This window comes from Pseudarthrobacter sp. Hb11 (genome assembly GCF_059383655.1).
In genome coordinates, this window is the sequence record NZ_JBWZCM010000002.1 from 512,880 (window position 1) to 568,430 (window position 55,551).

The window sequence follows — 55,551 nt, forward strand, 5'->3', positions numbered from 1 at the left end:
CGTCATCGTTCCGGGACAGACGCTGCTGCTGACCGGTCCAGCCGTAGCCGGAGCCGAGGCTGCACCTATCCCCGGGAGCGCTCCGGCGCCGGCACCGGCGGCACCGGCGCCCGCTCCTGCCCCTGCTCCCGCTCCTGCTCCCGCCGCGGTTCCGGCCGCTCCCGCAATCCGAACCATTTACGTAGCCGGTGCCGGCGGGCAGTCCATGGTGGACGCCTGCATCGGACCCATCCAGTACACTCCCAACGACGGCTACTCGCTTTTCATTACCGAACACGACTTCTGCGGTGGCTGGGCACGCTTCTCCGGAATCGGTGTGGGTGAGACAGTCAGCATCCCGGGTTATGGAACCTACACGGCAACGGCCAGGGGCCAGGTACCCAACCCGGGAACCACCAACGACGTCATCGCAGCCTTCGGCGGTTTCCCGCGGGCAATCCTGCAGACCTGCATCCCCGGCACCAGCCAGATGCTCCTGATCGCGCTGAACTGAGGATGCTGAACCGGGCCGGGTTGGACCGGGCCAGTTGGACCGGCTGGCTGGCTGCAGCTGGTTCCCAAGCTTGTCCGCGGCTCCTAACCTTCAAGGCGGGGAGCCGCGGACAAGGCCATGAAGGCACATAAAGTAACGCCACGGAGCGGACTCCGTGGCGTTGGTTTGCGGGGAATCCGCTAAAAAAGCCCTGCCTAGGCGTTCATCCGTTTGCGTTCCGAGATGTGCTCCACGAGCTCACCTACACGTTGTTCGGAGTAGTTGCGGGCGATGTCTCCCTGGCTGATGATGCCTACCAGCTTGTGGTCGGCGATGACGGGAAGCCGCCGGACCTGGTGGCTCTCCATCATCTCGATGGCGGCGTCCACGTTCGCATCGGCGTCAATCCAGAATGGCTTGCCCGAGGCGAGGTCACGGGCCATCATTTCGCGCGGATCACGTCCGGCGGCTACGCACTTGAGCACGATGTCGCGGTCCGTGATCATGCCCCTCAACTTGCCGTCGTCACCACAGATCGGCAACGATCCGCAGTCCAGATCCAGCATCATCCGGGCGGCATCGGCGAGGGACTGGTTTTCCTTAATACACTGTGCGTCCGTAGTCATGAATTCACGTACGGCACTCATTGGTCCTCCTTTATCGATTCTTTGATCGACGCAGGGCATCGGGGCACGTGCGCCGATGGGGCCAGCCTACGCCCGGCCGGGGCCGTTGTCGACGACAGTTTCCGGCCCTTCGGCGCGTTTCAACGGGGCCTGGAAACACGAAAAAGCCTCCGGAACCATGGGTTCCGGAGGCTTTCACTTGGGTGGCAGATGAGGGATTCGAACCCCCGTAGGCGTTGCCAGCTGATTTACAGTCAGCCCCCTTTGGCCGCTCGGGTAATCTGCCGAACTTCAAAAGAAGATCACCCCCGGCTGCAGTCCGTGGAACGTCCGTTTCCGGGCCGTTCCGCTTCCAGTAACCGCGGGCAAGACAACTTTACAGAACTTCCGCCGAAGAATCGAATCGGCGCATTCAGGCCCGGAACGGCGCGGATTTCAGGCTTACGCACCTTCACTACGAAGCGCTGCCCGGACGGGTCAGGCTTCGCCCAGGATCCGCCCGGCCAGCCGGGCTTCGAACTTCAAAGCCTGCTCCTCGGTGATCTGGTTCAGCTGGACGGCGCGGAGCAGGTCCTCGCTGACGCCCTCCATCCGGGAGGCGGCATGCGCCACAGGGCTGAAAATGATGGAGGCTGCCACCGCCGCTGCCGCCACTGATGTTGCTGCTGTTGCCACTGCACCGGCTGCTGCCGAGGTGGTTTGCGTGACATATCGGACGGCCTTGCGGTGCATGGTGTTCCTTTCGTGCAGCTTCCAACTCCTTCAACTCTGCCCGGACCTCCTTCGTTCCCCCGGAGCGTCCGCTGAGAGGGAACTGTGAATACCGCTCCCCCTCACCAGGAGCATCCGTATTAGGCTTGAATCCAGCCACCCAAGCCCGGTCCGAGGACAGGGCTCCCACCAGCACAAGGAGAGTCATGGCAGGCGAGTCAACGTTCGACGTCGTAAGCAAAGTGGACAAGCAGGAAGTGGCAAACGCCCTCAACCAGGCACAGAAGGAACTGGCCCAGCGCTACGACTTCAAGGGTGTCGGCGCAGAGGTGGATTTCAGCGGCGAGAAAATCCTGATGAAGGCCAACTCCGAGGAGCGCGTCCTGGCGGTACTGGACGTGCTGCAGTCAAAACTGATCCGCCGCGGCATCTCGTTGAAGTCGCTGGACACCGGTGAGCCCTACGCCTCCGGCAAGGAGTTCCGCCTCGAGGCCTCCATCAAGGAAGGCATCGCCCAGGACCTGGCCAAGAAGATCAATAAGCTGATCCGCGAAGAAGCGCCCAAGTCCGTGAAGTCCCAAATCCAGGGCGATGAACTGCGAGTGACCTCCAAATCCCGCGACGACCTGCAGGCCACCATGGCGCTGCTGAAGGACTTTGACGAGGCCGACCTGCAGTTCGTGAACTTCCGCAGCTAGCTGCCCTGCCGTCGTTTCCGGCGCGCAAAAGTTCTGCCGCTACGCACGGAGGCCGGCGCACCCCGAATATGGGCTGCGCCGGCCTCTTTGCATATCGCGGGGCATCTCCTAGCTCACGCCGGAAACCTGGGAACCGCCTTCTAGGGAGCAGGGTTCCGTGCGTCGTACTGGCGGAAACCGGGCTGCAATGTGGCCGCCGCCCATGCCCCGGCAATGCACAGCACCCCGCCAAGGATCAGGACCGAGCCCTCGGTCAGGATCCTGGTGCCGGCACCGGCCAGCAGGTCGCCGACCCTGGGACCGCCGGCGACCACCACGATGAAGACGCCCTGGAGCCGGCCGCGAAGGTGGTCAGGCGTGGCTGCCTGCAGGATGGTGTTCCGGAAAACGCTGCTGATTGAATCGGCGATGCCGGCGAGCGCGCAGCAGAGGGCGGCGGGCAGCAGCCAGAGCGTGACCGCCGCATCAGGTGATCGCCCGGCCAGCAGCACCACCAGCCCGAAACCGGCGATGGATGCTCCCCATCCCATGACCGAAAAAACCACCGCACTCCCTTGCCAGCGGACACCGCCGAGGGGACCGGAGAACAGGCCGGCCAGGAACGCTCCGACTGCGGTGGCCGCCAGCAGGACACCAACTGTGGCTTCGCCACCGCCGATCATGACAGCACCGATGGCCGGCATCAGCGCCCGCGGCTGGGCCATGATCATGGCAATCAGGTCGATCACAAAGGTCATCCGCAGGTTCGGCCGGGTGCCCAGGAACCGGAAGCCCTCGATGACCGAACGGATGCCTGCCCTGCTCCGTTTTCCCGACGGCGGCAAGGGCGGCAGCCGGTAGACGGCCCACAGCACGACCGCGAAGCTGGCGAAGTCGAGGGTGTAGGTCCAGCCGAAACCCACCCAAGCCACCAGCACGCCGGCAAGCAAGGGTCCGGCCGTCATGGCAAGGCCGAAGGACATCATGCTGAGCGCGTTGGCAGCGGGCAGGAGTTCCTTGCGGATCAGCATGGGCAGGATGGCACTGCGGGCGGGCTGGTTTATGGCCTGCGCTCCGCTCTGCAGCGCCACCAGGAAGTACAGGACCCAGATGTTGCCCCATTGCATCCAGGACTGCAGGGCGATCAGGCCGGTGGCCAGCCACAGCACCGCCGAGGCAAGCAGCGCTACGCGCCGCCGGTCGTGGGCGTCGGCGATGGAGCCGCCCAGCAGCCCGCCAATCACCAGCGGCACCAGCGCGAAGACAGCCAGCAGGCCAACATAGAAGCTGTCGTGGGTCAGCCCGTAGATTTCCAGGCTTACTGCAACAAGGGTGAGTTGGCTTCCGACGGCGGATAGGGCTGAGCCCAGCCACAGCCGGCGGAAGTCGGGGCTCTCCTTGAGCGGCGTTATGTCAGCGAGCAGTTTCCCCACCCTGCAACCCTAGTGGGGCGGATGTGATTGCTGGTTCCGGAGAGGTTAGCCGGACCTTATTGTGAGATATTCATAATAGATGTTTCAATGGTGTCATGACAGAGCACTTTGACGGCCACGAGGCATGGGCTGCCGCCCTGCGCGCCCATGGCCGCAGGGTGACAAAGCAGCGGCTGGCGGTTTTGGCCGCCGTCGAACGCCACCCCCATTCCCCTGCCGAACGCATCCTTTCTGCAGCCCGAGCCGAGCTTCCTGAACTGACTGCACAATCCGTTTACGTGGTACTGGGGGACCTGACGGACCTGCACATGCTTCGCAGGTTTGAACCCCCGCACTCCCCGGCGCTTTACGAAACCCGTGTAGGCGACAACCACCACCACGCCATCTGCATCAGCTGTGGCCGGGTGGAAGACGTTGATTGCGCAGTGGGCCACGCCCCCTGCCTCACGCCGCACTGGGACGAGAACGCAAAGCCGATGACCATCCAGATCGCCGACGTTATGTACCAGGGCATCTGCCAGGACTGCCAGCAGTCCCAACAACTTCCTTCCAATCCTTCGTCACAAGAAATAGAGAAATAGGAGAACAATGACTGCCATTTCAACAACCCAGTCAGGTGCCCCCGTAACGTCCGACGCGCACTCGAAGTCCACCGGTGCCGACGGCGCGATCATCCTGACTGACCACTACCTGGTGGAAAAGCTCGCCCAGTTCAACCGCGAGCGGGTGCCGGAGCGCGTAGTGCACGCCAAGGGCGGCGGTGCATTCGGTACGTTCAAGACCACCGAGGACGTGTCCAAGTACACGAAGGCAGCCTTCCTCCAGCCCGGCGTCGAAACCGAAATGCTGATCCGCTTCTCCTCCGTGGCCGGCGAGAACGGCTCCCCGGACACCTGGCGCGATCCCCGCGGGTTCGCCGTCAAGTTCTACACCTCCGAGGGCAACTACGACCTCGTGGGCAACAACACCCCGGTGTTCTTCATCCGCGACGGCATCAAGTTCCCGGACTTCATCCACTCGCAGAAGCGCCTGCCGGGCACCCACCTGCGCGACGCCGACATGCAGTGGGACTTCTGGACCCTGTCCCCCGAGTCCGCACACCAGGTCACCTGGCTCATGGGCGACCGCGGCCTGCCCTCCTCCTGGCGTGAGATGCAGGGCTACGGCTCACACACCTACCAGTGGATCAACGCCGAGGGCGAGCGTTTCTGGGTCAAGTACCACTTCAAGTCCAACCAGGGCGTGAACTCCATGAGCAGCGAGCAGGCCGAGCAGCTGGCCGGCTCGGATGCTGACTTCTACATCCGAGACCTGTCCGAGAACATCGAAGCCGGGAACTTCCCGTCCTGGGACCTGCACGTGCAGGTCATGCCGTACGAGGACGCCAAGACCTACCGCTTCAACCCGTTCGACCTGACCAAGGTGTGGCCGCACGGCGACTACCCGCTGATCAAGGTGGGCACCATGGAGCTGAACCGGAACCCGGAGAACTACTTCGCACAGATCGAGCAGGCCACCTTCGCGCCGTCGAACTTCGTGCCGGGCATCGCCGCTTCCCCGGACAAGATGCTGCAGGCCCGCATCTTCTCCTACGCTGACGCGCACCGTTACCGCGTGGGCACCAACCACGCCCAGATCCCGGTGAACCAGCCGAAGAACCAGGTCAACAACTACAGCCAGGACGGCGCCGGGCGTTACCACTTCAACGCCCCCTCCGTCCCGGTCTACGCCCCCAACTCCGTTGGCGGCCCGGCTGCAGTTGAGCCGCAGAACCCGGCCGGCGGCTGGGAGAACGACGGCGAGCTGACCCTCGCCGCACACTCCCTCCACACCGAGGACAGCGACTTCATCCAGGCCGGCACCCTGTACCGCGAGGTTTACGACGACGGCGCCAAGGCCCGCCTGCTCGAGACCATCACCGGCGCAGTGGGCGGCGTCAAGAGCCCCGGCATCAAGGAACGTGCCATCCAGTACTGGACCAACGTTGACGCCGAACTTGGCGCCAAGCTGCGCGCCAACCTTGGCGCGGTCGCTGTTGGCGCCGCAGGCTTTGGCTCGGCTCCGTCCTCGGATGCAGAGGCGGCCAACAAGATCGGCTGATCCAGCTGCTTCTTGAGCTGTTGAAGACCGCCCCGTCACGGTTTCCGTGGCGGGGTGGTTTTTGCTTTTCCACATAGGCGGCACTTTCCACATAGGCGACTGGCCCATGGCCGCCGCCGGCAGCCGTCCCTAGGATCGACGCATGACAACTTTCCACGGTATACCCGCGGGCGCCTTTGAGTTCTACAAAGAGCTGCAGGACAACAACAACCGTGACTGGTGGCTGGAGCATAAGGACAGGTACCAGGAGCTGGTCCGGGAACCCATCACTCTCTTGCTTGCGGAACTGGAGCCACGGTTTGGCCCGGGCCGCATTTTCCGGCCCAACAGGGACATCCGGTTCGCCCATGACAAATCGCCTTACAAGACGGCCCAGGGTGCTTTTGTATCCATCCAGGAAGGGATGGGCTATTACCTGCAGGTCAGCGCGGACGGGCTGCTGGTGGGCGGCGGCTACCACTCCTACACGCCTGCCCAGCTGGTGAGGTACCGCAACTCCGTTGATGCGTCCGGGACAGGAGAGTCACTCCGGCACATCATCGACGCCGTCAGTGCTGCCGGTTTTGTGGTGGAAGGGGAACAGCTCAAAACTGTCCCGCGCGGGTACCCTCGGGACCATCCCCGGGGCGAGCTGCTGAAGCACAAGTCCCTCGCGGCCAGCACCGACCTTGGACAACCCGCCTGGCTGGACCATCCCGCAGCAGTGCAGGAAATCGGAGCGTTGTGGGATGAGCTGCGGCCGTTGGTGGATTGGGTGGGCCGGCACGCCGCGCCTTGATCCTCAGCTGGTCGGTGCCAGCTCCATGTTGTAGGAGCGGATACGGACCACCCGCCCGTCCTCGAAGTCGTAGATGTCGCAGGACGCCACCCGGCTGATGCTGCCATCGGCCGAGAAATAGCTGGCAACACTGTCCACCACAACGCTTGCCGAAGCGACAATAACCCTCAACCGGTCAAAGGTGGTCTGCACGTCCTTGAGATCCCGCGCCAGCGACGTGCAGACATCCACCACCGCCAGCTTGCCGGCAAGGGCTTCGCCGCCCACCAGCTCCCAGACAATGTCGTCGTCCAGCCGCGGTACTGCATCCTCAAACCGGTGGCTCGAGAAAGCCCTGGCCACCGCCTCCATCGTCGTCTCCGTCATGTCCGCTCCTTCCACGCGCTTTCGGCCCCGCCCGCCTTCGGTCCACTCATTGAACTCCAAAGCCCGGCGGCCCGCACGTGTAATTCAGGCCACCTTGGGGCGGGGCAAAGCAAAACCGCCCGCTGATCAGGGATCAGCGGACGGTTTGTGTTGCCGGTGTTGCAGTTCGGGCGGTGTCAGGCGCGGGTCAGTTCGTCCTCGTCGTCCTTGCCGGCTACAAGGGAGGCGCCATTGACGGCGGTGTTGGCCTCACTGAACCGCTCGTTCAGCCGAGAATGGCGCTGGCCGTAAGCGAAGTAGATGGCAAGGCCAATCGCCAGCCAGATGGCAAAGAAGATCCAGGTTTCAACGGCCAGGTTGGTCATCAGGTAGAGGCACAGCACGGCGGAAACAATCGGCAGGACCTTGCCGAACGGGACGCGGAAGGCAGGCTTCAGGTCCGGACGCTTCTTGCGCAGCACGAGGATGCCAAGGCTCACCACCACAAACGCGGACAGCGTGCCGATGTTGATCATTTCCTCAAGAAGGTCCACGTTGGTCAGGCCGGCTACCAGCGCAACAGCGGCACCGCAGATGATCTGGAGCCGCACCGGGGTGGACCGCTTCTCGCTGGTTTTGGACAGTGCACGCGGCAGGAGGCCATCGCGGCTCATGGCAAGGACCACACGGGACAGGCCCATGAGGAGGACCATGATTACGGTGGTCAGGCCCACCAGGGAACCGAAGGCAATGACCTTGGCTGCGGACGTGTCACCCACTGCTTCGAAGGCGGTGGTAAGCGTGGGGCTTTCCGCCTCGGCCAGCTGGGTGTAGGACACCATTCCGGTCAGGGCCAGGGAAACCAGGATGTACAGCAGCGTCACCAGTGCAAGACCACCGAAGATACCGCGCGGCAGGGTCTTCTGCGGGTTCTTGACTTCCTCCGCAGAGGTGGCCACCACGTCGAAGCCGATGAAGGCGAAGAACACGAGTGCGGCGCCGGCAAAGATGCCGAGGGTGCCGTACTGGGCCGGGGCCGCTCCGGTGAGGAAGCCGAAGAACGACTGCTTCAGGACATCGGCTGTGCCGGTGCCGCCGGTGGGCTCAGCTGCCGGGATGAACGGGCTGTAGTTCTCGAACTTCACGTAGGTGAAGCCCACGACGATCACAAAGAGGACCACGCCGATCTTGATCAGGGTGAAGATGTTGCCCACGCGGGCGGACAGCTTGGTGCCCAGCACCAGCAGCACCGTAAACACGGCAACGATCAGGAACGCGCCCCAGTAGAGGTCCACGCCACCGACGGAGAGGGCAGCGGGGATGTCCGCGCCCATCAGGGCGAAGACTTTGCTGAGGTAGATGCCCCAGTACTTGGCGATGACCGCCGCGGCAGTGAAGAGCTCGAGGATCAGGTTCCAGCCGATGATCCAGGCAAGGAGTTCGCCCATCGTGGCGTAGGTGAAGACGTAGGCGGAGCCTGCCACGGGGATGGCGGTGGCAAACTCGGCGTAGCACATGATGGCAAGGGCGCAGGTGATGGCGGCGATCGCGAAGGACAGCGTGACTGCAGGGCCGGAAAAGTTGGCTGCTGCCTTGGCGCCCACCGAGAAGATGCCGGCGCCCACTGCCACGGCGACGCCCATGATCATGAGGTCCCAGGTGCTGAGGGAGCGCTTGAGCTTGCGTCCGGGTTCATCGGCGTCAGCCATGGACTGCTCGATAGATTTGGTCCGGAGAAGGTTCATAGGGGGATCACAATCCTGATTTCTGATGGAAACAGACCTATCAACGATAGGTCCATCCACTGGACGGTCCCAATTGTTCCGAATGGTGAGACGGCCTTCTCGCCGAATCTTGTTCTGCAGAAGCGCTTGAGGCCCCCCGTCTGGAGGGCCTCAAGCGCTTACAGTTCGAATAGTCAGGCAGGCCAGTCCATCAGGGTGGACCGGATCAGGAACCTTTTGCCTTCGGGCGCTTCCACCGAGAAGCCGCTGCCCCGGCCAGGCACCACGTCAACGGTCAGGTGCGTGTGGCTCCAGTAGTTGAACTGCTCCCGGGACATCCAGAACTCCAGCGGCCGGGGTTCCAGGCCATCAGAGACATCGAACAGGCCCAGCAGGACGTCGGCGTCACCGGTGAGGAACTCGCCCTTCGGGTAACACATGGGCGAGGACCCGTCGCAGCACCCGCCGGACTGGTGGAACATCAGCGGCCCGTGCTGAAGCCAGAGCTTCCGCAGCAGTTCCGCGGCCGCCGGCGTGAGCGCCACCCGGGAGAAGTCCTCCCCGGGCAGCGTCACCGCGGCGTCGATTACGCTTCCGGGAACCATGGCCTAGAAGAAGCCCAGCTTGTTTTCGTTGTAGCTGACCAGCAGGTTCTTGGTCTGCTGGTAGTGGTCCAGCATCATCGCGTGGTTCTCACGTCCGATGCCTGAGGACTTGTACCCGCCGAACGCGGCCCCGGCCGGGTAGGCGTGGTAGTTGTTGACCCATACGCGCCCGGCCTGGATCTCGCGGCCGGCGCGGTAGGCAACGTTGCCGTTGCGGGACCAGACACCCGCACCCAGCCCGTAAAGGGTGTCGTTAGCCAGGCCCATGGCGTCGCTGTAATCGCTGAATTTCGTCACCGCGACCACCGGGCCGAAAATCTCCTCCTGGAAGATCCGCATCTTGTTGTGGCCTTCGAAGACCGTCGGCTGGACGTAGTAGCCGCCGGCCAAGTCGCCCGGGAGCTCGGCGCGGCCGCCTCCGGTGAGGACCTTGGCGCCCTCCTGCTTGCCGATATCGATGTAGGAGAGGATCTTTTCCAGCTGGTCATTCGAGGCCTGGGCACCCACCTGCGTTTCGGTGTCCAGCGGGTTGCCCTGGACCATCTTTTCCACCCGGGCGATGGCGTCGGCCATAAACGAGTCGTAGATGTCCTCCTGCACCAGCGCACGCGAGGGGCAGGTGCACACTTCGCCCTGGTTGAAGGCGAACAGTGCGAAGCCCTCCTGCGCCTTGTCGTAGAACGCGTCGTTGTCCTGGGCGACGTCGTTGAAGAAGATGTTCGGGCTCTTGCCGCCCAGCTCCAGGGTGACAGGAATGAGGTTCTGGCTGGCGTACTGGCTGATGAGGCGGCCGGTAGTCGTTTCGCCGGTGAACGCAATCTTGCGGATCCGGGGGCTGGAGGCCAGCGGCTTGCCCGCTTCCACGCCGAACCCGTTGACCACGTTGATGACGCCTGCCGGCAACAGGTCGCCGATGAGTTCCATCAGGACCAGGATGGACGACGGCGTCTGCTCGGCCGGCTTGAGCACCACGGCGTTGCCGGCGGCGAGCGCCGGGGCCAGCTTCCACACGGCCATCAGGATCGGGAAGTTCCAGGGGATGATTTGGCCTACGACGCCGAGCGGTTCGTGGAAGTGGTAGGCGGTGGTGTCGTCGTCGAGCTGTGACAGCCTGCCCTCCTGGGCGCGGACGGCCGAGGCAAAGTAGCGGAAGTGGTCGGCCGCGAGCGGAAGGTCAGCGTTCAGGGTCTCGCGGATGGGCTTGCCGTTGTCCCAGGACTCGGCCACCGCCAGCATTTCCAGGTTCTCGTCGATCCGGTCGGCAATCTTGTTCAAAATTGCGGCGCGCTCGGCCACGGACGTTTTGACCCACGACGGTGCAACCTTGTGAGCTGCATCCAGCGCCAGCTCAATGTCCTCGGCCGTGCCGCGGGCCACTTCACAGAAGGCTTTGCCCGTCACCGGCGTGATGTTCTCGAAGTACTGGCCCTTCACCGGGGCCACCCATTCCCCGCCGATCCAGTTCTCGTAGCGGTCCTTGAACGTGACCTTCGAGCCCTCGGTTCCGGGCTGTGCATAAACAGTCATTGCTAGCTCCTTTGCTGTGCAGATCAGGCTTTCGCCGATGGAGCCAGCGTAGGAGCGGGAAGGTTGCAGCAAGGTTGCACCTTAGGCGCGCAGTTCGACTTCCAGCCGTTCCAGGTCCGCGACGACGGCGGCGCGCCTGGGCGAGCGGGCCGGAAGGAGGCGGAGCGCGGCACGGCGGACGCCGACGTCGTTCCTTGCCTCCGGAAGCTCCGCGTACCTGAGCAGCGACTCGGCGCTGCCGTCTGTCATGACTGCTTCCCGCAGCAGCGAGGACACCTTGTTCCGCAGCTCGATGACGCCCGGCGCCTCGGACCGGGGAAGCACGGCGCCGCGGTAGATTTCCAGGGCGATCCGGTGGGCACCGCGCTGCAGGCAGCTCAGCACCTGGGCACTGTCCGGCACCAGGTCCAGGGGAAGGCGGTAAGGGCGGGAATTCGGTACGGCGTCCGGGGCGAGTTGCTGAAGGACTTTGCGCAGGCGCACCATCTCCGCCCTCAGCGTGATGGTGGAACCGTCTCCGGGATAAAGCAGGAGGCTGAGCTCCTCGGCGCTGAGCCCGTCGGGGTGGGTGCTCAGCAGCGCCAGGATTTCACTGTGCCGGGCAGACAGCGCAACGGTCCTGCCGCGCAGGCTCAGCAGGGCCTGGTCGCGGCCCAGCAGTTGCATGCTGTTCCGGTAGAGGCTGCCGTCCCTGGTGGTTTCGTCCGGTGAGCGGGAGGGGGTACTCTGCGAACGCCGTCGTGCCGGCCTGGTGGCGAGCTGGGCGGCATGCTGCAGGCGCTCGACGCGCAGTTGTGCCTGGGCCGCGGCCACGGTTGCCTCCACGAGGGACAGCGTGTGGGGCGCCACTGCGGTGGCCTTGCCGGTGATGTCCACGACCCCCAGCACCGCCCCGGAGTCCGGGTCGTGGAACGGGACGGCAGTACAGCTCCAGGCGTGGACGGCCCGCTGGTAGTGCTCCGCACCGGCGATCTGGATGCCGCGGCCCAGGGCGAGGGCAGTACCCGGCGCACTGGTGCCAACGGTGGCTTCGGACCAGTCGGCGCCGGGCACGAACATCATGCCCTCAGCCCTCCTCTGCAGCGCGGGGTCACCCTCCACCCAGAGCAGCCGTCCCACCTCATCCCCTACTGCCACCAGCAGGCCGCTGTCGTGGCTGGGCTGGACCAGGAGCTTGTTGATGACCGGCATGATGGTGGCCAGCGGGTGCTGCCGGCGGTAGTCCTCAAGCTCGTCCCGGTCAATGGCCAGCGGTGCGGCAGGGTTGTCCGGATTCGCTTTGAAGCTGGCGGACCGTTGCCAGGACTCCCTGATGAGTTTCCGCAGCGCGCCGGGGGTATCAGAAAAGCCGCCGCCGTCGAGCTGTTCATGGGCCGCCAGGGCAGCGCGCTGCAACGGCAAGCCGCCGTCGTCCTGAGCCAGGTTCCCCATCGAACTCCCCGTCGTACTTCCCGCGGGCACTGGTTCACCCCGCCGGAGCATATGTTGCAACAGTCTATCCGGCCAGTACAAGGCCGGTCCCACGGCGTCTGCCGAAGGCAAAGGGCCAAAATAGCCCAGGTCATAGGGCTTTCTGCAATCGCTTCCGTGCGGTACTTCAACCCGGTTGGCGCGCGCGAAAGCGGACTGATAGGTGAAGACCCCGTGGGGGTTCCCAATAACCTACTGCCCTTTGTCGCCCAGGTTGCTGTGGGCCGCCGGGAAAAGGTCATGGTCTTCGGCAACGACTACGCAACGGCTGACGGCACTGGCGTCCGCGACTATATTCATGTGATGGACCTGGCGGCCGGTCACCTGGCGGCGCTGGGGTACCTGGCGGACCGGAAAGGGGTGTTCCGGTGGAACCTTGGCACCGGCAGGGGCTCCTCCGTTCTGGAGGTTATCGAGGCCTTTGGTGCTGCGGTGGGCCGTCCCATCCCCTACGAAATTACGGGACGGCGCCCGGGAGACTCCGCGGTCAGCTACGCTGATCCGTCTGCTGCCCTCGCGGACTTGAGCTGGGCCGCCCACCGGGACCTCAGCCAGATGTGCCAAGACCACTGGCGTTGGCAGCAGACAAACCCCCGGGGTTACTCCTCAGACGGCTAGTTGCTGCGGGTTCCGCGGGATATACGGATCATCTCCTCGCGCGGCACCACCTTGATCCGTTCGCGCACCACGTGGTCCGTGCCTTCCGGCCCGGTCCACGCTGCACCCAGGCCTGCTTCGTGGGCATCGAGCTTGTTCCAGCCTTCCCAGGTGGTGTATTCGATTCCGCGCTCTTCCAGCAGGTTGATGATGGCCTGCGGGTCAGGGTTCCGGGCGGGCGGCAGGGTGAGTCGGTCCTCGAGCAGGAAGCCAATGGTTTCCAGGGCGTCGCCCTTGGTGTGGCCGATCAGGCCCACGGGTCCGCGCTTGATCCAGCCGGTGGCGTAGATCCCCGGTACGGGCTTGCCTTCGGCGTCCAGCACGCGGCCGCCCTCATTGGGGATGACGCCGCGCTTGGCGTCGTACTCCAGCTCGTCCAGGGCCGAACCGTGATAACCGATTGCACGGTAGACCGCCTGCACGGGATAGTCGATGAACTCACCCGTTCCCTTGGCGTTGCCCGTGCCGTCAAGCTGCATGCGCTCAAACTTGATCCCGCCCACCTTGCCCAACCCGCCGTCGTCGTAAATCTCAACCGGGCTGTGCAGGAAGTGCAGGTGCAGGCGGCGCGAGGAGGGGTTTTCGGACTCGGTGTGCTCCTCCACCAGCCAGTTGGTCAGCGTGTTCACCATGGTCTTGATCTGGTTGTTGCTGCGGATCGCCTCATCGGAGGCTTCATCAAACTCGAAGTCCTCCGGGTAAAGCACAATGTCCACGTCATTCATGTGGCTGAGCTCCCGCAGCTCCAAGGGCGTGAACTTCACCTGGGCCGGGCCGCGGCGGCCGAAGACGTGCACGTCCGTGACCGGCGAGGCCTTCAGGCCCTGATAAACGTTGTCCGGGATCTCTGTGGTTAGCAGTTCCTCCGGGTGCTTCACCAGCATCCGGGCCACGTCCAGGGCCACGTTGCCATTACCGATGACGGCGATTTCTTTGGCCTCCAGCGGCCACTCACGGGGAACATCGGGGTGGCCGTCGTACCAGGAAACGAAGTCGGCCCCGCCGAAGGAGCCCTGCAGGTCGATGCCGGGGATGTTCAGGTCTGCGTCCTTGATGGCGCCGGTGGAGAAGATGACGGCGTCGTAGAAGGCGCGGAAATCGTGCAGGGTGAGGTCCCGGCCGTAGGTCACATTGCCCAGGAACCGGATGTCGCCGCGGTCCAGGACCTTGTGGAGGGCATTGACGATCCCCTTGATCCGGGGGTGGTCCGGCGCCACGCCGTAGCGGATCAGCCCATACGGCGCAGGGTAGGCCTCGAAGAGGTCGATGCTGACCTCGAAGTCGCCGTCCGCCACGCCCCTGGACTTGGTGAGGATGTCCGCAGCGTAGACGCCGGCCGGTCCCGCGCCCACAATCGCTACGCGGAGGGGACGTGCGGGGGTGGTTTCGCCGTGGTTGGACACCTGGGACCCTTCTGACCGATGACATTGCGCGGCAGGAGCAGCGCACAATCACTTATTCTAATTGGCCGTTTCCGCGGCGCACTGCTGCCCGAAACCAGTGCACTAACCGCTTTTCTCCAGCGGGACAACGTTGCCTTCGCGGTAGAGCAGCGCCCGCAGCTCCGATTCGGCCGAGTCGGGCCGCTTGGGGTCGATGGTTTCGCCCTCGTGGTAGTGGTCCAGGACACGCGGGTCCACGTAGCTCTTGCGGGCGATCGACGGCGTGTTGCCCAGCACCTCGGACGCTTCCATCATTGCCCGGCTGATGGCCCTCTTGCGTTTGGCCGCCGTCCGCTGGGCGCCGGTCCGGGCCAGGCTGGCGGCAGCTGCCACAGTGCCCCGCAGTGTGCGGAAGTCCTTGGCGGTGAAGTCCGAGCCGGTCCGCTCCTTGACGTAGGCATTGATGTCGGCGCTGGTGACCGGGCGCCAGTGCCGCCCCTCCTTGTAGGCCATGAGCCTGGCGTTGGGGCCGCGGCGCTTGAGCAGGCGCAGGAGGGCGGCGAGGTCGGCGTCGCGGATTTCCGATTCCCAGTCCTTGCCGCTCTTGGCCGGAAACCTCAGGAGGATCCTGTCCTTGCGCACCTGGACGTGGGCGCAAAGGAGGGTGGCGAGCCCATGGCTGCCGTTTTCGTTGGTGTACCGCTCGGACCCAACGCGCAGCGAGCCGCTGTCCAGCATCCTGAACGCCCCGGCGAGGACGCGGTCCCGGGAGAAGCCTTCGCCGCGCAGGTCCATGGTGACCCGCCGGCGGGCGGCGGGCAGCGATTCAGCCAGCTGCAGGGCCCGGTCGAACTTCACGCGGTCCTTACGTTCCCGCCATTCGGGATGGTAAATGTACTGCCGCCGGCCCACTGCATCCACCCCGGTGGCCTGGATATGGCCGTTTTCAAACGGAGCGATCCACACGTCGGTCCAGGCGGGCGGGATGCCAATGCTCTCCAGACGCTCCCGGACATCGCCCTGCGGCAGCGTTGAACCATCGAGGTCCCGGTAGCTGAAGCCCTTGCCTGCGGCGACCCGGCGGTAACCGCGCCCCGAGGCGTTGCTGCGGCGGAGCCTCATCAGGTGGCCTCTGGCCGATCGGCAAATATCATAAAAGCAAGCCTACTGACTATTTGCCGGAATACCTGCCCTGGGAATGATGTTATGGATGTCGTGCCTTCTCCCGATGGATCCCCTTCCACTGCCCGCGTCCCTGCCCAGGCATCTCCTTCGGCGTCGCCCTCGCTGCCAGAAACGGCAACGCAGGCTGCGGCGGCGGCAGGCACCAAGGGGGCACCGCCCAAGGCGGTGGACAAGGAGACGACGGCGGGAGTCCTCTTTGGCATCGGGGCCTACGGGCTGTGGGGGCTGCTCCCCCTGTACTTCTTCGTCCTGATGCCGGCGGGCGCCGTCGAAATTGTGGCAAACCGTGTGGTGTGGTCGCTGCTGTTCTGCGCGCTCCTCATCACCGTTACCCGCTCGTGGTCCACCCTGGGCCGCGCCCTCCGGGACCGTGCTGTCTTTGGTTCCCTGGCCCTGGCCGCCTTCCTGATCGCTGTCAACTGGCTGACGTATACCTACGGCGTGACCACCGGCCAGGCCGTGGAGGCGTCCCTCGGCTATTTCATCAATCCCCTGGTCTCCGTCTTACTGGGCGTCTTTGTGCTGAAGGAGAAGCTCCGCCCGCTCCAGTGGGCGGCAGTGGCCATCGGGTTCGTTGCGGTGGGCGTCCTCACGTACTCCTACGGCAAGCTGCCGTGGATCGCCTTGACCCTTGCCTTCAGCTTTGGCCTCTACGGCTTCGTCAAGAAGCGCGTTGGCCCCAAGGTGGATGCCGCCACGAGCCTCAGCGTGGAGACCATGGTGCTGGCCCCGTTTGCGGCCGCTACGATGATTTACCTTGCCGCAACCGGAACCGCCACGCTGACCACGCAGGGCCCAGGCCACTTCTGGCTGCTGCTGGCCTCCGGTGTGATCACTGCCGTTCCCTTACTGTTCTTCGGCGCTTCGGCCCGACGGCTCCCCATGACCACCATCGGGCTGCTCCAGTATTTCGCCCCCCTGCTCCAGTTCATCATCGCCCTCGTGGTTTTCCGCGAAGCGATGACCCTTGACCGCTGGATCGGGTTTGGCGTGGTCTGGGTGGCGTTGCTGGTCCTCACGGTGGATATGCTGCGGACCGCCCGCAAAGCGTCGGTGGCCCGGCGGCGGCCGTAGTTGGTCCGGGCACCTGCGGTATTCTGCAGCCCGCCATATTCCTCGACCGCATCCCGCTTTTCTGACCAGTAAGTCGGAAGCGCGTCGTAGGGGTTCGGCTCCACGTCATCGATGACGTAAATTTCGTTTGCCCCGTGCAGGCGGGCGCGGTCCAGCACGTCGCCGAGCCGGTCCGACGGAACGTCGCTAACGATGTGCCACACCTCCGAGCGGGTTTCCGCCCGAAGCCAGTCCGGCGGTTCCCTGCTCTCCAGGTAGGCGCCAAATGGATCCTCAAACGTCACAACCGCGTCGGCGAACTCGAAGTAGCCACGGTCGGGGATTGGCCCAGGGTTAAGGACCGCGATCCCCCCCCCCCCGGACTTGTGGACCGCGGCAACGTAGTCCTCATAGACGCTGAGTTCGTCAGAAACCGATGCAGCCTCGTCCAGGAAATGTTCTCCAAGCCGTACCAACACGCCAGTGGTCTATGTCCTGAAAAACTGCCGCCTGGTCCCGATCGCCCCACCCGCTTAAGACGTAACCCAGCACCTGGATGCCTGCATCTGCCAGCGCCCGGATCAGCTGCACGTGTTGTTCGGACTTGGACGCCCCCGGGCCGCTCGCGGGGCTAATAATCACATCGCGGACCTGCGGGGCGGCCGCAGTCAACCGATGATTGCCACCCGGCGCCGCGGCCCAGTCCTGGGTGTCGAGGTCGAAGTCCACGTGCAGGTAGCCCAGCTGCTGGGCCTCCAGGATGGGCAGGGACTTGTTGTCGGTGTCCCGGTGGGCAGGCGGAACAGGGGCGTCGCATAGTTGCCGACCGAGCGCATGGCCCGGTCGGTGCCGATCAGCTCCTCGTGGCTGCGCAGCGCGTCGTTCCACACCGTCGTGTGGATCATGGTGTGTTGACCACCGTGTGCCCCTCACGGATGTTCCGGCGGAACAGCTCGGGCTGGGCGACGACGTTGGTGCCGATGTTGAAGAACGTCGCCGGCACTCCCTCGGCGGAGAGCACGTCGAGGATATCGGGAGTGAAGGTCGCATCGGGACCGTCGTCAAAGGTCAACATGAACTGCTTCTCCGGCAGTTCCCCGAAGCGCTCCATCACAGAGGGGCTGTCCCCGACGGTTGCGGTCTCCTCCTCGGTCAGCGTCCGGAAGACCTCGTCGCTGAACGGGTCCGCGAGCACCGGCTCGCCGTTCCGCTCGCCCACCAGGGCGATCCGGCTCAACGGGTGCGACGAGTCGCCCAGCAGCGGAATGTTCTGCGGATCGCCGGTCGCGAGGAGCTCCCGGGGATAGCTCGTCTCCGGGTGGAGCGGCTGCTCCCAGGTCTGGGCGAGGGCCTGCGGCACGAGCCAGGCGATCAACCCCGCTGCTGGGACCACGAGGACGACGACCGTGGCCAGGATGCGGTATCAGCGCTTGCCCGTAGGGTCGAAGAACACCGGCGGCGCCATGGTGCTGCCGGTCCACTCCGGCCCGCGGCGGCGCGGAGGTCGTCGTTCGGAAAAGGCGTCGGCCACAGCATGCTCGTTCCCCCAGGCGGCGGTTCGTCCCCTCGACGGACCAGCTGACCCATCCCCCCGGACGGGCCAACGGAGCCAGCCTGCCAGCCACACAACCTCGGGTCGAAACCGCAAATACACCCTTCCGTAGATGCTTTGCATTCCTACACCTGCCTGTGCGGATGAAAACTCATAGCAACACAAGGAAAAGTGGTTACGGTTGAGTATTTTATTATTGTGAATGTCCGCAGGATGGGGGATGGAGTTGATCCTCAGTTGTCCCCCACAAGTACGGGCGCAGAAAACTGTGGGGGCCGCCGCGGCCTGACGTCCTTGCGCTCTTGTCAGCGCTTTGATGTGACAGGCGCCACGTTGTGATCTGTGGCTCTCGCTCGCACCCTCCCCGCAGGACGGACAGTCCCGCTGTGGTCGGGTCGAGGGAGATCCCGAGCGGCGCGACGGTTGCGTGCTCCAGCCGGGCGTGTTGGGGGCGAGGAGTCTTCATCGGAAACAGCTCAACGAGTCACCCGGCCGCCCGGTCCTCATTTCAGGTCGTCGACCGGGACGAACGTGTAGCCGAGGTTCTTGATGCCGGTGACTGTCTGCTTGAGCGCGTCCAGGTCCAGGTAGGGATGAAAGTAGAAGCTGGCCGTTGACTCTCTGACCACCAGGTGCGCCTCGGCCCGTTCAATGACGAACTCCGGACCCCGGATGGGGTGGTGGTTCTGCTCCGTCTCGGTGATATTTTGGAGGTTCTCGGGGTACACCGTGGTGCCGTAGATGTCGTGGACGGTGTACGGGAAGTGCTGGCCGTAGGAGGACGCCGGGGTGATCTCCTTACCCGAGATCATGCCGGCGTAGTAGTCGGAGCCTTCGTATCGTGCGTCGTACACTTCAGCCATCGCGGCATAAGCGTTGACGGACGCCGAGTAGTGGGGAGTCTCGAAGATCGTCGGTGCGCCCAGGCCGGCGTCGATCATCACCTGCCGGCCGTGCTGGATCCGGGCGACGTGCCGCTCAACACTGTCCTCCGCGACCGGGCCGATCTTGCGGATGTAGGAATCGATCTTGCACTCCGTGAACTCGTGGGGCGGCAGGGCGGTGTCCGTGCAGCCGTGCTGGTAGAACTCGTAGTCCTCGCCCGATCGGCCGCTGTACGGATTGTCGAGGGCACCGAACTGGTGGCTGGTGCCGTGCTGGATGAGGGTTCCGCCCCGGGCCTGCATGTACTTCAGTGCCTCGACCACCTGCGGGGTATCGAGCAGGCTGCGCCCGTACCATCCCCCTTTGTCCGGAGTGCGGGCCACGTGCACGGGCACGACTGCAACCTGGAACGGCACCCCTGCACCGTGCAAATAGTCGGCGACATTCCGCAGATCGTCGGGATCCGCTTCAGGGCCTACATCCTCCAAGCGCACAGCAGCTTGCCGCACCGGTTCCGTTCCCGGCGCGAGCAGGTCGTAGAACAGATCCGAGAAGATCAGGTAGATGTCGTTCTGGTCTATGTCATTGAGAGGCACCTCTGCCAGATAGGTGAGGTGGCCTGAGCTTACGGCCCAGGCCGGTCCCGTCATCGGTGATTCACCGACAACGTCACAAGCCTTGGGGCGCTCCGGGTCACCGCACACAATGGTCGCAAGGGTCCTGGCCTTTCCACCCTCCACAATGCGCGGACTGTAGACGGTGTCGGAGTGAGGCGCGTAGCGGCGCACGGAACGATCCTTGTATGACACGGCTTTCACCTGGCCGGTGCCCACCTCCAGAGGAGCGGTGGGATTCCAGCCGTACCGGGACACAAACTCCGTGATCGAGTCCGGCTCGTATCCGACGAGGTCATCGATGTTCTGGCCCGCCCAGAGCACAGGCACGGTGCCCTCCCGGACGTCGGTGAGGAATGCCTCTGGCGGTATGGCCTCGGAGTCCATCCCTAGGTAGACGACGGCGTCGAAGTCCTGCATCCTGTCCGCGGTGTAGTCGCCCACCGCCGCGACCTCGGCTTCGCCGAAGTGCGTGGCCAGATTCCCAGCGGCAATGCCGTACATTTCGGCGTCCTCCGGGGCGTTACCGGTGCCGTCGTAGAGCACCAGCGTGCGTGCCCCGCCCGGTCGACCGAAACGCGGCGCGAACGTGGCGGTCTTCACCGTCGATGCCCCGGCATCGGAGTTCGTCACCGTGGTGTAGCGCTGAGCGAGTGGGGAGTTCTCTCCCTCGACGAGGCTTTCGTCGGTGAGGCCGAAGACTACGCCCGCGGCGACCAGGGTCAGGGAAACCAGGCCAATTACCCACCCCCTGCGCCCTCTGCTGGACAACTGGTACTGATTCTCCATGGCTCTTCCTTGAGGGTGTGGGTGACGGCTTCGCTGGTCGGCGTGGATTCCGCGTGCGGAGGCTTTCAGACGACGGGGACAGCTGTTGCCCAGTCCCGGAACTCCTGCACGGTGTCGTTGTGTCCGTAGTGGCGGGCCAGGGCCCGGACTGTCCGCTCGGCGGCGTGGCCGTCGCCGTAGGGATTGAGCGCCCTCGCCATGCGTTGGTAGGTTCGTTCGTCCTTGATGAGAGTGGACACCGCGTCGACGATCGTCTCCTCGTTTGTGCCGACCAGTTGCACGGCGCCCACCGCCACGGCCTCCGGACGTTCGGTGGTGTCCCGCATGACCAGCACAGGCTTGCCCAGTGAGGGCCCCTCCTCCTGCACGCCGCCGCTGTCGGTCAGGATGATCGAAGAGCGCTCCAGCAGCGCACAGAACTGTGCATAAGGCAGCGGTTCCGTGACGAGGACGTTGGGGCAGTCCTGCACCGTAGGCAGGATCGCCTCACGCACCAGGGGATTGCGGTGCGCGGGGAAGATGAAGTCGTGATCAGGGTGCGCTGCGGCCAATCGGGCAATCGCCCGGCCGACCTGGCGCAGCGGTTCGCCCCAGGACTCGCGGCGGTGTGCCGTCACGAGCACCATCGGACGTCCGGTCGCCAGACGCGCACTCAATGCGGGGTCCTCGATCCTCGGGCAGGAGGCGACGGTGATAAACAGGGCGTCAATGACAGAGTTGCCCGTTACCACGATCGTGTCAGGAGCGACGTTCTCGTGCAGCAGATTATCCCGCGCGGCCCAGGTCGGCGCCAGGTGGAGGGATGCCATCTGACCGGTGAGGCGACGGTTGATCTCCTCGGGATAGGGCGAGTACTTGTTGCCCGTCCGCAGTCCCGCCTCGGTGTGCACCACCGTGACGCCGGCGTAGAAGGCCGCCAGGGACGCGGCGAAGGTGGTCGTTGTGTCGCCCTGCACCAGGACCGCGTCGGGTCGGTCCTTCTCGAAGACCTGCGCCAGTCCCTGGAGCGTCCGTATCGTGATCTCGGTCAGCGTCTGACCGGCGGCATGGATGTTCAGGTCCTGGTCCGGGACGATGCCGAAGGACTGATTGACCTGGTCCAGCATCTCGCGGTGCTGGCCCGTGACGACCACGTGCACCTCGAAGCGCGGGTCGTCACGCAGCGCGATCACGAGAGGTGCCATCTTGATGGCTTCAGGCCGTGTGCCGTAGATCGCCATGACGGAAACGGGCGTCCTGCGGAATGAGTGAGACATGGGATTGCTCCTGGTGCGTTGGGGGCCGGTGGGAGCCCGAAGGCCCTGCTCAGTCGGAGGCGGCGTCGAGGATGTTCAGGTCGGTAAAGCGGACTCTCGCGTCCTCGGTGTACAGGCCGATAGTTCCGCCGCGGTACGCTCTTTCGTCGTCGGTGATGGTCGCGAGCTCCCGCCCGTCGACGCTCACCGTCATGCGGGGCCAGTCGTGCTCCACGCGCACGCGGTAGTCCTGGCCGATGGGGAACTGCGGTTCCTCGCCGGTGGCGATGAACCGCTGGTTGCCGGGGTAGGCGGGGTCCTGCTTGGAGATTTCCCACCCGTTGGGCTTGAGCGCCACGGCGTAGAAGTGCTCGTCATCGCGGAGGTTCCACAGCACCCAGCCCACCTCCCAGTCATTGGGCGGGCCGTCCCGCACCTGGGCCTCGGTGTGCACCGTCACCTCGAACGTGGGGTCCATGTAGGAGCGGGTGGTGTGCACGAGACCGCCGTGGGTGATGTCCGTGGATGCGGCTGACTTGGGATGGAGAACGACCTCGTCGTCATTGCCCGAGGCCTCGCCGTAACCGTTGTACATCAAGGTCCACCGTCCGATGACCTCCCCGTCCGACCAAGGACCGGTGTGACGCTGGCCAAGACCCATGGCGGCAGCGATGCAAACCATGAGCAGGATCGTGGCCCCAATCAACAGGTCTGTCCTCATGCCGGTGCCGTCAACGGGTTGTCCAGCTCCCCTGGGGCCGAGTCCTGGTCGTCCGCGGTCCGATCCGTCTTCGCCCAGGAGTTCCGCCCCGTGAGGGAGCGGAAAGCAGCCTTCCACCCGGCGACGTACCAGAGGACGGCGTAGCCGACGTAGGCGTGCAGGACCACGAGGGCGGTCAGCGGCCCGAAGCTGTGATCGCGTTCGAGGCGCCAGTAGACGGCTCCAAACATTAGCGCGGGTCCGAACGCCACGGCGTATGCCGAGACCCACACCCACGAGAAGTCTAGGGACCCCGCGAAGACGCCGATGCCGATGCTGACGATCCACAGCAGGAAGCCGGCGCTGAGGAAGGAGGCGAGCAGGAGGAGGTAAGGGCTGGTCAGGTGGTAGAGCAGGTCCACGCGGCGCGCGCCCGTTAGGTCCCGCAGCACCCAGGGGACCAGAGTCCAAGCCTGCAGGTGCCCCTGGAACCACCTGGTCCGTTGTTTGACCCAGCGCCGGACGTCCACGAGACCTTGCTGGTGCACGGCCGAGGTGGAGCAGAACTCGATATTCCACCCCCTGATCAGCAGCCGCACGCCGAGGTCGAGGTCCTCGGCGAGGCTCCTGGACCAGGGTGCGGGGCCGAGGCTGATGAGGGCCGAGAGCCTCACGAACTGCCCGTTGCCACCCAGCCCCACGCTCCCCAGGTGCCGGCGAGCGCGTTGGAAGACCTCGGTGTAGAGCACGAACTCGATATCCTGCATCCGTGCCAGCAGGTTCTGGTGGCTGTTGTTAATCCGGACGCCGATCTGGACGGCACCCAGCCGGGGATCGACGAAGAGCGGAATCACCTCGTCCAGCGCCTGCGGCTCCATCCTCCCGTCGGCGTCCACGACGCAGACGACGACATCCGAGGGGTCGGTGTAGGCGCCAAGCGCCCCGGAGCGGATGTGCCGGATCGCCGCGTTAAGCGCTTCGCCCTTACCCTGGCGGGCGGTCGGCAGTCGTCGTTGCAGCAGGCTGACCCGGGGATCGGGGTGGGCTTGCACGATGGCCGCTGTGCCGTCGTCAGAACCGTCATCGATCACCAGGACCTGCATCCGCGGGTAGTCCATCTCCACGAGCCGATCGAGATTGGCGGCGAGGACCCGCTCCTCGTTGAGGCAGGGCACCACGAAGATGACGGCTTTCTCGGCCGCGGTTGCTGGGAAGGTCACCGCTCGACGTCGCGCGTACACCGGTTCGAACCGGGACAGCACGAGCATCAGCACACCGTACAGAACCGACAGGAGCACCAGGCTCACGGCCAGGGTCAGGACGAAGTCGATGCGCTGATCGTACAGAATCATCATGGTCTTTGTTCCCTACGCCCGTGCTCCATTGCGGTCGGCCGTTGAGTCGACCTGCCACATCGGCGTCGCGGACTGCGGAGCGCCCGACGCGGCCGGCCGGTTGTGCGCGAGGCGCCGGCGGACGGAGCGAGACGCGCTCAGAAGGCCTGACACCACAACGGCGCCGATCATGAAGAGCACGTAGGACAGAAACAACGTCATCGAGACCATGAGCAGGAATCGTCCCGCCAGGTGGAGCGCCGCCTGTGCGGCCTCCGCCGACATGAAGACGCTCATCGGCTTGACAAAGTACGGCATGAGGTTAGCCCCGCGGCGGCGTGAGCAGCCCGGTCTTTGGTCCCTGTTGATAACTGAGTCATCGCGTTTCCCCTGTCGTAAGTGAAATGCTGTTATTGGCCCGGGGATGTCCCTTCCGCTCCAAGGGCCCGGCCGGCGTAGAACAGACGCTGCAGGCAGCGCTATCGGCGGCTCCGAGTGTCTTTTCCGGGTGTCCGGTAGTAGCGAGGGGTCTCAAGGTGCATCTCCTGGGAGTTAGGTGTTCCAGGAGCCGCTGCATAGCCCGCCGGTGTGTCCAAACTACGGGCCCTCCGAAGCCCAAACACGAGTACCCGGTACTCCAAAAGTATTCTTAGGGATACTTACACGCGGCATCTTTTGGAACCGGGTGGTTGGGTACTACCCGCGTATAAAAGGGGGGGAATTAGGTAGTTGACAGGTTGACGTTAGGGGCAGGGTAGGTGTTCCCGGAGGGGTTGCTGCACAAAAGAAGGCGGCACCCCCGGTACTGGGGGTGCCGCCTTTATCTCATTTACTTGGCTGGAACTTCGCCAGCCCTTATGCGTTGGCCTTGATGGCCGCGGCCAGGACATCCAGTCCGTCGTTCAGCAGTTCGTCGGTGATGACGAGCGGCGGCAAGAGCCGGATAACGTTGCCGTAGGTGCCGCAGGTGAGGATGATGACGCCTTCCTTGAGGCAGGCGGCGGCAACAGCTTTGGTGAGTTCCGGGTTCGGTTCCTTGGAGCCGGCCTGGACCAGTTCGATCGCCAGCATGGCACCGCGGCCGCGGACGTCGCCGATCACGGCAGAGTTGGAGCCGGACAGCTCGGTCTGCAGTTCCCGGAGCCGGGTGGTGGCTACGGCTTCAATGTGGCGGGCGCGGCCCGCGAGGTCGTATTGCTCCATGGAGCCGATGGAGGCCAGCGCGGCAGCGCACGCCACCGGGTTGCCGCCGTAGGTGCCGCCCAGGCCGCCCGGGTGGACGGCGTCGAGCAGGTCTGCCCGGCCGGTGATGGCGGACAGCGGCATGCCGCCGGCGATTCCCTTGGCAAGGGTCATGATGTCCGGGATGACGCCCTCGTGGTTGACGGCAAACCATTCACCGGTGCGGCAGAAACCGGACTGGACCTCGTCGGCGATGAAGACGATGCCCTTCTCCTTGGCCCATTCGGCCAGCGCCGGGAGGAAGCCCTCGGCCGGGACGATGAAGCCGCCCTCGCCCTGGATGGGCTCGATAATGATCGCGGCAACCTGGTCTCCGCCGATCTGCTTCTCGATCATGGTGATGGCGCGTTTGGCGGCCTCGGCGCCGGTGATCTCCGGGTTTTCCTCGCGGTACGGGTAGCTCATGGGCATGCGGTAGACCTCGGGCGCGAACGGGCCGAAGTTGGTCTTGTACGGCATGGCCTTGGCGGTCAGCGCCATGGTGAGGTTGGTGCGGCCGTGGTAGGCGTGGTCGAAAGCCACGACGGCGTCACGGCCGGTGGCCAGGCGGGCCACCTTGATGGCGTTCTCCACTGCCTCGGCGCCGGAGTTGAAGAGGACGGTGCGCTTTTCGTGGTCGCCCGGGGTGAGGCGGTTCAGCTGCTCGGCCACTGCGACGTAGCCTTCGTACGGGGTGACCATAAAGCAGGTGTGCGTGAAGTGCTCCACGGCTTCCTTAACGGCCCCTACGACGGCGGGATCGGAGGCCCCGACGCTGGTCACGGCGATGCCGGAGCCCAGGTCGATGAAGGAGTTGCCGTCGACGTCGTGGATGATGCCGCCGTCGGCGTCGGCAACATAGACCGGGACGCCGGACGCGACGCCCGCGGCGACCACGGCCTTGCGCCGCTCGGCCAGGGCCAGCGACTTGGGGCCAGGGAAGTCGGCCTGGATGCGCCGCTTCTGCTCCAGGCGGAAGGTGATATCTGATGCGGTGGTGGTCATGATGTTTCCTTTTTACTGAATGGCGCCGGTGGGGATTAGGAGTCGAGCGCGGACATCACGTGCTTGATGCGTGTGTAGTCCTCGACGCCGTACATGGAGAGGTCTTTGCCGTAGCCGGACTGTTTGAAGCCGCCGTGGGGCATTTCGGCGGTGAGCAGGATGTGGGTGTTGATCCAGACGGCACCGAAGTCCAGGTCCCGGCTCAGGCGCATGGCAGTGCCGTGGTTGGTGGTCCACACGCTGGAGGCCAGGGCGTAGTCCACGTCGTTGGCCAGTTCTACCGCTTCTTCCTCGGTGCTGAACTTCTGCACCGTGATGACCGGACCGAAGGTTTCCTGCTGGACGATGTTGTCCGACTGCTTTGCGCCGGTGATGATGGTGGGCTCGAAGAAGAAGCCCTTCTCCCCTGCCCGGTGTCCGCCGGTTTCGATCCGGCAGTGCGCGGGGAGGTTTTCCACCACCGACGTGACCTGGTTGAAGTGGTTTACGTTGTTCAGCGGGCCGAAGTAGTTGTCTTCGTCGTTTTGGGAGCCGGTACGCAGGGTTCTCGTGTGCTCCACCATGGCGGCCACCACGTCGTCGTGCACGGAGTCCTCCACCAGCACCCGGGTGATCGCGGTGCAGTCCTGTCCGGCGTTGAAGAAGGCGAACTCGGCGATCGCCGCGGCGCTCTTCTTGATGTCGGCGTCCTTGAAGACGATGGCCGGAGCCTTCCCGCCAAGCTCCAGGTGGGCACGTTTGAGGCCCTTGGCAGCACCGGAGGCGACGGCGATGCCGGCACGGACCGAGCCCGTGATAGACACCAGTCCCGGGACCTTGTGGTCCACCATCATGGCGCCGGTCTTGCCGGTGCCCAGCACCACGTTGAGCACCCCTGCGGGCAGGATGTCCCCGGCAAGGCGGGCCAGGACAAGGGTGGATTCGGGGGTAGTGTCCGAGGGCTTCAGCACCACGGTGTTGCCGGCTGCGAGCGCGGGGCCGATCTTCCAGATGGCCATCAGGAACGGGTAGTTCCAGGGAGCAACCTGAGCCACGACGCCAATGGGTTCGCGGCGCACGTAGGAGGTGTGTCCCTCGAAGTACTCGCCGGCGGACTTGCCTTCGAGGATGCGCGCGGCTCCGGCGAAGAAGCGCAGCTGGTCAGCGCCGGCGGCGATTTCCTCGGAGGCGATCAGGGACCGCACCTGGCCGGTGTTGCGGTGCTGCGCCTCCACCAGTTCGTCGCAGTTGGCCTCAATGGCGTCCGCGAGCTTGAGCAACATCAGCTGCCGTTGTCCCGGGGTGACGTGCTTCCAGGTCTTGAAGGCCTCCTTGGCCGCAGCCATGGCAGCATCAACGTCCTCCTGGGCGGAGATGGGCGAGTGGGCCACAACGTCCCCGTTGGTGGGGTTGACGATGTCCAGCGTGCCGGTGCCGGCAGGCGTAACGAACGTCCCGTTGATGAAGTTCTGCAAGGTTTGGACCACGGTGTGCAACCTCTTTCCTGGGGGCCATCGGCGCAAGGCGGATGGATCTGACTGCCTTGAGCCTATGCCAGCACCCCTGCGCCGTGAATAGCCACCTGCACACCCTTTCCGCTGCTTGTTAGTGCGGTTGACTAGCGCCCGCTTATCCTTGGTTCATGGCCATTTCCCTCGCTGCCCTTCTGGGTGTCAAGTCCCTGAACCTGTCCAAGGCAGGGGTAGCCGAGACCACCTGGCACCAGGACATCAACTGGGTGGCAGTGACCGAACTCGAGGACCCGCAGCGGTTCATCAATGGCGGTGAACTGATCCTTACCACCGGCCTGCGGCTGAAGTCGGCACCCGAGCAGCGGCGGTTCGTGCGGCAGGTGCAGCGGGCCGGCGCCGTGGGCATCGGCTTTGGTGTGGGGCTTTCGCATGACGCGGTGCCGCCGGCACTGCTCGCGGAGGCGAACCGGTGGGGCCTGCCCGTTGTGGAGGTCCCCTACGCGACGCCGTTCATCGCCATCGGCAAGCTGGTGGCTGACGCCCAGTCCGCGGACCACTACGCCAAGCTCGAGCGCCTGATCGCCGGGCACCAGGTCCTGGCGCGAGCACTGCTGACGGGCGGGGGCCTGGCCGAGCTCCTCAAGCATCTGGGCGGCATGCTGCGGGCGGACATTGCCCTCACCCAGTTCACTGCCCAGCTGTACAACAACAGCACGGACACCCCGCAGGCGGACACCTGGGCCTCCTACCCCATCCCCACGGGCCGACGCGACGCCTGCACGCTGTGGGTGCGCAAGCCTTTTGAGGACTCGGGCATCATCGGCTACGCCCAGAACCTGATCAGCATTGAACTGAACAACATGGTCAAGCAGCGCCAGTCCGAGCGTGCCCTGTGCGGGCAGGTGCTGGAGGACGTGATCCACGGGGCGCTGGAAACCAGCGAGGCCCAGCGCCGACTCGCCGGCGTCGGCGTGAACAGCACCCGCAAGAACGTAGTGCTGCTGGCCGTCTCTGCGGCGCACCACAAAGCGCTGGTGAGCACGTCGGTGCCGCGGGAGCTGGAGAACGCCGTTGCCGCCGTCGTGGGCAAGGACCTGATGCTGGTGATGAACGACGACGGCGGTGCGGCGCCGGCACTCGCGCGGAAGCTGAGTGACCATCTGGCTGAGGCGGGCATCCACGCGACCATCGGCATCGGCGGCGCGTACACCAAGCCGAACGGCCTGCGCTGGAGCTACTTTGAGGCACGCGACGCGGCAAGCCACGGACTCCCCGTCAATGAGCCGGAGCGGCTGAGCCTCACGTCCCTGCTGCTGGCCAGTGAGGACGTGCCGCTGGCTGACATGGCCCACGAGTCCCTGAATCCGCTCCGGACCTTCGACGCCGCCCACGGCGCCGAACTGATGACTACGCTGGAAAGCTACCTCAACAACAACGGCTCCGTGGCCGCCGTCGCCGACGAACTCACCCTGCACCGGAACACGGTCCGCTACCGGCTGGCGCAGATCACCGAACTGACCGGTTACGACCCCGCCGTCACCACCGACCGCGTGCAGCTCTGGCTGGCGCTGGCGGTGGCCCGGCTGTCCGCGCGCCAGGGAAAGTAGCGCGTCGACGCCGATCAGGTGCGGTTGGTGGGCCCACTCCCGCAGGGTTCCCTGGCCGAGCTTGCGAGGCTAGGGGGCGGGTGGGGACTAGATGACGCGGGGCTTCAGCAGGTCGCGGGACTTCTTGCGGGCCTTGCGGTACTTGGCCTCGGCCGCGTCCATCAGGTCCGTCTGGCGTGTACGAAGTGCTGCCAACGCCTCCGCCGTGGCATTCGGCAGCCCGTGGCCCGCTTCGAGGGTCTGGAGCAGGTTCCGCGCAATCACGGCGTCGTGGTAATCGCCCAAAATCCTTTGCTGCCGGTGGGCGGCCTTGGCCACCTTCCTGGTGCGTCCGCCATGCACCAGCCCCGCCGACTCGGCCACATGGCGCAGCCGTTTGGCGTCCTTGCGCACTTGGTGGAGGGCGTTTTCGTGGGCGGTCCCGCGCCGGGCATGCGCTGCAGCCTTGTGCGAGCGCCGCAGCCGGCGGGCGGACTTCTCCACCACCTTTGCGGCAATGGCACGTCCTGGGGCCACGGCCTGCGACAGTACCGGCGGCTGGCTGCAAAAGCCTTCAAGATCCTCCAGCAGCCGGAAATAGCGCTCCGATTGCAGTGCCTCCTGAAGCCGCCGGTAACCGGTGTCGAACGCAGCCCCGGCCTTACGCTCCACCTGCTCCCTCGCCGCGTCGGTGCCCGCGCCCGGCGGGAGCTCATCAAGGTGCGCCCGCAGATGGCCCAGCAGGACCTCAGCATCCCGGGGTTCGCCCAGCAACAGGCCCAACCAGTGAAGTTCGTCCCGCAGGCGCCGCACCGGCACGGCCCGGTAGAGCTTCCGGTAGGCGGCCAGTACCGAGCGGATGCGCCGGACTGCGGACCTCATGTCGTGGACCCCCTCGGGTTCCTCCAGCCTGACCGCAGCATCCTCGGCGAGAAGTTGACGCAGCTGCTCCGCCACGTAGACGGTGACGACGGCGGCCGCCGGGGCCTTCTTTCCGGCCATAAGCGCCGCAGGACTTTCCTCCTCTAGTTCTCCCCTCCCCTTTGAAACTCCGCCGAGTGCCCGCGCGAGTTTGGAGGCGTGCCCGGCGGGACGGGCTCCGGCAGCGGCGAAGAGCTCCTCAGCGGGGCCGAAAAGCTCCGGCCCGCCGTTTACGAGTTCCAGTTCCCATTCCCGCCATCGCTGCGGCTGTTCGCTTGCCGGACCATGCAGGCGGGTCGCCTCCACCTGGTCGTCGGCCAGATCCGCCAGATGCCCGCCGTCCTCCCCGTAGAGCGCGTGGGTGGTCCGCCGTGTTTCGAGCCGGACAACCGGCGTTACTTCCCTCCCGCGCAGGTGCGCCTGCACGCGGGCAAGCAGGACGTCGGGTACGACGTCGGGCTGGCCGAGCGGTGCGTGCAGCTCCCGGCGCTGCTGGGGTTCCGTTCCGGATCCGGCGGGGGCTTCCGGGGGCAGCTTCAGGTGCCAGCCGGCGTCGATCCCACCGGTGCGGCGGCGCAGAGTGATGCGGCGGGATGCGAGCGTGTGCCGGTCGGTATCGAAGTACACAGCTTCAAGCTCAGCGGTATGGGGAGTCCCAACACGGGCAACGCCGGGCAGTCCTTCCAGCGCCGGCACTGTGGCTTCGTCGCCGACGTCGTACTTCTTCTCTATCTCGATTCCCTGGGAAGCCTTCACAGCCGTCCTTCCGCGTAGGTTCTGCGTGCGGGCCGGCACGGTGGCGGCAAAGCCCTCGCTGGAAGTCTATTCCCGGGCGCGAAGTGCCGGGAGAGCTTGGCCACAGAACTGGAGACATCAAACGTCTAACCTTTAGCGTAGGAGGATGCCCGCTACTCCCCCTGCCCCTGCACCCCTCACAGCCCCCGCGGCCGCCGAGGCACCGCCACCCGCGCCCTTGCCCGAGCCTGCCGCGTCCGCGATGACTGGCGGGACAGCACTTACCAGGCCGCGATCCGCCGTCGTATTCGGGGTAATTGCGCTGGTGCTGATTGGGCTTAACCTGCGCGCGGGCATCACCGGGGCATCGGCGCTGCTGCACGACCTGCAGATGGTGCTGGGTTATGGGCCGCTGGTGGCTGCGTTTATCCCGTCGATCCCCACGCTGTGCTTCGCCCTGGCGGGAGCGGGCACGTCATGGCTTACAGGCAGGCTGGGGGTGGAGAAGGCGATCCTCCTGTCCCTGGCCATGCTGGCCGGTGGCCTCCTGCTGCGCGGGATCCCCGCCACCGGGATGCTGGTGGCCGGCAGCGTAGTGGGAATGTCCGGGCTCGCCGTCTGCAACGTGGCAATGCCGTCCTTCATCCGCGAGCACTTCGCCCACCGGACCTCCCTCATGACCGCCGTTTACACGGTGACCATGACCACGGGGGCTACCGTCGCCTCCGTCGCCGTCGTCCCGCTGGCTCAGGCCCTCGGATCCCCGTCCGCCGCCGTCGGCGCCATTGGCATTACTGCCGTGGCGGCGTTCCTGGGTTTCCTGCCCGTGGCGTTGCACGCCCACCGGAACAGCACGCGTTCGACGGCGGGGCACGTGTCCCCCTGGCCCTTGCTGAGGACCCGGAAAGGGCTGCTGCTGACCGCTATTTTCACGCTCCAGTCCCTGCTGGCCTACGCACTGCTGAGCTGGTTCCCGTACATGCTCACCACTATGGGGCTGGATGCCTCGGAGAGCGGGCTGATGTTCGGACTGATGCAGCTGGTATCCGTTCCCTCGGGCATGCTGCTGATCGCCATCGGTTCCCGCCCCAGGATGCTGCGCCCCGCATTTTACCTGGTCAGCATCACCATGGCGGCAGGCGTGGCCCTGCTCCTGGTCCTGCCCGTGGGCCTGGCCATCGTTCCCGCGATCCTGCTGGGCTTCGGCCTGGGCATCTTCCCGCTGGTTATGGTGATGATCAGCCGCAGCGGTTCAAGCACGGCCGAAACCACAGCGTTGTCCACGCTGGCCCAGTCCACCGGCTACCTGCTCGCCACCACCGGCCCGTTCGGGATGGGGCTCCTGCACAGCGCCACAGGCGGCTGGACCCTGCCCCTCGCTTTGCTGCTGGCCCTGGCGCTGGTTCAGGTTGTGGTGGCCCACTTGATCACAGGCAGCGCGATGACCCGCAGCGTTGCCGGCACTTCGCCCGGCAACCTGGCTGGCGCCTCTGCCGGCCGCGCCGCCGGCAAGCGGAAGTAGGACGCCATGGCCCTGAGTCCCTCCCACCGCCCGCCGCTGGCCGATGAAGTCACTACCAAGCTTCGGACCATGATTCAGTCCGGCGAGTGGCCCCTCCACCAGCGCATCCCGTCAGAAACCGGGTTGATAAATGATTTGGGCGTCTCGCGCGGCACCCTCCGTGAGGCCATCAAAGCACTTGCGCACAGCGGCATGCTGGAAGTCCGCCGCGGCGATGGCACCTACGTGCGGGCCACCAGCGAGATCTCGGGAGCTGCCCGGCGCATGTACCAGGACCACACGGAGGCCCACATCCTGGAAGTCCGGCTGGGCCTGGACACGCAGGCTGCCCGGCTCGCCGCTCGGAATGCAACCGCCGATGACGTCGCAGCCCTGCGCGCACTCCTCACCGACCGTAACGAGGCCTGGAACGCGGAAGACTACGAGGCGTGGGCGCGGGCCGACTGGGGCTTCCATGAGCGCGTGGCACAGGCATCCGGCAATCCCCTGCTGCACGAGCTCTACGTCAGCTTCGGCGCCGTGGTGCACGAGGATCTCCAAAAGCAACTCCGCCGGCCCGGGTTCGAGGGACTCCAACACGAGGGGCATGACCTCCTGCTTGCGGCCATTGAGCATCGCGACGAGGACGCCGCTGTGGCAACCGTCAACGCAAACCTGAACTCCTGCGCGGAGTGGCTGGCCGCATAATCCGCTCCTCGGGGTTTCGCCCTTCCTTAATCGGTCAGTAGGCTTACTATCTGAAAAGGGTAGTATCCCTGCCGCGCACACGCGCGCCCAGGGCACCAGCCGATAATGAGGAGTCCCCATGGCGCGAGCAACACGCCTGCCCGACCACGGGCCGGGCAGCGACATCCCACAGCCGGTCCCCGCGGCCGGGTCAGGCCTGCACCAGCAGGCACCCGCACCCGCAGCCCAAAAGCAGGAACCAAAGCCACCCAGTGCCCTGTGGGCGGACGGACTGGGCAGGGTGGGCGTCCGCTCAGCCCAGATCCTGCTGATCCTGACCGTCGCCGTCGTGTCCGTTTACGCGCTGATGCAGATTAAGCTCCTGGTAATTCCGATCCTGATTGCACTCATCCTGGCAGCCGCCATCGGCCCGTTCGTGAACATGCTCCGGCGCCGCGGGATGAAAGGCGGCCTGGCCACGGGCATCGCGTTTATCGGGTTGCTGCTGGTACTGGGCGGCGTTTCCACTGTGATTTACTACTCGGTCCGCAATCAGTGGGGCGAACTTGCACAACAGGCCGCTTCAGGACTGGATGAGCTGGAGCGGTTCCTGCTCACCGGCCCCATCCCCCTCGAGCAGGCGCAGCTGGACCAGGCCCGTGAGGGAATCGTTCAGTTCGCGACGAGCAGCCAGGTCCGTTCGGGTGCCATCACGGGACTGTCCGTGGTTACTGAGTTCCTTGCCGGGGCAAGCCTTGTGGTGATCATCCTGTTCTTCTTCCTGAAGGACGGCGCCAAAATTTGGAACTTCTTCCTCCGCCCCTTCAAGGGGGAACGCGAGGCAAAGCTGCGGCGGGTCGGCAGCCGCACCCTTGAGGTCCTGGGCGGCTACGTCCGGGGCACCGCCATCGTGGCACTGGTGGACACCGTAGCCATCGGGGCCGCGCTGCTGATCATGCAGGTTCCGCTGGCCATCCCCCTGGCCATCATCGTTTTCATCGGAGCCTTCGTCCCGCTGGTGGGCGCAACTGTTGCGGGCATCCTCGCCGCACTGGTGGCCCTGGTGGCCAACGGTCCCGTGGTGGCGCTGATTGTGGTGGCGGTGGTTATCGCCGTCAACCAGCTTGAGGGCGACCTCCTGCAGCCGATCGTCATGGGCAAGTCGCTGCAACTCCATGCCCTGGTGATCCTGATGGCGCTGACCGCCGGAACCATCCTGGCCGGCATCGTGGGTGCGGTGCTGTCCGTCCCGCTGGCCGCCGTGGCCTGGGCCGTCATCCAGGTATGGACAGCAGAGGATCCAAACATGGAAGACATGAACCCGGACCTGCCGCCGCCCAACAGCCAGCCCATCTAGGGCTGCCGGCCCAACTGTATCGACGCACAAAAAGGATGGCGCACCCGGTATCCCGGATGCGCCATCCTTTTTGCGTGTCGTCAGGTCATTATCGACCGCTGCACGGTTATTTCTGCAGGCCCGCGAACACGTTCTTGGGGCGCTGCATCTCGCCGTGCTTGGCACCAAGGATCACTACGAGTCCGGCGAAGGCGGGGATGACCCACTGCAGCATCTTGAGCTGCTGTTGTGCAGCCTTGAGCTCGTCGGAAGCATCGGGCCGCGGCTCGGTGGCGCCCTCGGCACCCTCAGCTGCGAGCTTCTCGACCTTCTTGCCAAGGATCCCGGAGTACAGGGTTACGGCTGCACCCGCCACCGTCACCGCCGTCTTGATCACGGTGTCCCGGGCGACGCCGTCCTGCTGCGCGATGCGGTCCTTGTTCTCCCAGGCGATGGCGAGGTCCGCCACCAGGTGTGAGGCAAACGCTGCCGTCTGGAACGGTGCCCATTTCATCCAGCCGGCGCTGGAAAGGCGCGTGCGCTCGGAGGGGTCCGCGGCTTCCGCCGTTGCGCCGTTCAAGCCGATGGCACCCATCAGGGATCCACCGAACCACGCGGCTGCCGTCAGATCGTGGACTGATCGGGCAATGAGATTTCCTGCCATGATGTGCATTCCTAACGTTGAACTGGTTGAGATGCCGCGCCTGCGGACTTCACTTACTGTGTCCCATCGAGGTCATGGTCCGCCTATGGTAAGCACACTTACTAACGTTACGAAAGCCCGTCTTGCTCCCGCAGACCGCGTACTATCGTCCTCATGGGAACTACTGGGAGTTTGTTTGGCTGGGCCTTCGGAGACCCCGCCCGGGAAGATGACAACAGCTACCTGGACGGGCTTCAGCGCGAGGCGTTCGGGAATGCGCGGGACACGGCGAAAGCCAAGGGTGTGGCTGTTGTGGCGGGCTCTGAGGTCTTCACGGTGTTGAGCGCGGACGATTCCCTGGTGGAACTGGGCAACGCACCCGGAAAGCTCGTGGTCCGCTGCACCGTCCACGTCGAGGGACCCGGCGCGGAGAAGATTCGTGCCGAAGGGCCCATGAACGGCTGACCTGTGTCGGACAGCGAATCCACCATCAGCCTGGCAGCGGACGCCGTCGAGGAAGCCTCCAACCACCCCGCCCTCGACGTCCTCGCCCGCACAGGCTTCGCCGTCATGGCCCTGTTGCATGTCATCATCGGCGCCATCGCCGTCGCAGTGGCTTTCGGCCAGCCCGGCGAGGCGGAACCCACCGGGGCGATTGAGCAACTGGCCGCAAACGCGTGGGGCCCAGCGGTGATGTGGGCGTGTGTGCTGGCGTGCTTTGGCCTGGGATTGTGGCAGGCGAGCGAAGCCACCCTGAGGGCGCGGCGCCTGCCCCGCAAGGAACGAATCTCCAAACTTATTTCGTCGGGCTTCCTGGCCATCGCCTACACCAGCGTTGGCTTCAGCTTCGCCGGTTTTGCCGTGGGGCTGCGGGGGGATTCCAGTGAGAGTACGAGTGATTTCAGCGCCTCGCTGATGGCCACGCCGTTGGGGCTGTGGGCACTGGTGGCGCTGGGCCTGACCATCATTGGTATCGGGATCTACTTCGTATTCAAGGGCGTCCGGCGCGGGTTCAAGGACGAACTCTTTCACTTCGACGGCACCCGGCGCGGCAGGCTCATCGACACCCTCGGCGTCACCGGCCATATCTCCAAAGGTGCCGCCCTCGGCCTTACCGGCCTGCTGTTTGTGATCGCCGCTGCCAAGCACAGCCCCGCAGAGTCCACTGGACTGGACGGCGGACTCAAAGCCCTCCGGGACCATCCCTTCGGCCCATATCTGCTGGTGGTCATCGGGGCAGGATTCATTGCCTACGGAATTTTCGCCCTGATCCGGTCGAGGTTCGGACGCATGTAGTTCCGCCTTTTTGTGGGTAGGAAGGAAGCATGACGAATTTTTTGAGGGAGCAAGCAGCGCACGGCGGCGCGGCCCGGGACGTGGTCCCCGGCGTCACGGAGACGGCAGGCCGGGCTTTTGCTGCCCTGTTCCGGCTCCTCAAGGTGGCCCGCCCCGACCGGCCGATCCACCCCAAGGGCATCGGCTTGGCCGGTCACTTGACCAGGACCGGGAACTCCGGCGAGCCGAGCGGCCTGGACTGGCTCGACTCCTCAGGCATCGATACCGTTGCAGCGCGGTTTTCGCGTTCGGCCGGGTTGCCGGAGGGGCTTCCGGACGTCCTGGGGCTCGCGCTCCGGCTTACACCGTCCAGCACCGGCGCCGTGGGCAAGGCAGACGACGTCGGTCCGGGCACCAATGCCAGAGACGGCGGCGCAGCGGACGTGCTGTTTGCTTCGACCGGCTGGCGGGTCCCCGGGAGGTTCCTGCTCCAGCCCAAACGCGACGTCTCCTCAGCCACTTTCAGCACGCTGATGCCTTACCGCGGCCGGACGGGCCCCTTACTCCTGGGGCTCCGGACCATCAGCCTGCCGGCAGGGTCCATCACGGCAGGTGAATGGGTACTCGGGTTGTATTGGGCTGCGCCGTCCGGACCGTGGCGGCAGTGCGGGGAACTGCGGCTGCGGGCCGCCCCGGAGCCGGCTGACACGCCCTTGCGCTTCAACCCCCTCCAAAACCAGCCGCCCGGCGCACAGACCTACGGCTGGGCCCGCCGCCTGCGGGAGCGCTCCTACCTTGTGGCCCAGCAGCCGGCACCGGCCGCAGTCGTTCGTTCTGCCGCGGGTCCCTCCCCCGCGGAGAACCGCACCAGCCCAGCCACCTCAGGAAGGAACACCATGTCCACCGTGTCCCAGCTGTTCAACACCCCTGCCGCCGACGTCTGGCGGGTGATTGCCGATGGCTGGCTGTACTCCGGCTGGGTAGTGGGCGCCTCCCGGATCCGCGCCGTTGACGACACCTGGCCGCAGGTCGGAGCCCGCCTTCATCACTCGGTGGGCGCCTGGCCGCTGGTGATCAACGACAGCACCAGGGTGACCGCCGTCGAACCGGGAAAGTCCCTGGAACTGGTGGCTCGCGGCTGGCCGATGGGCGAAGCCAAGGTGGCCATCACACTTCAGGACCAGGGCGGGCAATGCCTTGTCACCATTTCCGAAGACGCCATCCGCGGTCCTGGCAAGAAGGTGCCCAAGATCATGCGGGACCCGATGATCGCGGTGCGGAACCGCGAGACCCTCCAGCGCCTGGAGCTGATGGCGGTGGGCGGAGCCGGCAAGTAGCGCAACCGGGTTGTGTGACCGGTACTTAAAGCAGTGGGGGCCACGTGCCGCCCAAAACCCAAACTGGGCTGGACGGCACGTGGCCCCACTCTGAAGCTAAACGACTAGACCTGCGCGGTGACGCCGTCGCGGGAGATGGCAACCATGTCCTCGCGCGGCACTACCTTGATGCGCTCACGCTTGACCTCGACGCCGTGTGAACCGCCGGCCTCTGTGGCGGCTGCACCGAGGGCGAGCTCGTGGGCGTCCAGCGCCAGCCAGCCTTCCCAGCTGGTGAACTTCACGCCACGGGCGTCGAGGAGGTCGACGACGGCCTCCGCCTCGGGCGCGGCGGCGACCGGCAGGTTTTCGCGGTCCTCCAGCAGGTAGGTGACGGTCTCGAGGGCGTCGCCCTTGGTGTGGCCGATCAGGCCGACCGGTCCGCGCTTGATCCAGCCAGTTGCGTAGATGCCCGGCACGTGCTGGCCGGCGGCGTCCAGGACGCGGCCGCCGTCGTTCGTTACCACGCCCTTCTTGTGGTCGAACTCAACGTCCGGCAGGGCTGAACCGAAGTAGCCGATGGCGCGGTAGACAGCCTGCACCGGGTAGTCCACGAACTCGCCGGTGCCGCGGGCGTTGCCCGTGCCGTCCAGCTCGGTGCGCTCGAACTTGATGCCGGCAACCTTGCCCGGCGTCTCGGCATCGTCGTAAATCTCCACCGGGCTGTGCAGGAAGTGCAGGTGCAGGCGGCGGGAGGCCTTCAGCTCGGAAAGGTCCTCGGGCTGCTCGGCGATCCAGTTGGTAAGCGTGCCCACCATGGTCTTGGTCTGGTTGTTCGTCTGGATCTGGCGGTCGGATTCTTCGTCGAACTCGAAGTCCTCCGGGTACAGGATGATGTCTACGTCCTTGGAGTGGGACAGTTCGCGCAGCTCCAGCGGGGTGAACTTGACCTGGGCCGGGCCGCGGCGGCCGAAGACGTGCACGTCCGTGACCGGAGAGGCCTTCAGGCCTGCGTAGACGTTGTCCGGGATTTCGGAGACCAGCAGGTCGTCAGCGTGCTTGGACAGGACACGGGCCACATCCAGGGCCACGTTGCCGTTGCCGATCACAGCGATTTCCTTGGCCTCCAGCGCCCACTCGCGGGGAACATCGGGATGGCCGTCGTACCAGGAAACGAAGTCCGCGCCGCCGTAGGAGCCGTCCAGCTCGATGCCGGGGATGTTCAGGTCCGCGTCCTTGATGGCGCCCGTGGCGAAGATGACGGCGTCGTAGTGGGTGCGGAGGTCCTCGATGGTGAGATCCGTGCCGTAGTCCACGTTGCCGAAGAAGCGGATGTCGCCGCGGTCCAGCACCTTGTGCAGGGCATTGACGATGCCCTTGATGCGGGGGTGGTCCGGGGCCACGCCGTAGCGGATCAGGCCGTAGGGTGCCGGGTAGCGGTCAAAGAGGTCGATGCTGACAGTCAGCTCGCCGCTCTTGACGGCTTCGCTCTTGGTAAGGATGTCCGCGGCGTAAACGCCTGCCGGGCCGGAGCCCACAACGGCGACGCGCAGCGGACGTTCGGCAGAACCTACGGTGGTGCTTGATGACACGGCTGTGTTCCTTTTCTTCGGTCCGTCCCAACTAAGTAGCACTAAGTGTCGTTATGAGGGGTCAAACGACACTTAGCGCTACCTAGTTGGGTGGGGGCTAGGTGGTGAGGACGCGGGGCTTGTCCGGGGTGGTGCTGGTGCTTGGGGTCTTGCGGGGGCTGTTGGGGGTGATGGTGCTGTAATCAGCGGTTTTGAAGTGCGACGGCGCGAAGGGGCTGACGCGCACCACGTCACCGATGACAATCACTGCGGGATTTGCGACGCCGGCGGCTTCCGCCTGGTCCGCGATGGAACCGAGGGTACCGATGGTGACGCGCTGGTTCGGCAAATAGCCGTTTTCCACAATACCAACCGGGGTGTTGCCGGGGAGACCGGCTTTGCCCAGAGCGGACGCCGATGAGCGCAGCTGGCCCACGCCCATCAGCAGGACAACAGTGTGGTCCGGACGGGCCGGGACTTCGCACAGTTCCTCGTGCCCGGTCACCACGCTGAAGCCCTTGGCCAGGCCGCGGTGCGTGACGGGAATGCCGGCGGCAGCGGGCACGGAGATCGCGGACGTGACGCCGGAAACCACTTCCACCTCGACGCCGTGCTGCCGGCAGTATTCGGCTTCCTCGCCGCCGCGGCCCAGGACGTAGGGGTCGCCGCCCTTAAGCCGGACCACGCGGTGGCCCTTGAGGGCTTCTTCAACGAGGATGCGGTTGATCTCTGCCTGCGGGACGGGGTGGTGGCCGGGGGTCTTGCCGACCTCGATGACGTGGACGTCCGGGGCCAGTTCGTTCAGGAGTTCGCGCGGGCCGAGGCGGTCTGCGACGACGACGTCGGCCTGGCCCAGGAGCCGGCGGCCGCGGACGGTGATGAGGCCGGTGTCGCCAGGCCCGCCGCCCACCAGGGCCACGCTTCCCCCGGAAGCCCGGCGGCGACGCAGCGGCAGGTCGCCGGTTTCGAGCGCTGTGGCAACTGCGTCCCTGACGGCCATGGCGCGGCGAGGGTCTCCCCCGGCGTTCACGGCAATTTTGACGTCGTCCACCTCGGCGACGGCTGGGGTCCAGGCGGCGGAGGCTTCATGGTCGGAAGCGTTGACGCACCAGATCCGCTGCGCCTCGGCATCCTCGGAGACCTGGGCGTCAACCATTGGGTCTCCCGTGGCGGTCTGAACGAACCAGACGCCGTCCACGTCGGAGGAAGAGTAGGTGCGCGGCTCCCAGATGAGGAGGCCGGCGTCGGCCAGTTCCTGAAGCGCGCCAGAGGCAACCGGGGCTACGACGGTGACCCGGGCACCGGCGTCGAGCAGGCCCTTGGCGCGGCGGGCAGCCACGGGGCCGCCGCCCACCACCAGCACGGGGCGGCCGAGCAGCCGCAGCGCTGTGGGGTAAATATCCTGAATTGCCATGAATCAACGGTAGGGCCGCGTAACAATGGCCCACAAAGGCCGAGCAACACCAGTTCACGTAAGGTAACGCTGCGTCACACAAGGCTTCGCCGTCGCGGGCCTCCGTCGCGCGGTTCACAGCGACGGCGGCGCGCGGCGCTGGTGGCTGAGTCTGCAGCGAGCCGCGTCAAGGCGCCCCGGTGTGTCCGCTGATGCTGGCGAGGAAGTGGCCGCGGTCCCGGATAAGCCGGTGTAGGTACCGGTGCAGGACCAACCGTTCAGCCACTCGGCCCAGGAGGCCGAATGGGGCGGTGAACTCCACCCGATCGGTCATGATGCTGCCGGTGTGAGTGCCCTCGAACTCGTGGACGTGGCGAAAGGACTTGAACGGTCCCCGTATCTGTTCGTCCGTGAAGCTGCCGGGAAATGCGAATTCTGTAATGCCGCTGGTCATGGTGAGAGGGATTCCGAAATGCCGCGCCCGCCACGTCACTTCCTGCCCCTCGCCGATCAGCCCGGAGGTCACGCCTCCGACTGCACGCTCCCGGCTGCGCTCCTGCGAGTCCACGTGCAGGTCGATGCTGCGGGCCAGATCGAAGAGTTTCTCCGGCGGCAATGCGGATTCGGTACGGCACACGAAGCTGACGGTCATTGGGCCAGTCTGCCAGAGGCCCTTATTCGTTGCTGGACGACCAAAAGGCGTCACTTTCGCTGCCGGCACCGGAGTCCGACCGCGCCGTTACGGGGCCGAGGGCAGGTCGACGTGCCAAAAGTGACGCAAATGGTCGGTAAGAACAGCAGAGCCCGACGGCGGGACTCGCCGTCGGGCTCTGCTGTTGGTTCATAAGGGGCTGGCCGCCGCTGGCTACCGGGTGCTGCCGGCAAGCAGGCCGCGGCTGCGCAGGAGGCGCTTCTCTATCGGCGCGAACACCAGCAGTTCGATCAGGATGCCAACGGCGAGGATGAGCAGGATGGCCGCCATCACCACTGACATGTCCGACAGTTGCCGGCCCTGGTCCAGCAGGGAGCCCAGGCCGAAGCCGATAGTGCCACCGACGGCGATGATTTCCGCGGCCATGAGGGAGCGCCAGGAGAAGGCCCAGCCCTGCTTGAGGCCGCTGAGGTATCCGGGAAGTGCGGCGGGAAGGATGATCTGCAGCGCCATCTGGAGCCGTGACGCGCCCAGGACAGTGCCCACGCGCCGGTACTGCGGCGGGATCTGGTCTACCCCGGAAATAAGCCCGTTGATGATGGACGGAATGGCACCCATAAAGATTACGAAGTACACGGTGGCGTCGGTAAGGCCAAACCAAATAATGGCGGCCGGTACCCAGGCCACCGAGGGCAGCACCTGCAGGCCGGAAATCAGGGGCCCGAAAGCGCGGCGGAGCGGAGCCACCTGGGCCAGCAGCAGGCCTACCGGAGTTGCGATGGCCACGCTGATTATGAAGCCGATCAACCCCCGCTCCATGGAGGTCCACACGGCTTCCTGCAGTTTGCCCTCGTTCCAGAGGACTCCCATCTGGTTGAGCACATCGATGGGACCGGGTACCTGGTCACGGCGCTTCAACCCAAGCGAGACGTAGAACTGCCAGATCAGGACCAGGGTGACCAGGGCCGCGATCGGCAGGAGCACCCGGCTCCAGTCGATCCGGTGTTTGCGGTCGGCGTCGGACTGCAGGGAGTCCAGGCCGGATTCGAGTTCCCGCAGGTCCTCACGCCCCGTGGAAGACCGGGTCAGGGCAGCATGGATGTGCCGGGTTTCGACAGGCTCAACCACCGAATCCGATTCGGCGAGGGGTGTGGGGTTACTTGGCATGGCGGCGAATCTCCTCACGCAGCCGGGCGGTGATGACCCCGGTCAGCTGGCCGGCGAGCCCGGCGTCGGTTCGGTGTTCCTCGGTAACGGCCCATTCGCGGACAACGCGGCCGGGGCGGGAGGACAGCAGCAGCACACGCTGGCCCAGCCGCACGGCCTCGCGGACGTTGTGGGTCACGAAAACGATGGTGCGCCCGGTTTCCTTCCAGATGCGCTCAAGCTCGTCGTGCAGCAGGTCACGCGTGATGGCATCCAGGGCGGCGAACGGCTCGTCCATCAGGAGCAGCTGCCGGTCCTGCGCCAGCGACCTAGCCAGGGATACGCGCTGGCGCATGCCGCCGGACAGTTCGTGCGGGCGCTTGTCCCCCGCCGTACCCAGGTGCACAAGTTCGAGGAGCTCCTGCGCCTTGGCCTTGCGCTCGGCTTTGCCCACGCCGCGGAGCTTCAGTGCCAGCTCGATGTTCTCCCTGGCCGTGAGCCAGGGGAACAGGGCGGCGTCCTGGAACATAAAGGCGGCACCGTCGCTGGGCACTTCGAGCGCGCCCGACGACGGGGCCTCCAGTCCCGCCATGATATTCAGCAGGGTGGACTTGCCGCAGCCGGAGGCACCGAGGAGGGCAACAAACTCACCCTTGCCGATGTTGGCGTTGACGTCGTCCAGTACCGGGGCGCCATCGCCAAAGCGCTTGCCCAGGTGTTCCAGTACGACTGGCATGGTGCCGTCCTTAGGTAGGTGGTGAAAGAAAAGGGAGTCAGTCCTGGCCGAGGCCGGCGGCTGAAACAGGTTTGGCGCCGCCGCCGGTGGCGATGACGTCGTTGAGCGGACGGAGATCAAAGAGTCCGTTGATGTCGGCCTGCTTGGTGGTGCCGGCCTCCACTCCGTCCTGCAGCAGCCGGGGGTAGCTTCCGGCCAGCGGGTCGAGGGTGAAGGTGATGTTGGCCAGGGACCGTGAGAGGACGTCGTCGGCCAGGGCTGCGCCGGCCGACTCCCGCAGGGCCGAGTTGATGACGGAGGCCTTCTGTGCGGCAGGCGCTTCGTTCAGCCACGCGACCGACTTCACATGTCCGGCCAGGAGCGCCTTCACGGTTTCAGGGTGGTCGGCCGCGAATTTTTGGTTCACAATCAGGATGGTCGTGGGGAACTCGCCCGGTTTACCGGTGATGCTGCCGTCCCACAGGTCCTTTTCATCCACCAGCACCTTCGCTCCGGCCTGTAGCACCAGCCTGGACGCCCACGGCTCAGGCAGCCACGCGCCGTCGAGCTTTCCGTCCTGGAACAGCTTCAGCGTCTGCGCGTTTTCCGTGGGATTGATGGCAACGTCGCCGCTGCCGTCAACGTTGGTTTTGTACCCCTGGTCTGAAAGCCAGACGCGAAGGGCAACGTCCTGGGTGCCGCCAAGCTGCGGGGAGGCGAGAATCCTGCCCTTGAGGTCCCGCGCCGACGTGATTTCGGGCTTGACCACCAACTGGGCGCCGCCGGCAGCAGCGCCGGCCACGATCTTGACGGATTCGCCCTGGCTCTTCACGAAGGAGTTGATGGCCGGGTTGGGGCCGATGTAGGCAGCATCGATGGCGCCTGCATTCAAGGCCTCGATGGCAGCGGGCCCGGCGTTGAACGTTTCGGTGCTGAGGGCGGTACTGCCCAGGGCCTCGGCAAGGAAGCCTTCCTTGATGCCCACCAGCGCGGTCGCGTGCGTGACGTTGCCGAAGTAACCGAGCTTCAGTTCCGCAGCGGGCGTGGGTTCAACAGCCTGCGCCTCGGTGTTACGCGAAACAGTCGATGCCACCACCGCGCCCACCACGATCAGCAGGACCAGGCCAACAGCCAGGGCAGCCTCGATGGCACGCTTGCGCTTGGGAACCGCGCTTTCGCCTGCCACGATGCGGGTCATCCCGGGCTTGGAACTAGTCATTGTTTCACCATAGGGAGTGGCCCAAAGGCGTTCAATGAAGCGGAAACGGGGGGTCACGCGAGTTCATTTATCGTCATATTCCGGCGACGGTGGGCCAGCCACTTGGTACTGCCGATTCCCCGTCCTAAGAGAATCGAGTACTCACTACTCGTGCCTCCGCAACGGCTGCCCCGTAGCGTCCATTAAAAGTCCTGCTGGGAGGCTCATCGGCTTTTGACCTTCAAGGGTGCGTCATGGGTATCGAGTTTTGCAGGCTACGGTTGCATCGTTGGCGTACGCCCGGGACGGGCGCTGCGCATTGGGGGCCACCATGAGCGAGGGCGATGGCTTCGCACCCCTCCTGGATCCCGCCGTGCTGGTGAGGTTGCGCGAGGAGCTGGACGACGATGAGGGAGTCTGGAAGGTCTTCGTGCAGAACTTCATCGCGCACCTGCCCCAGCGGACCGAGCGGCTGCGGCAAACACTGACCACCGGGGACCTTAAGGGAGCTACGGAAGCAGTGCTGAGCCTCAAAACCTCAAGCCAGATGGTCGGGGCGGAGCGGCTGGCGGGGATGGCGCTGAACCTTGAGCAGGCCATCCGCAACGACACCCGCGACACCGACCCGGCCGTTGCACTGCCCCAGCTGGCGGCGGCCCATCTTCGACGGCTCACACAATGCAGCCGGCAGACTACCTATCTCCTGCGGGCAGCCCTTAAGCAGAAGCCCGACCCGAGCTGACGATCCTGTGCCCCCTTGTGTGTCCCTCAAGCCCCCGGGCTTTTGACCGGATGTTTTTCCCCCGTTAAGGTCGCTCCACCTGCCGGTTGACCTTGCCTCCCTAGGTTGTGGTTGTGACCAACAACCGGGTGTTTCCTGTTCTGCAGTTGCCCACTGACTCTCCGAACCACTACTCCCGGGCCCGCCCGTGGAATGCCGGCTTTGCGGTCGTCGGCCATCGGGGAGCCATGACCCTGGCACCCGAGAACAGCCTGGCATCGTTTCTCCTGGCCGAGGCCGCCGGTGCTGACGAAATTGAACTTGACGTGCGCGTCACTGCCGACGGCGTCCCTATCGTCCTTCACGATCCAACCCTTGAGCGGCTGGCAGCGGGAGGGTTGAATGCGGACATGCCTGTCGCCGAGCTGACACTTGCCCAGGTGCACGAGGTTCCGCTGGCGTCGGGACAGCCGGTTCTGACCTTCGCCGAAGTCCTCGAGCTCACGAACGTCACGCTCCAAGTGGAGATCAAGGACCCGTCCACGGTGCCAGCCCTGGCCGAACTGCTCGGGCAGAATCCGGCCCACACCGGCCGCATCAAGTTTTCGAGTTTCCTCCCGGAAGCATTGTTCCTCCTCGCACTGCACCTGCCGGCCGTTCCCCGCGGATTCATCGTCGGCACCTTTGCAGCCACCCGCCGGCAGCAGGAAGAACTTGAGGATGTCCTTATTGTCACGGGCGCGGGCACGCTTTACACGGGGTTTGAGCATCTCACTCCGGTGCACGTGGAACAGCTGCAGGCAGCCGGCATCGAGGTCCACGTCTGGCCACTGAAGAGCGGCGAAGACCTGGACCGGGCACTGGAGTTGAATGCGGACGGCGGCACGGCCGACGACCCTGGCCAGGCCAAGGCGTGGCTCAAGGACGCACGCACGCGCGCCGCAGCCCAGGCGGGCGGCGCGTCCTGAAGCGCCAGCCCGTCAGTTGCCCTTGACGTTGATCAGCTGCCGCAGCTTGTGCCGGACCGTGACGAGGTCGGCGGCGTCTTGCATCACCTGGTCAATGGACTTGTAGGCTGCCGGGATCTCGTCGATGAACGCCTCCGAGGCCCGGAACTCGATGCCCCGCATAGCCTTCTTAAGCTCCTCCAGCGAGAACGTTCTGCGGGCGGCATTGCGGGAGTACTCCCTGCCCGCACCGTGTGGCGAGGAGTTCAGGGATTCGCGGTTGCCCCGTCCTTCCACCACGTACGACGCCGTTCCCATGGAACCGGGGATCAGTCCGGGATCGCCCGGCGCGGCTTTGATGGCGCCCTTCCGCGACACCCACAAGGATTTGCCGTAATGCGTCTCCTGCTGGGTGAAGTTGTGGTGGCAGTTGATCCGCTCCCGTTCGTGCACCGGGCCGCCCACCCAATGGCCGAACTGCGTGCTGACGCGGTCCATCATTTCCTCGCGGTTCAGCAGCGCGAAGTGCTGGGCCCAGCGCAGCTCAGCGATGTACCGGTCGAACTGCGGCGTCCCCTCGTCCAGGTAGGCGAGGTCCGGGTGCGGCAGGCGGATCTGGTGCTTCCGGGACACGTGCTGGGCGACGCCGATGTGGTGCTGGGCGATCTTGTTGCCCACGCCGCGTGAGCCGGAGTGCAGGAACAGCCATACGTCGTCGTTTTCGTCCGCGCAGACCTCGATGAAGTGGTTGCCCGAGCCCAGCGATCCCAGCTGCAGCTCCCACTTCGCCACGTACTGAGCAGGGTTGAAGCCGGCCTTCGCCGCCAGCTGCTTCAGCTCCGCGATCCGGGGCTCTGCCGTGGGCAACACTTTTTTGTTGTTGTGCCCGGCGGACAGCGGAACCACACGCTCGATGTCCTCGCGGAGCCGCCGGCGGTCCTTCGGGAGGTCCGTCAGCGAGTACTGGGTCCGCACGGCAATCATGCCGCAGCCGATGTCCACGCCCACGGCCGCGGGAATGATTGCGCGCAACGTGGGTATGACCGAGCCCACGGTGGCGCCCTTCCCCAAGTGCGCGTCAGGCATCAGCGCCAAGTGCGGATAGATGAACGGCAGCTCGGCAGTCATCACGGCCTGTTCCCGCGTTAGGGGGTCCAGGATCGAAGCCCAGTTGAGCAGCTTGCTGTTGATGGTCTCCATGTGACGCCTCCCACTGCCGGATGAGGACTAACGTGATTCCTAGGCTAACCCGCTGCAACTTACAGGAGACGCAACGATGGTCAACGTTCAGAGATACATCCTCATCAACCGGCCCCGCACGGAGGTGGCGGAGTACGCCGCCAACCCGGATAACGCGCCCAGGTGGTACGTGAACATCCATAAGCCCCAGCGCTTGACTGACGGCCCGGTTGGCCCCGGTGCCAGGGTGGCCTTCACGGCCAAGTTCCTGGGCCGGGAGCTCAACTACACCTACGAATTCGTTGAGTATGTGCCCGGCGGGAAGCTGGTGATGCGCACCGCCCAGGGACCGTTCCCCATGCAGACCACCTACACGTGGACGGACGACGGCGGCGGGACCCGCATGACCCTCGGCAACAGCGGGAGCCCCTCAGGCTTTTCGAGGTTGGCCGGGCTGTTCATGGCGCCGATGATCCGCCGGGAGACGCGGAAGGACCTGCAAAAGCTGAAGTCGATCCTCGAGGGCCGCGCGTAGACCTGGCGCTTAAACAGCCGATTCGACGGTTCCGTGCAAGGGCGACGTCGGGAAACGTCGAACCCGCAGGGAACCGTCGAATCGGGCAGAACGAGATTCGGGCGGAGCTAAATGCTGTAGCGCTCGTCCTCGTGGTCGCCCGGGTGGTCCTTCACCAGGCCGGCGGCGAGCGTGTTGCCGTCCAGCGGGTCGATCACCAGGAAGGCACCGGTGCGGCGGTGGTGCAGGTAGTTCTCGAGCGGCAGCGGCGCGGCGAGCCGGAGCTGCGCGTGGCCGATGTCGTTCAGTTCCAGGTTGGAGGCCGGTTCCAACTTGAAGGAGGCGAGGTCCAGCTTGCCGGACACGTTGCGGACCAAGGCCTGCACGGTGCGGGTGCCGTGCTTGACCAGCACCTTCTGGCCCTCGCGGAGCGGCTTCGGGGACAGCCAGCACAGCGCTGCGTACAGGTCGGCCGAGGCTTCGCGGACGGTGCCGGCGGCGGCGATGGTGTCACCGCGGGCAACGTCGAACTCCTCCGCCAGGCGGATGGCTACCGACTGCGGGGCGGCGGCTTCCTCCAGCGAGGCGCCGGCGAAGTCGATGCCCACCACGGTGGTGGTGCGCGGGTCCTGCCCGGGAGTCAGGACGGAGACCTTGTCCCCCACCTTGACCGAGCCTTCGGTGATCTGGCCGGCGTACGCGCGGTAGTCACGGTAGGCCTCCACGTCCAGTCCGCCGGCGACTGCGTCCGGAGCCAGGGCACCTTGGGGCCGGATGACCAGCTGCACCGGGAAGCGGAAGCTCTCCAGGTGGCTTTCCAGCTCGTCGGCGGCCGGAAGGGTCTCGAGGACCTCGAGCAGTGCAGGGCCGGTGTACCAGGGCGTCCGCTCGGAGCGGTCCACCACGTTGTCGCCGTCGAGCGCGGACACGGGCACCACCAGCAGGTCGGTAATGCCGTCTGAACCGAGGCCCAGCTCACGGCCCACCTGCTGCACATCCGCTTCGATCTCACGGAACACGGACTCGCTGAAGTCCACCAGGTCAATCTTGTTGACGGCCACGATCACGTGCGCCACGCGCAGCAGCTGCAGCACGGACAAATGCCGGCGGGTCTGCTCCAGCACACCCTTGCGGGCGTCGATCAGTACGACGACGGCATCCGCGGTGGACGCGCCGGTCACCGTGTTCTTGGTGTACTGCACGTGCCCGGGGCAGTCGGCCAGGATGAAGCTGCGGCGGTCGGTCGCGAAGTAGCGGTAGGCCACATCGATGGTGATGCCCTGTTCGCGCTCGGCACGCAGGCCGTCGGTCAGCAGGGCGAGGTCGATCCCGCCTTTATCGCCGCCGAAGCCGCGGTCTGCGGACGTGCGGGCAACGGCGTCGAGCGTGTCAGCCAGGATGGCCTTGGAATCGTGAAGGAGGCGGCCCACCAGAGTGGACTTGCCGTCATCGACCGATCCTGCGGTGGCGAACCGGAAGAGCGTTGTGGGGAGGGCCGTTTCCAGGTCCGCCGGGAGAAGCGCTTCGGTGCTCATTAGAAATACCCGTCCTTCTTGCGGTCTTCCATGGCGGCCTCCGAGATGCGGTCATCTGCACGGGTGGCGCCACGTTCGGTCAGGGTGGAGGCAGCGACTTCGACCACGACGTCGGCTACGGTGTACGCGGCGGACTCGACGGCGCCGGTGCAGGACATGTCCCCCACGGTGCGGTAGCGGACGGTCTTGGTGATGACTTCCTCGGAAGGCAGCGGCTGGGACACCTCGCCGACTGCGCGCCACATGCCGTCGCGGGCAAAGACCTCGCGCTCGTGGGCGTAGTACAGGCCGGGGAGCTCGATGTTCTCGCGCTCGATGTAGCGCCAGATGTCCAACTCGGTCCAGTTGCTGATGGGGAACGCGCGGACGTGCTGGCCCACGGTGTGGCGGCCGTTGTACAGGTTCCACAGCTCGGGGCGCTGGTTGCGCGGGTCCCACTGGCCGAACTCGTCGCGAAGGCTCAGGATGCGCTCCTTGGCGCGGGCCTTGTCCTCGTCCCGCCGGCCGCCGCCGAAGACGGCGTCGAACTTGTTCTGCTGGATGGCGTCCAGCAACGGGACGGTCTGCAGCGGGTTGCGGGTGCCGTCGGCGCGCTCGGCCAGCTCGCCACGGTCGATGAACTCCTGCACTGAGCCGACCACGAGCTTCAGGCCCAGCCGCTCGACGGTGCGGTCGCGGAAGTCGATGACCTCGGGGAAGTTGTGGCCGGTGTCCACGTGCAGCACGGGGAACGGGACTTTACCTGGCCAGAACGCCTTGGTGGCCAGGTGCAGCATCACCACGGAGTCCTTGCCGCCGGAGAACAGCAGCGCGGGCTTCTCGAACTCGGCAACAACCTCGCGGATGATGTGGATGGCCTCGGACTCGAGGGTATCCAGGCTGCTCAGTCGGGTGGAGACGGCGGAGTCAGTCACCTGGGTAGTCTCCTCGGTTAGGAAAGTGCTCATACGTGTAGTCCGCATTCTGTCTTGTCGGAGCCCGCCCAGCGGCCTGCGCGGGGGTCGTCGCCCGGCGCCACCTTCCGGGTGCAGGGCTGGCAGCCAATGGAGGGGTAACCCTGGGAAAGCAGCGGGTTGACGGGCAGGAGGTTATCGTCCGAGTACTGGACCAGCTGGTCAAACGTCCACGCGGCCATCGGGTTTACCTTGACCAGGCCGTTGGCCTCGTCCCAGGTGACCAGCGGCGTGTTGGTACGGGTGGGGGCTTCGTCGCGGCGGACGCCGGTGAACCAGAGTTCGTAGCCGGACAGGGTGCGGCGCAGCGGGGCCACCTTGCGGAGCGCGCAGCACTGGGCAGCATCGCGGGCGAAGAGGTCCTTGCCCAGGAGCCGGTCCTGCTGCTCCACGGTGTTTTCGGGGAGAACGTCCACCACGTTAACGCGGAGGTTTGCGGCCACCTCGTCACGGGTGGCATAGGTTTCCGGGAAGTGGTACCCGGTCTCCAGGAACAGGACATCGACGCCGGGCAGCTGGTCCGCCACCAGGGCGGGCAGGACGGCGTCTGCCATGGAGCAGGCGACAGCCACCGCGGGCAGCTTGAAGTTGCGCTCCACCCATGCGATGACGTCACGGGCCGGGGCGTCCCAGCCGAGCTCGGCAGCGCCGGCTTCGGCAAGGGCCTTCAGCTCTTCCTTGCTGCGGAGGGCGGGAGCGGCGGAGGCCACAGTCTCCTCAACGGTCGCCGAGGCCACCGCCGGTGCAACAACCGGATCAACACCAAGTGCGTGCTTACTCACTGGAGTGCCTCCTCGTCTGCTGCGTGGGCCCACTCGGCGAAGGTCTGGCCATCAACTCGCTGGGCAACGAAGGTACGGACCACGCGCTCCACGTAGTCGGGCAGGTCATCGACGTAGACCTTGAGGCCGCGGACGGTGCGTCCCAGTCCTGCTTCCTCGCGCTCGTTGGAAGCCAGCCCGCCGCCCAAGTGGACCTGGAAACCCGGGGAGGGGTCGCCGTCGGGCGTAGGAAGCATCATGCCTTTGAGGCCGATGTCCGCGGTCTGGATGCGGGCGCAGGAGTTGGGGCAGCCGTTGATGTGCAGGGACAGCGCGTGCGGCAGTTCACCGGAGGCGGCGAGGTCGCCCAGCCGGCGTTCCAGCTCGGCGACGGCGGTTGCAGCCGTGTGCTTCGTCTCCACGATCGCCAGCTTGCAGTACTCGATGCCGGTGCAGGCGATGGTGCCGCGGCGGAACACGGACGGGCGGGCGGACAGGCCCAGCCCGTCCAGCTCGGCCACCAGGGGCTCAACGTGCTCCTTCTCGACATCCAGGACCACAAGCTTCTGGTGCGGGGTGGTGCGCAGGCGGAAGGAGCCGCGGGCCTCAAGGGTGTCCGCGAGCTTGACCAGCCCGGCGCCGGACAGCCGGCCTGCCAGCGGGGTGGCTCCGATGAAGAACTTGCCGTCCTTCTGCTCGTGCACGCCGATGTGGTCACCGGGAGACGTGGGCTTGGGCGCGGCCGGACCGTCGGCCAGCTTGTAGCCCAGGTATTCGTCCTCGAGGATCTGGCGGAACTTTTCCGGACCCCAGTCTGCCATCAGGAACTTCAGGCGGGCCTTGGTGCGCATGCGACGGTAGCCGTAGTCGCGGAAGATGCTGGTGACGCCGAGCCATACGTCCGCAGCTTCCTCGGGGCGGACGAACGCACCCAGGCGCTTGCCGAGCATCGGGTTGGTGGACAACGCGCCGCCGGCCCAGAGGTCGTAACCGATGCCGAGTTCCGGGTGGCGGACACCCACCAGGGCAAAGTCGTTGATCTCGTGGACCACGTCCTGGCTGGGGTGGCCGGTAATGGCCGTCTTGTACTTGCGCGGCAGGTTGGACAGCAGCGGATTGCCGATGAACCGCTCCCCCAGCTCTTCAATGAGCGGGGTGGGGTCGATGATTTCGTCCTTGGCGATGCCGGCCACGGGGGAACCGAGGATGACGCGGGGAACGTCGCCGCAGGCCTCGGTGGTGGAGAGGCCAACAGCTTCCAGGCGGGTCCAGATCTCGGGGATGTCCTCCACTCGGATCCAGTGCAGCTGGATGTTCTGGCGGTCCGTGAGGTCGGCCGAGTCCCGGGCGAAGTCAACGGAGATCTGGCCGATGACGCGCAGCTGCTCGGTGGTGAGCGCGCCGCCGTCGATCCTCACACGGAGCATGAAGTACTTGTCCTCGAGCTCGTGCGGCTCAAGGGTTGCGGTCTTGCCGCCGTCGATCCCGGGCTTGCGCTGGGTGTAAAGGCCCCACCAGCGGAACCGGCCGTGCAGGTCCTGGCCGGGGATGGCGTCGAAGCCCTCTTTGGAGTAGATACTCTCGATACGCTCGCGCACGTTAAGGCCGTCGTCTTCCTGTTTCCAGGTTTCGTTGGCGTTCAGGGGCGTTTTGCCGTCCACCTTCCACTGACCGTGCGGCTTCGCGGCGGGTCGGGACGGGCGGGCCGGGCGCTTCGGGGCGGCGGTGTCCGCCGACGCTCCGGCTAGAGCTGTATCAGTCATGCATCGACTGTAGGTCCCGCCCGAATAGCGTCACAAAGGCCCGGAAACGTTGAGTCACCTAGGGAAATATTTCGTCACGAAACGCCGGACGGCCTTGAAGAAGCCACCCTCCTGTGCATCCGATCTGTGTTCTGCGGGGGCTGCGGCGGGCCCGTTGCTTGGCGCTTTGGATGGCCCTTCGGCTGGTGTTTCGGCTGCGGTTTTGGCGGCCTGCGCGACGGCGGCGTCGTACCTTTCCAGTGCGATCTCGGCCAACACCGGGGACGGCAGCAGCGGTTCCGTCACGGCGTCGGCACCCGCCTTGGCGAGCTGGTCATGGAAGTAGCCCGGCGCCAGGAGGTAGGAGGCAATCACCACGCGCCCGCCGACGTCGACAGCTCCGGCGGACTCCCCAGCCCCGGCACCTCCTTCAAGTTCCTCGCGAAGCATCGTGACGGCGTCGGGCACGGATGGCTTGGCGGAAGCACCATAGGCGGCCACCATCCGGTTGGTCCGCAGCTCCTGGAGCTGGCCCAGCAGTTCCTCCACGCTCACCGCTGCCCTAGGGTTCGACGAGCCCGCGGCGGCCAGGACAATCGCGTCGCGGTCCGTCACCCCGGCCTCGCGCAGCCGCTGGTCCAGCAGCGCGGCAAGACGCGGATCCGGACCCAGCGGTGCGGCAGCCGCACTCCCAGGACGGCTCTTAACTGCCTTCGCAATGTCCACCTTCACGTGGTATCCCACGCTCAGCAGCAACGGCACCACCACTGCGGACTCCCCCTCCGGCAGGCCCGCCACCACGTCCACCAAGTCCGGCTGCTGGACGTCCACGTACGCTTCGCGGACGTCGAGGCCCGGGCGGAGCGCGGCGATGGCATCCCGCAGCGCATTCACCTCCGCGGCACCCTGTGTGCTGGACGTCCCATGGGCGCAGGCGATCATGATGGGGCTGTTCATAGGGGCTAGCGTAACGTTGGAGCCGCCCTGTCCGCCCTCTTTGAAACTGCCGGGACGCTCCATGACATTCCCCTTTGACATCGCCCTGGTATGGCTGGACCTGGCCGGTGTCTTCTTCTTTGCAGTCTCGGGATCCTTGCTGGCGGCCCGGAAGCAGTTCGACATTGTGGGCTCGCTCCTGTTGGCCTCCCTGGTGTCACTCGGCGGCGGCGTCATCCGCGACATCATTCTCAACAGCGTCCCTGCCGCCTTCACCAATCCGGCCTATCTCGTGCCGCCGCTGCTGGCCACGTTCCTGGTGTACTTCCTGTTTTCCAGCGTGGAACGCTTCACGTCGCTGCTGGTCCTGTTCGACGCCGGCGGGCTGGCCCTGTTCTGCATCACCGGAACCCTTAAAGCGCTGTCCTTCGGCGTCAACCCGGTGGCGGCGGTGCTGCTGGGCGTTACAACGGCGGTGGGCGGCGGGCTGCTGCGCGACATCACTGCCAACGAAGTGCCGCAGCTGTTCAACTCCCGGGACTTATACGCTGTTCCGGCCTTCAGCGGCGCGGCCCTGACCACGGTGTTGTGGGTAACGGGAGCCTTTAATGCGGTGACCGCCTGCGTGGTGGCGGCCCTCGTTTTTGTGTTCCGGGTAGTGGCCTGGCGGCGCTCCTGGCACATCCCGCTGGCTGTCAACGGGTGGCACCGCACCGGTTCTGCGGGCGGCGAATCACGGAGCGGCTTTTAGCTAGGATATGAAGCATGACTGACATGTTCCTCGAGAAATTCCGTGCGCTGGTTCCGAAGTATCTCGAGGACGAATGGCAGGAAGAGGACGGGCTGCCCGCCGAGGAGCTGGACAAGGCCCTGGCCGACCACCAATTCGAGATCCCCTTGGTCCTCCGCGAGTTCTACCTGGCCATAGGCGGCTGCGAGGACCTGATGGAGGCCTACCACTACTTCTGGGATCCCGACGAGCTCGAAGTCGATGACGAAGGCTTCCTGATGTTCCTCGAGGATGAGGAAGAGGAGTACACCTGGGGCTTCCGCGTCGGTGACCTCGGCGTCCCGGATCCCATCGTGTACCGCCGCAACAACACCCGCGGCCAGTGGAAGTCCGAAGAGGGCACGTTCTCGGAGTTTGTGTTCGACATGTTCGAGTGGGCGTTCGAGGACGACGAAGACTAGGGGTTCCTGCCGGCTTGGCGGGGTGCTGGATTTCTGGTGTCCCGGAGGGTTGTAAACCACCTCCGCGTAGCCGAATCGGAGCACTGAATAGCCAGTGAGGGTGCTTGCGTTGTTCCTGACCCTGTCCTTCTTGACCTGCCGCGGCTCAAGGTGGCTGCCGCCGTCGATCTCTACAATCAGGAAGCCCTCCAGGAGGAAGTCCACAATCCCGATCCCAGGCAGCTCCACCTGCGTCTCGGTGTGGATTCCTTCGCTCCGGAAGAGGATGCGGGCTACTACCTCGATGGCCGAGTCCGCTGTCCCGTCCACCAAATCGAGCACCCGCCTGGCAGCGCCGTTTCGCCTTCCGGGCAGCCGTTCCCGCAGGTAGCCCAAAGTTGTTACCCCCTGCCGCGCCGCACTTTCGACCATGACGGCAGCTTCCACAGCGGGCAGACAACGGAGGCAGTGAATCAGGACGTCGGTGGCGGTCAGTGAAACCAGCCTGCAGGAGGGTGGACGTGCGGGCCACGGAGCCTGCGTATTTGAGGAAACGGGTTAGCTCCATATGGCCAGCAGAGCTGGTGAGCAGCGGAGCGGGCAGAGCCCGGGAAACCTATGTGGATAAAGTCGGCGCTGAATTCCCCCAGCTTTAGGGATGCCGCCCGGCGGGTCGCTGTGACTCGCCGGGCTTTCAGCTCTGGCTCGAACAAAAGGTGGGGAATCTTGGCAAGAAAGTCTTTGACAAGGGCCATAACAATGGACTTGCATCTTGTGACAAGACTGTCATAGACTATTCACGGATCCGCTAAACGCCTCCGGCGGGTCTGATGCGAACGGAGAGATAGCCTCGGTTCTCAGCACGGATGACTCGTCATTCAGCGCTG

Annotated in this window: 53 protein-coding genes, 1 tRNA gene and 3 pseudogenes (1 of these 57 cut by a window edge); 21 read left to right on the forward strand and 36 right to left on the reverse strand. The window is 65.5% G+C overall.

Annotated elements, in window-relative coordinates:
• On the forward strand, window positions 1-493 hold the 3' portion of the coding sequence (locus AC50X7_RS06165) for a LysM peptidoglycan-binding domain-containing protein (protein WP_494978169.1). 536 nt of this gene lie to the left of the window's left edge; 493 of the gene's 1,029 nt are visible here — the last part of the coding sequence; the start codon falls outside the window, past its left edge; it ends in the stop codon at window positions 491-493.
• A 194-nt stretch (window positions 494-687) separates the two neighbouring features.
• Here the strand turns inward: AC50X7_RS06165 and AC50X7_RS06170 are convergent, their stop codons facing one another.
• From AC50X7_RS06170 to AC50X7_RS06180, 3 genes are all read right to left on the reverse strand, one after another.
• The gene (locus AC50X7_RS06170; protein WP_494978170.1) at window positions 688-1,119 is read right to left on the reverse strand and encodes a CBS domain-containing protein; all 432 of its coding nucleotides are present in this window, start codon (window positions 1,117-1,119) and stop codon (window positions 688-690) included.
• Window positions 1,120-1,302: 183 nt separating this feature from the next.
• Window positions 1,303-1,384 (reverse strand) — tRNA-Tyr (locus tag AC50X7_RS06175).
• Between the two features lie 191 nt (window positions 1,385-1,575).
• Complete coding sequence (locus AC50X7_RS06180) at window positions 1,576-1,830, reverse strand: hypothetical protein (RefSeq protein WP_494978171.1); 255 nt, start codon at window positions 1,828-1,830, stop codon at window positions 1,576-1,578.
• Window positions 1,831-2,015: 185 nt separating this feature from the next.
• Here AC50X7_RS06180 and AC50X7_RS06185 point away from each other — a divergent pair, with 185 nt between their 5' ends.
• Window positions 2,016-2,507 (forward strand): YajQ family cyclic di-GMP-binding protein, encoded by a 492-nt coding sequence (locus AC50X7_RS06185; protein ID WP_494978172.1) that lies wholly within the window; start codon window positions 2,016-2,018, stop codon window positions 2,505-2,507.
• A gap of 140 nt (window positions 2,508-2,647) precedes the next feature.
• Here AC50X7_RS06185 and AC50X7_RS06190 read toward each other — a convergent pair whose 3' ends face one another.
• Complete coding sequence (locus tag AC50X7_RS06190) at window positions 2,648-3,919, reverse strand: MFS transporter (protein ID WP_494978173.1); 1,272 nt, start codon at window positions 3,917-3,919, stop codon at window positions 2,648-2,650.
• Between the two features lie 95 nt (window positions 3,920-4,014).
• Between AC50X7_RS06190 and AC50X7_RS06195 the strand changes: the two genes are divergently transcribed.
• From AC50X7_RS06195 to AC50X7_RS06205, 3 genes are all read left to right on the forward strand, one after another.
• Complete coding sequence (locus AC50X7_RS06195; protein ID WP_494978174.1) at window positions 4,015-4,500, forward strand: Fur family transcriptional regulator; 486 nt, start codon at window positions 4,015-4,017, stop codon at window positions 4,498-4,500.
• A 7-nt stretch (window positions 4,501-4,507) separates the two neighbouring features.
• A complete protein-coding gene (locus tag AC50X7_RS06200) occupies window positions 4,508-6,019 on the forward strand; it encodes a catalase (RefSeq protein ID WP_494978175.1) in 1,512 nt (503 codons plus the stop codon).
• Window positions 6,020-6,161: 142 nt separating this feature from the next.
• Window positions 6,162-6,797, forward strand: a complete 636-nt coding sequence (locus tag AC50X7_RS06205) for a DUF2461 domain-containing protein (protein ID WP_494978176.1) — start codon at window positions 6,162-6,164, stop codon at window positions 6,795-6,797.
• Window positions 6,798-6,800: 3 nt separating this feature from the next.
• Here AC50X7_RS06205 and AC50X7_RS06210 read toward each other — a convergent pair whose 3' ends face one another.
• The 5 genes from AC50X7_RS06210 to AC50X7_RS06230 form a co-directional block, all read right to left on the reverse strand.
• Window positions 6,801-7,163 (reverse strand): nuclear transport factor 2 family protein, encoded by a 363-nt coding sequence (locus tag AC50X7_RS06210; protein ID WP_494978177.1) that lies wholly within the window; start codon window positions 7,161-7,163, stop codon window positions 6,801-6,803.
• A 176-nt stretch (window positions 7,164-7,339) separates the two neighbouring features.
• Entirely contained in the window at window positions 7,340-8,887 is a 1,548-nt protein-coding gene (locus tag AC50X7_RS06215; RefSeq protein ID WP_307094273.1) for an amino acid permease, read from the reverse strand.
• Window positions 8,888-9,060: 173 nt separating this feature from the next.
• Entirely contained in the window at window positions 9,061-9,471 is a 411-nt protein-coding gene (locus tag AC50X7_RS06220; protein ID WP_307094272.1) for a DUF779 domain-containing protein, read from the reverse strand.
• Window positions 9,472-9,474: 3 nt separating this feature from the next.
• Window positions 9,475-10,998 carry an acetaldehyde dehydrogenase ExaC gene (gene exaC, locus AC50X7_RS06225; protein WP_494978178.1) on the reverse strand — a complete coding sequence of 508 codons (1,524 nt, stop codon included), beginning with the start codon at window positions 10,996-10,998 and terminating at the stop codon, window positions 9,475-9,477.
• An 81-nt stretch (window positions 10,999-11,079) separates the two neighbouring features.
• The gene (locus tag AC50X7_RS06230) at window positions 11,080-12,429 is read right to left on the reverse strand and encodes a GAF domain-containing protein (protein WP_494978179.1); all 1,350 of its coding nucleotides are present in this window, start codon (window positions 12,427-12,429) and stop codon (window positions 11,080-11,082) included.
• Window positions 12,430-12,576: 147 nt separating this feature from the next.
• Here AC50X7_RS06230 and AC50X7_RS06235 point away from each other — a divergent pair.
• A pseudogene (locus AC50X7_RS06235) lies at window positions 12,577-13,086 on the forward strand (GDP-mannose 4,6-dehydratase); the annotation flags it as partial.
• Here AC50X7_RS06235 and AC50X7_RS06240 read toward each other — a convergent pair.
• Window positions 13,083-14,528: an FAD-dependent oxidoreductase gene (locus tag AC50X7_RS06240; protein WP_307094268.1), complete on the reverse strand. Its 1,446-nt coding sequence runs from the start codon at window positions 14,526-14,528 to the stop codon at window positions 13,083-13,085. The pseudogene AC50X7_RS06235 and the gene AC50X7_RS06240 sit on opposite strands and share 4 nt — an antisense overlap.
• A 102-nt stretch (window positions 14,529-14,630) precedes the next feature.
• Window positions 14,631-15,629, reverse strand: coding sequence for a DNA topoisomerase IB (locus AC50X7_RS06245; protein WP_494978180.1), 999 nt, complete (start codon window positions 15,627-15,629; stop codon window positions 14,631-14,633).
• Between the two features lie 84 nt (window positions 15,630-15,713).
• On the opposite strand from AC50X7_RS06245, the gene rarD reads away from it, so the two are divergent.
• Complete coding sequence (gene rarD / locus AC50X7_RS06250) at window positions 15,714-16,766, forward strand: EamA family transporter RarD (protein ID WP_494978181.1); 1,053 nt, start codon at window positions 15,714-15,716, stop codon at window positions 16,764-16,766.
• A gap of 59 nt (window positions 16,767-16,825) precedes the next feature.
• On the opposite strand, the pseudogene AC50X7_RS06255 reads toward rarD, so the two are convergent.
• Both AC50X7_RS06255 and AC50X7_RS06260 read right to left on the reverse strand, forming a co-directional pair.
• A pseudogene (locus AC50X7_RS06255) lies at window positions 16,826-17,224 on the reverse strand (spherulation-specific family 4 protein); the annotation flags it as partial.
• Entirely contained in the window at window positions 17,172-17,474 is a 303-nt protein-coding gene (locus AC50X7_RS06260) for a spherulation-specific family 4 protein (RefSeq protein WP_494978182.1), read from the reverse strand. The pseudogene AC50X7_RS06255 and the gene AC50X7_RS06260, both read right to left, overlap by 53 nt.
• On the opposite strand from AC50X7_RS06260, the gene AC50X7_RS06265 reads away from it, so the two are divergent.
• Window positions 17,421-17,564, forward strand: coding sequence for a hypothetical protein (locus AC50X7_RS06265; protein WP_494978257.1), 144 nt, complete (start codon window positions 17,421-17,423; stop codon window positions 17,562-17,564). The two genes, AC50X7_RS06260 and AC50X7_RS06265, sit on opposite strands and share 54 nt — an antisense overlap.
• Before the next feature lie 82 nt (window positions 17,565-17,646).
• Here the strand turns inward: AC50X7_RS06265 and AC50X7_RS06270 are convergent, their stop codons facing one another.
• From AC50X7_RS06270 to AC50X7_RS06305, 8 genes are all read right to left on the reverse strand, one after another.
• The gene (locus tag AC50X7_RS06270; protein WP_494978183.1) at window positions 17,647-18,138 is read right to left on the reverse strand and encodes a polysaccharide deacetylase family protein; all 492 of its coding nucleotides are present in this window, start codon (window positions 18,136-18,138) and stop codon (window positions 17,647-17,649) included.
• A gap of 662 nt (window positions 18,139-18,800) precedes the next feature.
• Entirely contained in the window at window positions 18,801-20,585 is a 1,785-nt protein-coding gene (locus AC50X7_RS06275; RefSeq protein ID WP_494978184.1) for a DUF2334 domain-containing protein, read from the reverse strand.
• Between the two features lie 65 nt (window positions 20,586-20,650).
• Window positions 20,651-21,841: a non-hydrolyzing UDP-N-acetylglucosamine 2-epimerase gene (gene wecB, locus AC50X7_RS06280; protein WP_494978185.1), complete on the reverse strand. Its 1,191-nt coding sequence runs from the start codon at window positions 21,839-21,841 to the stop codon at window positions 20,651-20,653.
• A 49-nt stretch (window positions 21,842-21,890) separates the two neighbouring features.
• A complete protein-coding gene (locus tag AC50X7_RS06285) occupies window positions 21,891-22,541 on the reverse strand; it encodes a calcium-binding protein (protein ID WP_494978186.1) in 651 nt (216 codons plus the stop codon).
• Window positions 22,538-23,875, reverse strand: coding sequence for a glycosyltransferase family 2 protein (locus tag AC50X7_RS06290; RefSeq protein WP_494978187.1), 1,338 nt, complete (start codon window positions 23,873-23,875; stop codon window positions 22,538-22,540). The genes AC50X7_RS06285 and AC50X7_RS06290 overlap by 4 nt, the downstream gene beginning before the upstream one ends.
• A 12-nt stretch (window positions 23,876-23,887) precedes the next feature.
• Window positions 23,888-24,172 carry a hypothetical protein gene (locus AC50X7_RS06295; protein WP_494978188.1) on the reverse strand — a complete coding sequence of 95 codons (285 nt, stop codon included), beginning with the start codon at window positions 24,170-24,172 and terminating at the stop codon, window positions 23,888-23,890.
• Between the two features lie 537 nt (window positions 24,173-24,709).
• Window positions 24,710-26,080, reverse strand: a complete 1,371-nt coding sequence (gene gabT / locus AC50X7_RS06300) for a 4-aminobutyrate--2-oxoglutarate transaminase (protein ID WP_494978189.1) — start codon at window positions 26,078-26,080, stop codon at window positions 24,710-24,712.
• 35 nt (window positions 26,081-26,115) lie between these two features.
• A complete protein-coding gene (locus tag AC50X7_RS06305; protein WP_494978190.1) occupies window positions 26,116-27,546 on the reverse strand; it encodes a gamma-aminobutyraldehyde dehydrogenase in 1,431 nt (476 codons plus the stop codon).
• Between the two features lie 155 nt (window positions 27,547-27,701).
• On the opposite strand from AC50X7_RS06305, the gene AC50X7_RS06310 reads away from it, so the two are divergent.
• On the forward strand, window positions 27,702-29,138 hold the full coding sequence (locus AC50X7_RS06310; protein ID WP_494978191.1) for a PucR family transcriptional regulator: 1,437 nt from the start codon (window positions 27,702-27,704) through the stop codon (window positions 29,136-29,138).
• A gap of 87 nt (window positions 29,139-29,225) precedes the next feature.
• On the opposite strand, the gene AC50X7_RS06315 is transcribed toward AC50X7_RS06310, so the two are convergent.
• Window positions 29,226-30,794 carry a CYTH and CHAD domain-containing protein gene (locus AC50X7_RS06315; RefSeq protein ID WP_494978192.1) on the reverse strand — a complete coding sequence of 523 codons (1,569 nt, stop codon included), beginning with the start codon at window positions 30,792-30,794 and terminating at the stop codon, window positions 29,226-29,228.
• Window positions 30,795-30,939: 145 nt separating this feature from the next.
• Between AC50X7_RS06315 and AC50X7_RS06320 the strand changes: the two genes are divergently transcribed.
• The 3 genes from AC50X7_RS06320 to AC50X7_RS06330 all read left to right on the forward strand — a co-directional run bounded on the left by AC50X7_RS06320 (window position 30,940) and on the right by AC50X7_RS06330 (window position 34,318).
• Complete coding sequence (locus AC50X7_RS06320) at window positions 30,940-32,295, forward strand: MFS transporter (protein WP_494978193.1); 1,356 nt, start codon at window positions 30,940-30,942, stop codon at window positions 32,293-32,295.
• A 6-nt stretch (window positions 32,296-32,301) separates the two neighbouring features.
• Window positions 32,302-32,982 (forward strand): FadR/GntR family transcriptional regulator, encoded by a 681-nt coding sequence (locus AC50X7_RS06325; protein ID WP_494978194.1) that lies wholly within the window; start codon window positions 32,302-32,304, stop codon window positions 32,980-32,982.
• Window positions 32,983-33,100: 118 nt separating this feature from the next.
• Entirely contained in the window at window positions 33,101-34,318 is a 1,218-nt protein-coding gene (locus AC50X7_RS06330) for an AI-2E family transporter (protein ID WP_494978195.1), read from the forward strand.
• A gap of 106 nt (window positions 34,319-34,424) precedes the next feature.
• Here the strand turns inward: AC50X7_RS06330 and AC50X7_RS06335 are convergent, their stop codons facing one another.
• Window positions 34,425-34,961, reverse strand: a complete 537-nt coding sequence (locus AC50X7_RS06335) for a hypothetical protein (protein ID WP_494978196.1) — start codon at window positions 34,959-34,961, stop codon at window positions 34,425-34,427.
• A 153-nt stretch (window positions 34,962-35,114) separates the two neighbouring features.
• Between AC50X7_RS06335 and AC50X7_RS06340 the strand changes: the two genes are divergently transcribed.
• From AC50X7_RS06340 to AC50X7_RS06350, 3 genes are read left to right on the forward strand one after another with little or no spacing between them, the layout of a single operon-like run.
• The gene (locus AC50X7_RS06340; RefSeq protein WP_494978197.1) at window positions 35,115-35,405 is read left to right on the forward strand and encodes a hypothetical protein; all 291 of its coding nucleotides are present in this window, start codon (window positions 35,115-35,117) and stop codon (window positions 35,403-35,405) included.
• 3 nt (window positions 35,406-35,408) lie between these two features.
• Complete coding sequence (locus AC50X7_RS06345; RefSeq protein ID WP_494978198.1) at window positions 35,409-36,236, forward strand: DUF1206 domain-containing protein; 828 nt, start codon at window positions 35,409-35,411, stop codon at window positions 36,234-36,236.
• Between the two features lie 29 nt (window positions 36,237-36,265).
• Window positions 36,266-37,552: an SRPBCC family protein gene (locus AC50X7_RS06350; protein WP_494978199.1), complete on the forward strand. Its 1,287-nt coding sequence runs from the start codon at window positions 36,266-36,268 to the stop codon at window positions 37,550-37,552.
• Window positions 37,553-37,656: 104 nt separating this feature from the next.
• On the opposite strand, the gene AC50X7_RS06355 is transcribed toward AC50X7_RS06350, so the two are convergent.
• From AC50X7_RS06355 to AC50X7_RS06380, 6 genes are all read right to left on the reverse strand, one after another.
• The gene (locus tag AC50X7_RS06355) at window positions 37,657-39,123 is read right to left on the reverse strand and encodes an FAD-dependent oxidoreductase (protein WP_494978200.1); all 1,467 of its coding nucleotides are present in this window, start codon (window positions 39,121-39,123) and stop codon (window positions 37,657-37,659) included.
• Window positions 39,124-39,220: 97 nt separating this feature from the next.
• On the reverse strand, window positions 39,221-40,516 hold the full coding sequence (cobA, locus tag AC50X7_RS06360; RefSeq protein ID WP_494978201.1) for a uroporphyrinogen-III C-methyltransferase: 1,296 nt from the start codon (window positions 40,514-40,516) through the stop codon (window positions 39,221-39,223).
• A gap of 166 nt (window positions 40,517-40,682) precedes the next feature.
• Window positions 40,683-41,147 (reverse strand): SRPBCC family protein, encoded by a 465-nt coding sequence (locus AC50X7_RS06365; protein WP_494978202.1) that lies wholly within the window; start codon window positions 41,145-41,147, stop codon window positions 40,683-40,685.
• A gap of 213 nt (window positions 41,148-41,360) precedes the next feature.
• Window positions 41,361-42,314 carry an ABC transporter permease gene (locus AC50X7_RS06370; protein WP_494978203.1) on the reverse strand — a complete coding sequence of 318 codons (954 nt, stop codon included), beginning with the start codon at window positions 42,312-42,314 and terminating at the stop codon, window positions 41,361-41,363.
• Window positions 42,304-43,029, reverse strand: a complete 726-nt coding sequence (locus AC50X7_RS06375) for an ABC transporter ATP-binding protein (protein ID WP_494978204.1) — start codon at window positions 43,027-43,029, stop codon at window positions 42,304-42,306. Before AC50X7_RS06375 ends, AC50X7_RS06370 begins: the two co-directional genes overlap by 11 nt.
• A gap of 37 nt (window positions 43,030-43,066) precedes the next feature.
• Window positions 43,067-44,206 (reverse strand): ABC transporter substrate-binding protein, encoded by a 1,140-nt coding sequence (locus AC50X7_RS06380; RefSeq protein ID WP_494978255.1) that lies wholly within the window; start codon window positions 44,204-44,206, stop codon window positions 43,067-43,069.
• A 331-nt stretch (window positions 44,207-44,537) separates the two neighbouring features.
• Here AC50X7_RS06380 and AC50X7_RS06385 point away from each other — a divergent pair, with 331 nt between their 5' ends.
• Together AC50X7_RS06385 and AC50X7_RS06390 are read left to right on the forward strand one after the other, a co-directional pair.
• Window positions 44,538-44,948 (forward strand): Hpt domain-containing protein, encoded by a 411-nt coding sequence (locus AC50X7_RS06385; RefSeq protein ID WP_494978205.1) that lies wholly within the window; start codon window positions 44,538-44,540, stop codon window positions 44,946-44,948.
• A gap of 113 nt (window positions 44,949-45,061) precedes the next feature.
• A complete protein-coding gene (locus AC50X7_RS06390) occupies window positions 45,062-45,895 on the forward strand; it encodes a glycerophosphodiester phosphodiesterase (protein WP_494978206.1) in 834 nt (277 codons plus the stop codon).
• A 12-nt stretch (window positions 45,896-45,907) separates the two neighbouring features.
• Here AC50X7_RS06390 and AC50X7_RS06395 read toward each other — a convergent pair whose 3' ends face one another.
• Window positions 45,908-47,074 (reverse strand): RtcB family protein, encoded by a 1,167-nt coding sequence (locus AC50X7_RS06395; RefSeq protein WP_307094242.1) that lies wholly within the window; start codon window positions 47,072-47,074, stop codon window positions 45,908-45,910.
• A 76-nt stretch (window positions 47,075-47,150) separates the two neighbouring features.
• Here AC50X7_RS06395 and AC50X7_RS06400 point away from each other — a divergent pair, with 76 nt between their 5' ends.
• Window positions 47,151-47,588 carry an SRPBCC family protein gene (locus AC50X7_RS06400; RefSeq protein ID WP_494978207.1) on the forward strand — a complete coding sequence of 146 codons (438 nt, stop codon included), beginning with the start codon at window positions 47,151-47,153 and terminating at the stop codon, window positions 47,586-47,588.
• Window positions 47,589-47,695: 107 nt separating this feature from the next.
• On the opposite strand, the gene AC50X7_RS06405 is transcribed toward AC50X7_RS06400, so the two are convergent.
• From AC50X7_RS06405 to AC50X7_RS06425, 5 genes are read right to left on the reverse strand one after another with little or no spacing between them, the layout of a single operon-like run.
• Complete coding sequence (locus AC50X7_RS06405) at window positions 47,696-49,102, reverse strand: sulfate adenylyltransferase subunit 1 (protein ID WP_494978208.1); 1,407 nt, start codon at window positions 49,100-49,102, stop codon at window positions 47,696-47,698.
• Window positions 49,102-50,049, reverse strand: coding sequence for a sulfate adenylyltransferase subunit CysD (gene cysD / locus AC50X7_RS06410; RefSeq protein ID WP_494978209.1), 948 nt, complete (start codon window positions 50,047-50,049; stop codon window positions 49,102-49,104). The genes AC50X7_RS06405 and cysD overlap by 1 nt, the downstream gene beginning before the upstream one ends.
• Window positions 50,046-50,792 (reverse strand): phosphoadenylyl-sulfate reductase, encoded by a 747-nt coding sequence (locus AC50X7_RS06415; protein WP_494978256.1) that lies wholly within the window; start codon window positions 50,790-50,792, stop codon window positions 50,046-50,048. The genes cysD and AC50X7_RS06415 overlap by 4 nt, the downstream gene beginning before the upstream one ends.
• A 41-nt stretch (window positions 50,793-50,833) precedes the next feature.
• Window positions 50,834-52,579: a nitrite/sulfite reductase gene (locus AC50X7_RS06420; protein ID WP_494978210.1), complete on the reverse strand. Its 1,746-nt coding sequence runs from the start codon at window positions 52,577-52,579 to the stop codon at window positions 50,834-50,836.
• A 54-nt stretch (window positions 52,580-52,633) separates the two neighbouring features.
• Window positions 52,634-53,515 carry a sirohydrochlorin chelatase gene (locus AC50X7_RS06425; RefSeq protein WP_494978211.1) on the reverse strand — a complete coding sequence of 294 codons (882 nt, stop codon included), beginning with the start codon at window positions 53,513-53,515 and terminating at the stop codon, window positions 52,634-52,636.
• Between the two features lie 61 nt (window positions 53,516-53,576).
• On the opposite strand from AC50X7_RS06425, the gene AC50X7_RS06430 reads away from it, so the two are divergent.
• Entirely contained in the window at window positions 53,577-54,245 is a 669-nt protein-coding gene (locus AC50X7_RS06430; RefSeq protein ID WP_494978212.1) for a trimeric intracellular cation channel family protein, read from the forward strand.
• Between the two features lie 14 nt (window positions 54,246-54,259).
• Window positions 54,260-54,685 (forward strand): hypothetical protein, encoded by a 426-nt coding sequence (locus tag AC50X7_RS06435; RefSeq protein WP_307094236.1) that lies wholly within the window; start codon window positions 54,260-54,262, stop codon window positions 54,683-54,685.
• Between the two features lie 105 nt (window positions 54,686-54,790).
• Here the strand turns inward: AC50X7_RS06435 and AC50X7_RS06440 are convergent.
• Window positions 54,791-54,877 (reverse strand): annotated as a pseudogene (locus tag AC50X7_RS06440) (hypothetical protein); the annotation flags it as partial.
• Between AC50X7_RS06440 and AC50X7_RS06445 the strand changes: the two are divergent.
• Window positions 54,836-55,162, forward strand: coding sequence for a hypothetical protein (locus tag AC50X7_RS06445; RefSeq protein ID WP_494978213.1), 327 nt, complete (start codon window positions 54,836-54,838; stop codon window positions 55,160-55,162). The pseudogene AC50X7_RS06440 and the gene AC50X7_RS06445 overlap by 42 nt on opposite strands.
• Window positions 55,163-55,551 lie beyond the last annotated feature (389 nt).

Coding starts and splice junctions, on each gene's coding strand:
- AC50X7_RS06275 (WP_494978184.1), bottom strand. CDS start 20,585: ATGGAGAATCAGTACCAGTTGTCCAGCAGAGGGCGCAGGGGGTGGGTA.
- AC50X7_RS06405 (WP_494978208.1), bottom strand. CDS start 49,102: ATGAGCACCGAAGCGCTTCTCCCGGCGGACCTGGAAACGGCCCTCCCC.
- AC50X7_RS06340 (WP_494978197.1), top strand. CDS start 35,115: ATGGGAACTACTGGGAGTTTGTTTGGCTGGGCCTTCGGAGACCCCGCC.
- AC50X7_RS06420 (WP_494978210.1), bottom strand. CDS start 52,579: ATGACTGATACAGCTCTAGCCGGAGCGTCGGCGGACACCGCCGCCCCG.
- AC50X7_RS06400 (WP_494978207.1), top strand. CDS start 47,151: ATGGTCAACGTTCAGAGATACATCCTCATCAACCGGCCCCGCACGGAG.
- AC50X7_RS06435 (WP_307094236.1), top strand. CDS start 54,260: ATGACTGACATGTTCCTCGAGAAATTCCGTGCGCTGGTTCCGAAGTAT.
- AC50X7_RS06350 (WP_494978199.1), top strand. CDS start 36,266: ATGACGAATTTTTTGAGGGAGCAAGCAGCGCACGGCGGCGCGGCCCGG.
- AC50X7_RS06295 (WP_494978188.1), bottom strand. CDS start 24,172: ATGCCGTACTTTGTCAAGCCGATGAGCGTCTTCATGTCGGCGGAGGCC.
- gabT (WP_494978189.1), bottom strand. CDS start 26,080: ATGACCACCACCGCATCAGATATCACCTTCCGCCTGGAGCAGAAGCGG.
- AC50X7_RS06425 (WP_494978211.1), bottom strand. CDS start 53,515: ATGAACAGCCCCATCATGATCGCCTGCGCCCATGGGACGTCCAGCACA.
- AC50X7_RS06265 (WP_494978257.1), top strand. CDS start 17,421: ATGATTGCCACCCGGCGCCGCGGCCCAGTCCTGGGTGTCGAGGTCGAA.
- AC50X7_RS06245 (WP_494978180.1), bottom strand. CDS start 15,629: ATGAGGCTCCGCCGCAGCAACGCCTCGGGGCGCGGTTACCGCCGGGTC.
- AC50X7_RS06430 (WP_494978212.1), top strand. CDS start 53,577: ATGACATTCCCCTTTGACATCGCCCTGGTATGGCTGGACCTGGCCGGT.
- AC50X7_RS06170 (WP_494978170.1), bottom strand. CDS start 1,119: ATGAGTGCCGTACGTGAATTCATGACTACGGACGCACAGTGTATTAAG.
- AC50X7_RS06365 (WP_494978202.1), bottom strand. CDS start 41,147: ATGACCGTCAGCTTCGTGTGCCGTACCGAATCCGCATTGCCGCCGGAG.
- AC50X7_RS06200 (WP_494978175.1), top strand. CDS start 4,508: ATGACTGCCATTTCAACAACCCAGTCAGGTGCCCCCGTAACGTCCGAC.
- cysD (WP_494978209.1), bottom strand. CDS start 50,049: ATGAGCACTTTCCTAACCGAGGAGACTACCCAGGTGACTGACTCCGCC.
- AC50X7_RS06195 (WP_494978174.1), top strand. CDS start 4,015: ATGACAGAGCACTTTGACGGCCACGAGGCATGGGCTGCCGCCCTGCGC.
- AC50X7_RS06330 (WP_494978195.1), top strand. CDS start 33,101: ATGGCGCGAGCAACACGCCTGCCCGACCACGGGCCGGGCAGCGACATC.
- cobA (WP_494978201.1), bottom strand. CDS start 40,516: ATGGCAATTCAGGATATTTACCCCACAGCGCTGCGGCTGCTCGGCCGC.
- AC50X7_RS06320 (WP_494978193.1), top strand. CDS start 30,940: ATGCCCGCTACTCCCCCTGCCCCTGCACCCCTCACAGCCCCCGCGGCC.
- AC50X7_RS06215 (WP_307094273.1), bottom strand. CDS start 8,887: ATGAACCTTCTCCGGACCAAATCTATCGAGCAGTCCATGGCTGACGCC.
- rarD (WP_494978181.1), top strand. CDS start 15,714: ATGGATGTCGTGCCTTCTCCCGATGGATCCCCTTCCACTGCCCGCGTC.
- exaC (WP_494978178.1), bottom strand. CDS start 10,998: ATGACTGTTTATGCACAGCCCGGAACCGAGGGCTCGAAGGTCACGTTC.
- AC50X7_RS06380 (WP_494978255.1), bottom strand. CDS start 44,206: ATGACCCGCATCGTGGCAGGCGAAAGCGCGGTTCCCAAGCGCAAGCGT.
- AC50X7_RS06375 (WP_494978204.1), bottom strand. CDS start 43,029: ATGCCAGTCGTACTGGAACACCTGGGCAAGCGCTTTGGCGATGGCGCC.
- AC50X7_RS06180 (WP_494978171.1), bottom strand. CDS start 1,830: ATGCACCGCAAGGCCGTCCGATATGTCACGCAAACCACCTCGGCAGCA.
- AC50X7_RS06285 (WP_494978186.1), bottom strand. CDS start 22,541: ATGAGGACAGACCTGTTGATTGGGGCCACGATCCTGCTCATGGTTTGC.
- AC50X7_RS06335 (WP_494978196.1), bottom strand. CDS start 34,961: ATGGCAGGAAATCTCATTGCCCGATCAGTCCACGATCTGACGGCAGCC.
- AC50X7_RS06185 (WP_494978172.1), top strand. CDS start 2,016: ATGGCAGGCGAGTCAACGTTCGACGTCGTAAGCAAAGTGGACAAGCAG.
- AC50X7_RS06370 (WP_494978203.1), bottom strand. CDS start 42,314: ATGCCAAGTAACCCCACACCCCTCGCCGAATCGGATTCGGTGGTTGAG.
- AC50X7_RS06325 (WP_494978194.1), top strand. CDS start 32,302: ATGGCCCTGAGTCCCTCCCACCGCCCGCCGCTGGCCGATGAAGTCACT.
- AC50X7_RS06310 (WP_494978191.1), top strand. CDS start 27,702: ATGGCCATTTCCCTCGCTGCCCTTCTGGGTGTCAAGTCCCTGAACCTG.
- AC50X7_RS06205 (WP_494978176.1), top strand. CDS start 6,162: ATGACAACTTTCCACGGTATACCCGCGGGCGCCTTTGAGTTCTACAAA.
- AC50X7_RS06220 (WP_307094272.1), bottom strand. CDS start 9,471: ATGGTTCCCGGAAGCGTAATCGACGCCGCGGTGACGCTGCCCGGGGAG.
- AC50X7_RS06210 (WP_494978177.1), bottom strand. CDS start 7,163: ATGACGGAGACGACGATGGAGGCGGTGGCCAGGGCTTTCTCGAGCCAC.
- AC50X7_RS06290 (WP_494978187.1), bottom strand. CDS start 23,875: ATGATGATTCTGTACGATCAGCGCATCGACTTCGTCCTGACCCTGGCC.
- AC50X7_RS06395 (WP_307094242.1), bottom strand. CDS start 47,074: ATGGAGACCATCAACAGCAAGCTGCTCAACTGGGCTTCGATCCTGGAC.
- AC50X7_RS06230 (WP_494978179.1), bottom strand. CDS start 12,429: ATGGGGAACCTGGCTCAGGACGACGGCGGCTTGCCGTTGCAGCGCGCT.
- AC50X7_RS06385 (WP_494978205.1), top strand. CDS start 44,538: ATGAGCGAGGGCGATGGCTTCGCACCCCTCCTGGATCCCGCCGTGCTG.
- wecB (WP_494978185.1), bottom strand. CDS start 21,841: ATGTCTCACTCATTCCGCAGGACGCCCGTTTCCGTCATGGCGATCTAC.